The organism is Homoserinimonas sp. A520 (assembly GCF_054489245.1).
On record NZ_JBTMWX010000003.1, the window covers coordinates 1 to 57,018 of the forward strand.

Below are 57,018 nucleotides of genomic sequence, written 5' to 3' on the forward strand. Positions count from 1 at the left end.
GGCACCCCGCCAGCCGATCACCCACCCGGCACGTCGAACGACTAAAACAGAAACAACGAAAACGCGACAGCAAACGCGAAAAATCATAGTTCTGCGGGTCGAGTGCGGGCGAGCGAAGCGAGAACGTGTATCGAGACCACCGAGCGAGAACTCAGAGCCCGCCGATCAGCCTCCGGTAGAACTCGATCCCACGCAGGAACGTCGACACGGTGATGCGCTCGTTCATCGCGTGCAGCGTGCCCCGCTCGTCTTTCGACATCTCGAACGGGCTGAAGCGGTAGACGTGTTCGCTGATGCGGGTGAAGTGCCTGCTGTCACTGGCACCGAGCATGACGTACGGCGTCACGATCGTGCCGGGGTAGGTAGCCTCCACCGCGCCCCGCAATCGCTCCCACGCCGGGCCGGTGGTGGGGGAGACCGGTGAAGGCTCCGACGGCTGATGGGTTTCGAGGCGCACAGCCGGGTCTGCCACCGCGCGGCGAACATGCTCGACGGCATCCGCCACCGACGACCCGACGGCAACGCGGATGTTCACGGTCGCCACCGCGCGCTCGGCCAGCGCGTTCGACGCCTGGCTTCCGGAGAGCTGGGTGACTGCCTGCGTGGTGCGCACGATCGCGCTGGTCTCATCGCCGAGGCGCCGGAACAGCCAGAGCAGCAGCCCGCGGGTCAGCCACAGCCGGGTGAACGCGAACCGCAAGGGTTGGCGAGCGTGCGCACCCAGCGTCCGGATCATCTCCAGGTTGGTGGCGGAAAACCCCGCCCGGAACGGCTTGCGGTTCAAGGCGACGATCGCCTTCGCCAGCCGAGCTGTCGCCGTCATTTTCGGCGGGGTGGACGCGTGCCCACCGTTCTGGTCGACCGTCATGGTCAGGGTCAGAATGCCCTTCTCTGCCACACCGATGACCGCGATCGGGTCATCGACACCGGGGAAGATACCCTCCACGACGGCCCCGCCCTCGTCCAGGACGAAAGCGGGAACGACCCCGCGCGCATCCAGCAGGTCAACGATCTCCTGGGCGCCGTCTCCCGCCGTCTCCTCGTTGTGCCCGAAACTCAGGTACACGTCGTGCTCCGGTGTGAAGCCTTCGCCGAGCAGCGCCTCGACGGCCTCGAGCGTCACCACCAGCGACCCCTTGTCGTCCAGCGTTCCGCGTCCCCAGATCACCGGCGTGCCGGCGTCGTCGTTCGTCAACTCACCGGAGAACGGCGGATGCGTCCAGCCGTCGGCGGTGGCCGGCACCACGTCGTAGTGGGCCATCAACACGGACGGACTGCCGGCGGTGCGTCCGGGCCACCGATAGAGCAGCGAGTATCCGCCAACCAGTTCCCGCTCCAGGCTTTCGTGGACGAGCGGGTACAACGTCGGCAACGTCTCGATGAAGCGGCTGAACTGGGTCCAATCGGTGGTGGTCTCATCGAGTTGGGACACCGTGGGAATGCGCACGAGTTCCTGAAGGTGGGCGATCACCCGGGAGTCGGCTGCGGTTTGGTTCGCGGTCACATGCCGACTCTAGGGGACACCATCTGCCATAGCCTTGTGGCATGCCTACCGCCACGACGCCGAACTTCACCCGACCGGCCCTGGCGCCAGGCATCCTCGCCGCCCTGGTGCTGTTCGCCGGTCTCGCGCTCCTGGAGTCGGACGCCTACCTCTTCATCCGGTTCGGTGTCTGCATCCTGTCAGTGATCGTCGCCGTCTACGCGTGGCAGTCTGGCGCCTGGTGGTGGCTCATCGGGTTAGGGCCGATCGCCGTCATCTGGAACCCCGCCTGGGTGATCGAGCTGAACGGGCAGGGCTGGGTCGCCATCCAGTTCGTCGCGGCACTCGTGCTCATCGCATCCGGCGTGTTCATCAAGGTTCCCCGCAAAGACAGCTGACGCTCCGCAGCAGTTGACGTCAAAGAACGCTGAGAGCGGATGCTCGACACACCGCCGCGCACTACCGTGTGCAGCATGACAAGCACAACTGAATCGTCGACGATGACGTCGCTGTGGCTCGACCCGACCCAAACCACGCCGGGCTACCAGCGCCCTAAGGCGCTCGGCAACCCGTTCGAGGCGGGTCGACGCTTCGATGTGGTGGTGGCGGGCGCCGGCCTGACCGGCCTCACCACTGCACTCCTGTTCGCACGCTCGGGTCTCTCGGTTGCCGTGATCGAGGCACGGGAGGTTGGCGCGGTCACCACCGGCAACACAACAGCGAAGGTCAGCCTGCTGCACGGAACCCGCCTGAGCTCCATCCTGCGCCACCAGAGCCTTCGCGTCGGCCGTGCCTACGTAGAGGCCAATCGCGAGGGCATGGAGTGGCTGCTCCGCTATTGCGACGACCACGGAATTCCGACGCAGCGCCGCGACGCGTACAGCTACGCGGGAACCCCGGATGGCGCTCGAGTGGTCGAACGCGAGTTGCGAGCGGCACGTCGCCTCGGACTCGACGCGACCATGGCCGCCGCAGATGAGCTGCCCTACCGGACCTACGGCGCCGTGCGCCTGGCGGACCAGGCGCAGATCAATCCGATGGATGTGCTTGCCGAGTTGGCGAACGACGTGCAAGCCCGCGGCGGCGTGATCCACGAACACACCAGGTTGACTCGCGCCAGAGCGGGCGACCCCACCGTGGTCGGCACCAGCCGGGGTGACCTGCTTGCCGGCAAGCTCATCCTGGCGACCGGCATTCCGGTGCTGGACCGCGGGCTCTATTTCGCGAAGGTCGTCCCTCAGCGTTCTTACGCGCTCGCCTTCACTGTGCCGGGACCGGTTCCCGCCGGCATGTACGTCTCGGTGGACTCCCCGGGCCGGTCACTGCGCGCCGTGCCGGTGGAAAGCGGGCAACACTTGATTGTCGGAGGCAACGGCCACATTGTCGGGCGGTCACCGTCGCCGAAGGCGGCGGTGAGCGACCTGCACCGCTGGACCCTCCAGAACTTTCCCGGGGCCGAGCGCACGCACTCCTGGTCCGCCCAGGATTACGAGCCGGTCGGGCGCATCCCATACGTCGGCTGGCTGCCCCGCGGCCGTGGACGCATCTTCCTCGCCACCGGCTACGACAAGTGGGGCATGGCCAACGCGGTGGCGGCAGCCCTGACGCTTTCGGCGGACATCCTGGGTGGGCACCTGCCGTGGGCGCGCACCCTCCACCATCGAGTCACCAGCGCTGCGGATGTCGGATCCTTCCTGGGGGCGAACGCCTCGGTCGCCGTTCACTTCGCCCGCGGCTACTGGAAGGCCTGGACCTGTGACCTTCTTCCCGTGCTGCCTGAGGCGACCGGTGCCGTCACCCACGACGGAATTCGCCCGGTCGGCACCTGCCGGGTCGATGGTGCAGTGCATCGGGTGTCGGCCGTCTGCCCGCACCTGGGCGGCGTGCTCTCCTGGAACGACGCTGAGCTCAGCTGGGACTGCCCGCTCCACGGCTCGCGGTTCACCGCGACCGGTGCCCGGCTGGAGGGCCCAGCGTTGCGCGACCTGAAGCGCCTGGGCTAGAGCGCGGCAACTCGCCTGGTGACCACGCCGACGCGTTCAAGCAATTACGGCGCGGATGCTCTAAACTGGGTGGGCGCTGACGATTCCGATCACCGTCTCGACCGTATTGCACAGGCTGTATTCACTCTCAAACGATTACACAGTCTGGGTTCACGCGCTGCTTGAGTCTGGAATCGCCGCCCATCGGCAGGCCGCTGATCTTGTTGTGCAGTGTCAGGCCGATCGAGCGCATCCACTGGATGCGGCGCTGTCATTGCCAGGGGGCAGTGACACCACTTGATTCAGGAGGATCATGGCCCGCTCCGGCCAATCACACGGCAACGCCGCGTCAGGCAAGACGACCCAGCGTCGTTCAAGCTCACGCAAGGCGCCGCATCGTCGTTCCCGTCCGGGAGACGACGTGGGACTCATCCCGGTGCTCGCGCGCGCAGTTCGCGAGATCGAGGGTGCCGCCGAGCGCGGCAAGGTCGGGCCGTCCAACCGCACCAAGTTCCAGGTCATCGCGCTGCTCATGCGCGAGGAGCGCGCGCACGCCAAAAACGACAGCTCCCTCACCGACGCGGAGCGGGTGGAGACCCTCAAGCGCCTCGACGGTGTTGCCACGATCCTCGCCAAGACGGCAGCGCGGGACACATCCCTGATCGCCCTCCTCGCGGAGGACGCCACCATCTCCGACGCCGCACGAAAGCTCCGTCGTGACATGTTGATGGCCTCGGGTGCCGAACTCAGCCCCGACGAGCTGATCATCGCATCCGAGGCCCCTGAACCTACGGTGGCCGCCGAGAAGCAGGTCGTCCCGCAATCGGTGATCTCCCGCCAGCTGAGCAACCCGTTCCTGGCGCCCGACTTCAGCCAGCCGGTCAAGCAGAAGCCGGTGGCCAGGCGCCTGGCCAACTGGGAGCTGCTCGAGCCGCTGTTCCGGGCCTTCGAGTACGGCTCAGGCGGCAACGTCGCCAGCATGGGCCTTCCGGAGCCTGCGCCGGCCGACCGTGCCGTGCCGGACGACCTCACGTTGTTCAACCATCAGGCGGCGTTCGTGGCCAGCGCCCGGGAGGGCCACCGCACCTACCTGCTGGCGGATGAGCCAGGACTCGGCAAGACCGCCCAGGCGCTGCTCGCCGCCTCGGTAACGGGCTCCTACCCCCTGCTGGTGGTCGTGCCCAACGTGGTCAAGATGAACTGGGCCCGCGAGGTGCAGCTGTGGACGCCCAATAAGACCGCGACGGTCATCCACGGCTCCGGTGAGGACCTTGACGCCTATGCCGACGTCGTCATCGTCAACTACGACGTACTCGATCGACACGTCGGCTGGTTGAAGACCCTCGGGTTCAAGGGCATGGTGGTCGATGAGGCCCACTTCATCAAGAACCGCGAGTCCCAGCGCTCCAAGCATGTGCTGTCGCTGGCCGACAGCATCCGCAAGTCGCACCGGAATGCGCTCATGATCGCGTTGACCGGAACCCCGTTGATCAACACGATCGAGGACTTCAGGGCCATCTGGCAGTTCCTCGGCTGGATCGACGGCGAGAAGCCGACCGCCGCGCTGATGGAAGCACTGGAAGAGAACGGGCTGACCCCAGCCGACTTCGGTTTCTTCGCCGAAGCACGCCAGACGGTCATCGATATGGGAATCGTCCGGCGCAAGAAGCTGGACGTTGCCGCCAACCTGCCGGCCAAGCGCATCGCCGACCTGCCGGTGGAGCTCGACGACGACCTGGGGCGCAGCATCCGCCAGGCCGAGTTCGAACTGGGGCAGCGCCTGCTCGCCAGGTACAACGCTCTCGTCAAGTCGTCGCCGAACCTCAGCCGTGAAGCCGGGGACAGCGACCGGCACCCGGAACTCATGCGAATGGTGGCGCGGGCGGAACTCGACGAGTCGAAGGCTGCCAAGACGGGGGAGAACGTCTTCACCATGGTCCGCAAGATCGGACAGGCCAAGGCTGTGCTCGCCGCGGACTACACCGCGCAGCTCGCCCGCTCGGTCGGCAAGGTGGTCTTCTTCGCCAAGCACATCGACGTGATGGACACGGCAGAAGAGGTCCTGGCCAAACGAGGGCTCAAGACCGTGTCGATCCGGGGCGACCAGACCGCGAAGTTCCGCCAGACCCAGGTCGACGCCTTCAACAACGACCCGGAAGTCTCCGTCGTGGTGGCGTCGCTCACCGCAGCAGGGGTCGGCCTGAACCTGCAGGCGGCATCCAACGTCGTCCTGGCCGAACTGAGCTGGACGTCGGCCGAGCAGACCCAGGCCATCGACCGGGTCCACCGCATCGGTCAGGCCGAGCCGGTGACCGCGTGGCGGATTATCGCCTCCCAGACCATCGACGCGAAGATCGCCGAGCTCATCGACAGCAAGGCGGGCCTCGCGGCACGCGCACTCGACGGTTCGGACGAGGACGTGGTCGACGCGTCGAACGTGCAGCTGGATGCACTGGTCAGCCTGCTGGAGCAGGCGATGGACGCCGCAGAATAGGGCGGAATCGAGCCTCCGCAGTGTCCCCTATATAGCTGACCCGCGTTTTGGGGGCAGAACCTCTGGGGCGCACGGGGCTACTGTGACTATCACGCAACACGGGGGCAGCTGGGTGGCGGTGGCTAGGCGAGAGTCGGTCGCGGAGTACGGGGGTATATCCGCAGATCGGCGATCACCGCTTTCGGCCCCGCCACCCAGGCCCGTTTAACGGGCCATTCCTGCCCGGTGGCGTCAGCGCCGGATCCGGTATCAGGGTTCAGGCCTGCGCTGGACGGGGATACTCGCCGTGTCCTCGTAGCGGATCTCCCGTCGCGGGATGAACGCGGCGATCAGCGACCCGACCAGCGAGACGCCAGCTGCGAGCAGGAAGGTCAGGCGGAACGCCTCGTGCGTCGGCACCGAGATGCCGCCGACCACCTGTACCTGGGTGGACAGGATGATTCCGACGATCGTCGCGGCCGCCGTCGACCCGAGCGTGCGCATGACCGAGTTGAGCCCGTTCGCCGCGGCCGTCTCCGTGGGCGGTACGGAGTGCATGATCAGGGTCGGCATGGCGGCGTACGCGAATCCCGTTCCGAAGCCGACCATGGTGGACAGCAGGATCACGTGCCACAGCTCCGTCATCAGCCATGAGCCCACGAGAAAGCTCACCGTCAGGATGATGCCGCCCAGCACCAGGCTCGTGCGCGGCCCCCGCGCGGCCGACAGCCGGGCGGCGGTGCCCGAGATGAAGAACATGACCAGCCCGCTCGGCATCAGGCACAGGCTGGCGACCAGCAGGCTCTGGCCGAGCCCCACACCGGTCGACGCCGGGGCTTCGAGCAGGATCGGCAGGGAGGCCGCCGTGACGAAGAAGGCGAACCCGACCGAGATGGAGGCCAGGTTGGTCAGCAGCACCGGCCGGCGGGCGGCCACCCGCAGGTCGACCAGCGCATCTGTTGTCTGCAGCTCGTAGAACGTCCACGCGATGAACACCACGACTCCGCCGCCGAGCAGAGCGAGGGTCACGGGGCTCAGCCAGCCCCACTCGTTGCCCTTCGCGATAGCGAGCAGGATGGCGACGAGTCCGATGCCGAAGCCCACCGCCCCCACGAAGTCGAACCTCCCACCCGTGCGCAGCGTACTCACCGGGATGATGGCCAGCACCAGGGCGAACGCCCCCAGACTGAGAAGCGTTGCCAGCCAGAACAGGTAGTGGTAGTCGAAGTTCTCGGCGATGACGGCGGCGATCGGCAGGCCGACGGCACCTCCAACCCCGAGGGTGGCGCTGACCAGCGCGATTGCGGCACCCAGCCGCTTGGGGTGAAGGATGTCACGCAGCACGCTGATGCCGAGAGCGATCACTCCCAGCCCGACTCCCTGAAGTGACCTCCCGATCACCATCGGGATGAGCGTGTTGGAGAGCGCCGCGATGATCGACCCGGCGGTCATGATGAGGAGCAGGGTCAGGATCAGGCGACGCTTGCCGAACATGTCGCCGAGGCGGCCGGCGATGGGGGTCGCGATTGCGGCTGCCAACAGCGTCGAGGTGAGCACCCACGACGCATCCGCTGGAGTGGTGTCCAGGAAGGCGGGCAGGTGCGGGTAGATCGGGGTGACAAGCGTCTGCATGAACGCGGCGATGAGGCCGGTACTGGCCAGGGTGGCCACCTTGGCGCGATCACTGGGGAGCCGGGTCAGCCTTCGGCGTTCCCGATCGCTCAGCCACGCACCGGTTTCGCCATCCACCGTCCCTACTGTAGCCGTGACGTGAAGAAGGCCACCCCAGCGGGATGGCCTTCTTCACGTTGCTCAGTAGCGCGGTTCTGGTCAGCCTTCGACAGCTTCACCCTCAACAGCGTCGCCCTCGAGTGAATCGGTCGGCGCGTCTTCGGTGGCATCCGGGCTGGCGCCCGCCGGGGTGGCGTTCTCCCACACCATTCCGTACACGCGCCAGTCGATCCAGCCGTTGGCACGCTGCAGTCGCACGACAATGCCGACTTCTTCGCCGGTCGAGGCGAGGACGCCCGTGCAGTTGAACGTTCCGCCGATCTGGACCGGCGGCGTGGCCGGGCAATCGACTGCGAGTTCGCGTCCCGCGATGGCGGAGTCCGCCTCGATGGATTCCTCGACCTCGGCGCTGAAGACGGCGGGCATGGCTGAGATGAGGATGCCGGGTACCGCGATGATGGATGCGACCTGCAGCAGGCTGAGCGAGGCCCAGACCAACAGCGGGGTCAATCCCTTGCCGTGCTCGCGGCTGGCCGCGATGGCACGAGCCACCAGGTAGGCGGGGGAGGTCAGGATCGACCAGGCCCAGTGCGCCGGCCGCTGGTGTCCCATGCGCATCAGCTGTCGCTGGTCCGCGAGGGCCAGCGGGATGCCTGCAATGTACGGGCCGACGCCGATGGCAACCAGGAAGGGAAGCGCCATGGCCACGTCGACAGCGGAGACGACGAGCAGGATGCCCACCAGCTGAATGAGCGGGATCATCGCGATGATCCAGACGAACGGCGTGTACGCGAGCGGCGCGTGAACGCCGAGACGCTGCTGTCCGTATCCGAACTGGGCGGATGCGTCGTGCTCGTTTCCGAATCTGGCCGAGTGCGGCGCGAACTGGGCGGCAGGCTGCTGCTGCCCGTAGCCCGCTGAGGCGGCCTGGTCGGCGTAGAGCGACTGGTCGAATGCGGGCTCGGTGAAGGCGTCGGCACCGAACTGTGGCTGCTCGGGGTAGCTGCCATGGGTTCTGGTGTCGCGGGGTGCGGAAGGCTCGTTCAGGAACTCGGCGAACGGGTCGACCTCGGGCTCGGGCGCACGATACTGCTGTTGCTGTTGCTGTTGCTGTTGCTGGTACTGCTGTTGCTGTTGCTGGTACTGCTGTTGCTGGCGCTGCTGCTCCTGCTGCTGTTCGCGCCGGTACTGCTCCTGGCGGTACTGCTCCTGACGCTGCTCTTCGTGGAGCTGTTCTGCAGTGGGGCCGGCCGGCACGGACGTGTCGGCGATGTTCGGCGCCGGCTGGCTCAGCTCGATGTTCTGCGGCTTTGGCGGCTCGAGCTGGCGCAGGGTGGTGGCCAGGTCCGCCGGGTTGCCGCTCTGCTGGCGGTTGCCGTCCTGCTGGCGCTGCTCGCGCTGGGACCGGCGCGACGGAAGGTCGTCGTCGGCGTAGGCGAGCTTGGGCTCGTCCTGCATGATCAGGGGGGTGCGTGCCGCGGACGTGAACTCGGTCCAGGCGTAGTTGTCCCACCAGCGAAGCTGCGGCAGCCCCATCGGGTCCGGGTACCAACCTGCGGGCACCGTCACAATGTCGTCGTCTAGCAAGGCTTTGACCTCTCGTCCCGGCGACTCATCCATATTGGCGAGCCGCTCACAATCCATCCCCACGTGGAATGCCGCTGTGCAGCACATTCACTCCCGTAAGAAAAAACGAGAGGAATACAACTGCAACTATCGAATAGTAACGGCTGGCCGGTAGTTTTCGGCAGGAATATCTGCCCCCGGTCCGGGTGACGCCCCCGCACAGGGGGCGTCGGCTGGAGGGCTGCTTCCGGACGGTCTTCGAGGTCTGGCTGACGGGAGGGCAGCCCGAGCACCAAGCAGCGTCGACGTGGCGGGGGACAACCGATCGCGGCACCCAGACCGCGGACCGCCTCCGGCGCGATCGCAACAGAAACACCGTCTGGCGTTGAATTACCGCGGAATTGCGTGGCTATACGCAGTTTTCTGGCGTCCGACTGAGGGCTCTCGGTGAATCTCCTGCGGTTGGTGACGCATCCGGGGTTGGTAGGCTGGAGGGGTCATTTACCCACCACCAAGCAGGCGACGGAGCCAATCAACGTGAACACAACAGAGCCCTATTCGGAATCGGAACCGGTCAAGGGTGTCCCTACAACTGGGGGAGGTCCGACGAGGGTCGAACGCGACTCCCTGGGATCGATGGAGGTTCCCCGCGACGCCCTCTGGGGCATCCACACGGCACGGGCGCTGAAGAACTTTCCGGTCACCCGTCGGCCGATCTCTGTCTACACGGACCTGATCGTGGCCCTCGCCCAGGTCAAGCAGGCTGCCGCCCGCGCGAACAAGGAGCTCGGCGTTCTCGATGCGGCGAAGGCCGACGTCATCGACCAGGTGTGCGATGAGCTCATCGCAGGCAAGCACCACGACCAGTTCCTGGTCGGCGTGATCCAGGGCGGTGCAGGCACCTCGACCAATATGAACGTGAACGAGGTGATCGCCAACCGTGCACTCGAGCTGCTCGGCAAGGAGCACGGCGAGTACGAGCACATGCACCCGATCGACGACATCAACCGGAGCCAGAGCACCAACGATGTCTACCCGACATCGATCAAGCTGGCGATGATCCTCAGCATCCAGCGACTGCTGAAGGAACACGCCCTCCTCGCCGGATCGTTCGCAGCGAAGGGCAACGAGTTCGCGGGAATCCTCAAGGTCGGCCGTACCCAGATGCAGGATGCCGTCCCGATGACCCTGGGGCAGGAGTTCACCGGTTTCTCGCACACCCTCACCGAGGACTACGACCGCCTGACCGAGGTCATGCCGCTACTCAGTGAGATCAACATGGGTGCAACGGCGATCGGCACCGGTATCACCACCGACCACCGGTACGCGGAGGCGGTCTGCCGCCACCTTGCGGAGGTGAGCGGCGTGAAGACCGTCACCGCAATGGACCTCATCGAAGCCACCTCCGATGTTGGCGTGTTCATGACGGTGAGCGGCAACCTGAAGAGGGCGGCCGTCAAGCTCTCCAAGATCTGCAACGACCTGCGTCTCCTGAGTTCTGGTCCCCAGGCCGGGTTTGGCGAGATCAACCTCCCAGCCAAGCAGGCGGGGTCGTCGATCATGCCGGGCAAGGTCAACCCGGTCATTCCTGAGGTCGTCAACCAGGTCGCCTTCAGCATTATCGGAGCCGACGCGACCGTGACGGCCGCTGCGGAGGCTGGACAGCTGCAGCTGAACGCCTTCGAGCCGGTCATCGCCCACAGCATCCTCCAGTCGCTGGCCTGGCTCACCAATGGTTGCTACACGCTGCGGGTGAACTGCATCGACGGCATCACGCCGAACGAGAAGCGTCTGGCTGCCCAGGTGGAGTCATCCGTCGGCGTCGTGACCGCTCTCACCCCGTACATCGGCTACACGGCCTCAGCCACGCTGGCGCACACCGCACTCACCACGAACGCGTCGATCGCGGAACTCGTTGTAGAGAACGGCCTGATGACGGAGGAAGAGGTCAAGCGGGTGCTGCGGCCGGAGCGTCTCAGCGGACTGGTTCCGGTGACCGGTGTCATCGATGTCATCGAGGATGCCACTCCACAGCCGTAGCCGACCCTCAGTAGACGGCCAGCAGTAGATGTCACCTAGCTCTCGACCCCGGTGTTGCGCTGTTCGCGACGCAGGCGGCGCACCATCGGGACGACGAGCCACAGCACGAGGACGATGAGGAGGGTCACCGCGCCGACGATGATCCCGGCGGCCCTGCCGACGACGACATCGAAGATCAGCGCGGCTGTACCACTGAGCACCAGGGCGATGCCGAAGAGCGTCAACTGCAGGCTGCTGTTGGCGATCTTCACGATCTCGTCCTTGGCCCGTTTCCGGAAGAGCTGCCGATGCAGGCTCACCGGGGCCAGGCCGAGCGCGGTCGTCATGATCGCGCCCGCGACCAGCGCAAGGTAGAGCGTGACCTGAACGCCGTCCAACTCGGTGAAACGGTTCTGGAAGGCGACAGTCAGCAGGAACCCGGTGAGGATCTGCGTTCCGGTCTGGGTGACCCGGAGTTCCTGCAGGATCTCGTTCCAGTTGCGATCCAGCCGCTCGCTCTCGGTCTCTTCGCGCTCATAGGCCTTGCCGTGCTGACTGGTTCGGGTCATGCCGAGATGGTACGCCGGTATCCTCGTTGACATGAGCTCCGAGCATCCTGCACGCGTCGTGATCGTCGGCAGCGCCAATATGGACGTCGTCTTCACGCTCGAGCGGATGCCGGCCCCCGGCGAGACCCTCCTGGCCGAGAGCGCCCAGCGCCACCCGGGCGGCAAGGGACTCAACCAGGCGGTCGCGGCGGCGCGCTCCGGAGCGCCCACCACTTTCATCGGAGCGCTCGGCACCGACACCTTCGGCGACTCTTTGGCGGATGCCATGGCAGCCTCGGGCGTGTCGAGTGGGCTTGTCCGCCGCACCGACCGGGACACCGGCCAGGCCTTCATCCTGGTCGATCGGGCCGCAGAGAACCTGATCGTCGTCGCATCCGGTGCCAACGCGACCATGACCGAACTCACCGGGCCGGAGCGGGACGCGATCACCTCCGCGCGGGTGCTCCTCATGCAGCTCGAATTGCCTGTCCCATTGGTGGTGCAGGCGGCATCCGCCGCGCAGGCGGCCGGCTGCGCCGTCATGCTGAACGCCGCACCGGCGGCCTCCCTCAGCGACGAGCTGATCGAGCTGCTCGACTACCTGATCGTCAACGAGCACGAAGCCTGCCTCATCGGCGGCAGCGACGACCTGGCAGTCGCATCATCGGCGCTTGCAGCGCAAGTGGACACCGTGATCGTCACGCTGGGCGCCCGTGGCGCGCAGCTTTTCCAGGCCGGTGCGCTGGTGGCAACCGTCACCCCACCGCCAGTCGACGCGGTGGACACGACCGGCGCCGGCGACACGTTTTGCGGCGCATTCGCCGCTGCGGTGGCCGAAGGCCGGGACCTTCCGGACGCCGTCCGTTTCGCGACCGCGGCCTCGGCTCTGTCCGTCGAACAGCTGGGTGCCGTATCGTCCATACCGCCCCGAGCGAAGATCGAGGCCATATTGGAGGAACGCTGGTGACGATGGCCTGGGAGATCGCATTGTGGCTGGTGGCGCTGTGGCTCGGCGGGCTGCTGTTCCAGATCGCCGACGTGGGAACAGCCTGGTTCGACCTGCGCAACGCGAGGACCAGCACCGGACAGCTGGCCAGGCGGCGTGCCCACGAACTGTTCTGGGTGGCACCCACCGCGGCGTTGCTGGCGTTGGCGCTCGCCCTCGGCATCGACCTGGCTGCCAGCCTCGTCTTCGACCGCGACGTGCTGGTGGTGGTGGGCATCCTGCTCGCGCTCGCCGTCGTCGTCCTCGTCGTGTCGGTCACCGTTGTCGCCACCGTTGCCCTGCTGACCAGGGACATCCAGTCGTACGCCCTGCTCAGGTTCGCAATCGGTGACGCCCAGGCGAGGAAACTCACCAAGGCCGATGTCGACGCCTGGCGCTCAGAGCTGCGGGTCATCGATGAGCGCGAGGCGGTGCGGCACGAGAAGATCGCCCGGCTCCTGCGCATCATTCCGATCGCGCTGGCGGTGTTGGCGCTCGCCGCGATCTGGGTGGCCATCATCACCGGCCTGGGTGACGCGGAGAACGCGTGGGGTGCGATGGTCATGGGATTCGCCGCCGTGCTCATTCCTGCTGCCAGCATCTTCCTCGCCATCCGGAGTGCCCGGATCTCACTGCGGGCGCGGGCGTCGTGGGCGCTGGTGAACGGCAAGCAGCGCGCCGAAGTGGTGAAGACCCTGGACGAGCTCGAGAGACGCACGAGCCGCGGGGTGGCCGGTCTCAGCGACCGGGTCAACCGCGCGTTGCAGATTCTTCGCGAACAGCAGCTCTGACCGGCATCCGCCACTGACTGAACCGGCCGTCACGGACGGTGACGCGCTGTCCGCGGCCACCGTTCGGCAAGCACAGCTAAGCTAGTGTGCTGGAATTTTTCGAGGGCGGTTTAGTGATCGACAACGATCTGGAGCACGAGCAAGGTTACGTGCGCAGGCTTTATGCGCGGCTGGGTCAGCTTCAAGGCGAAGCCCAACGGCAGCTGGAGGCGGTGCGGGCGCTCAACGTCGGCGGTCACCACCAGGCCAGGAGCGAGCGCGATACTTTTGCCCGCCTCTACGAGGACCGCATCGTCCAGTTGAGGGAGGTCACCGAACGCCTGGCATTCGGCCGGATCGAATTGAACGATGGTGACGAAGACGGCGCGACACACCACTACATCGGACGCATCGGCTTGCGCGACGAGGACCAGCGGCCGGTCCTGCTCGACTGGCGGGTGCCGCAGGCCAGCGCGTTCTACCAGGCGACCGCAGCGACGCCGCTCGGGATCCGCGCCAGGCGCCACCTGATCTCCCAGGGCAAGGATGTGGTGCGCATCGAAGACGAGATCTTCGACCCCAGCCTGCTCGACCGCGATGGCGTAGAACACCTGCAGGGTGAGTCAGCCCTGTTGGCGGCGCTGAGCGCTGAGCGCACCGGGCGGATGTCCGACATCGTGTCGACCATCCAGGCCGAACAGGACCGCATCATCCGCTCGGAACTGAAGGGCATCCTGGTGGTCCAGGGCGGGCCGGGCACCGGTAAGACGGCTGTCGCCCTGCATCGCGCCGCCTTCCTTCTCTATACGCATCGCGAACGGCTGCGGAACTCCGGGGTGCTCATCGTCGGCCCATCCCGTTCGTTCCTCAACTACATCGAAGCCGTGCTGCCCTCCCTCGGTGAGACCGGGGTGGTGCTGGCCAGCGTCGGCCAGCTGTTCCCGGAAGTGGATGCGACGGTGCAGGATGTCCCGCAGGTCTCATTGCTGAAGGGGCGCACCATGATGGCCGACCTGGTGTCGAGGGCGGTTCGCTCGCGGCAGCGGGTACCGGCGGGGCCGCAGTCGCTGGAGGTCAGCGGAGACACAGTGGTATTGCAGCCGCAAACGATCGAGCAGGCGATCGCGAAGGCGCGCAACTCTCACAAGCCGCACAACGAGGCGAGAGTCGCCTTCGTCAAGAGCGCTCTGAATCAGTTGACCAGGCAGTGGGCCGAGCAGTTGAAGGCGCAGGGCAACTCGATCGAGGAGAGCGACTATCCGATGCTCCGCGAAGACCTGCGCACCTCACACGATGTGCGGGTGGCGCTCAACACTGCGTGGTTGCCGCTGACCCCGCAGAAGCTGCTGCAGGACCTCTACGCACGGCCGCACTGGCTGGCCGAGCTGACCCCACGCTGGAGCGACGAGCAGCGCGCCCTGCTTCGACGCGATCGCAGCGCACCCTTCACCATCGACGACGTGCCGTTGCTCGATGAGGCGGCAGAGCACCTCGGTGAATACGACGTGGTGGATGCCGCCCACAAGCGCGAGGAGAAGTTGCAGCGGGGGCGCGACATCGAGAACGCCGAGGCCGCCATCGCCAACATGCAGGTCGGCGGGATGGTCAACGCGAAAGACCTCGCGGCCAACTTCGCGGAGTCCGGCGTCACCGCGACCACCTCGGAGCGGGCATCCGGTGACCGCAGCTGGACCTACGGCCACATCGTGGTCGATGAGGCGCAGGAGTTGTCGCCCATGCAGTGGCGAGTACTGTTGCGGCGGAGCCCGCTGCGGTCGTTCACGATCGTCGGCGACATTGCCCAGGCCGCCGCAGCATCCGCCGCCCCCAGCTGGGAGAAAGCGTTGCGCCCGCTGCTGGGCCGCTCACCCGAGGCCGACCGGTGGCGCCTGGAGGAACTGACCGTGAACTACCGCACCCCGAGCCAGATCGCGGATGCTGCGGAACGATGGGCGATCGAGCACGGGCTGCCCGTCACGCGATCCAGGTCGGTCCGCGAGAGCGAGTGGCCGATCATGCAGGCCGGTGACGTGGTGGAGGCGGTGCGTATCGATCGGAAGCTGGATGCCACTGGCACCCTGGCCGTGATCGCACCGGTCGCCGAGGCCGGGGCAACTTACGACCGGCTCCGCGAGGAGTATGGGGATCAGGTGGCGCTCGGCTCGGACAGCCTGATGACGCCCATCACGGTGCTCAGCCCGCAGGAGGCGAAGGGCCTGGAATTCGACTCCGTGGTCATTCAGGACCCGGCGGGGATCGTCGCCGAGAGCGAGCGTGGGGCCGGTGCCCTGTACGTGTCGATGACGAGGCCGACGCAGAGGCTCACGCTGGTCGGCGAGCTGCCTGAAGCTGAGCCGGTTTAGAGCAGGCCGGTCTACAGCCAGGCGCGGACGAAGCTGAACGCGATCCAGGCGAAGACGATGAGGAAGCCGACACTGGCAACGGTGGTGCTCTTCTTGAGCCTCTGGCCGAGGGGAGCGACCAGGTCGATTGTGCTGTCGCCGATTCTCTCGTCCGCGTAGCGGTCGGTCTGGCGCAGCGTCTTGGCGCCGACCGTGTCGATGATCCGGAACATCCGGTGCACCGGTCCTGCCTGATCGAGGGCGAACGGCTGCACCGAATAGATGAACATCCAGTCGTCGACGATCTCGACATCGAAGGCCGCGCTCTCATCGATCAGGAGGGCCATCAGGTCGGGCGTGAAGACGTACAGGGCGTCTCGCTCATACTCGCGCGGGCAGTACAGGGTGAAGTGCCTGTCGAAGTCTCCCTCCAGGGAGAGTTTCTGGTCGCGGCGGAAACTGGTGGGCAGTGTGCTCCCACCGAGGATGCTGTTGTTCCCTTTCGCGTCGAGCACCATGTGCGGAAGCTTCCGATCGAGACGTACCGCGAGGTACCCCCAGGTGTGGGTTGTCTTCTCCTTCCCTGACCCGGTCGTGTAGCGGTAGTTTCCGAGGTCGAATTGCGGCCGGGTGAGGGAGTGGTAGTTGTCCGACGTCTGCCGAGCGTCACCGAGGGAGAAGATGAGGCCGGGATAAGACGGGTTCCGGGTTCCGGTGGAATAGGCCAGCTGGTTCAGTGACGCGAATCGGGTGCGGCGGAGCAGGCTTTCCCAGCGCCCGGATGCCTGACGGAAGTACCGATACCCCGTGTAGCCCCCGATCGCCACCAGGACGACCGGGGCGATGAGGAATGGCAGGGAAACCGCGCCGGCGGAGCTGAACGAGGCGACGGCGACCGGAAGCGACGTGGCGAACACGCCGAAGATCACCACGGCTACGACGACACCGATCACCACGGTGAAGATGGTCGCGGCGGAGGTCGCGTGCGCCCACGGTTGGCCGGTGGCGCGCGACATCTGCTTGAACTGCGCGACCTCGTCGCGGCTCACCGGAGCGAACAGCGGTCGGTAGTCAACACTCACCCGCTCATTCTGTCGTAGAGGCTCGCCTGGCCGGCATGACATGCTGGAAGGGTGAATTCCTCCCTCACCGCAACGCCCGGCCAGTCGCTGCTGGGCGATGACCTCCTCGACCGCATCCATGCCAGGGCGTCCGGCTACGACCGGGACAACGAGTTCCCGACCGAGGACCTTCGGGCGTTGGCTGCTGCCGGCTACCTGGCGGCGCTGGTTCCCACCGAGCTCGGCGGCGCGGGCCTCAGCCTGCTCGAGGTCACCCGGGAGCAGGCGCGCCTGGCCGCCGCAGCACCGGCGACCGCGTTGGCGGTCAACATGCACCTCATCTGGACCGGTATCGCGAAGGCGCTGAGGGATCGCGGCGACAACAGCCTCGACTACGTGCTCACCGAGGCGGCGTCGGGGGAGATCTTCGGGTTCGGCATCAGTGAGCCGGGGAACGACCTGGTGCTGTTCGACAGTGCGACGGATGCCCGGCGGCAGCCGGACGGCGGCTACGCCTTCACCGGCACGAAGATCTTCACCAGCCTCTCGCCGGTCTGGACCCGGCTGGGGGTCTTCGGTCTCGACGCCGCGGATGCCGAGCATCCGCAACTCGTTCACGCCTTCCTCGACCGCGCGGCGCCCGGCGTCACCATCCTCGATGACTGGGACACTCTCGGCATGAGAGCCACCCAGAGCAACACCACGCGCCTCGACGGCGCGATCGCCTCTCCGGAGCGGGTGTTCGGGTTCCGCGACCCTGGACCCAGTGCCGACCCGCTGGTCTTCGCCATCTTCGCGAACTTCGAGATCCTCCTGTCCTCGGTGTACACCGGCATCGCCCAGCGCGCACTGCAGCTCGCGGTCGAGAACGCGTCGGGCAGGCGATCAAGGAAGACCGGGCTGACCGGGGCGCAGAACCCGGACACGCGCTGGAAGGTCGCCGATGCTGCGATCGCCCTCGACGGGTTCGTGCCCCAGTTGGAGACGATCGCCCGCGACGTCGACGACGTGGTCGACCACGGCACCCAGTGGTTCCGCAAGCTGACCGGGCTGAAACTGCGGGCGACCGAGAACGCGCGTTTCGTGGTCGACCAGGCGATTCGAGTCTCTGGCGGCTCCAGCTATTTCACCGCCAGCGAGCTCGGCCGGCTGTATCGGGATGTGCTGGCCGGAGGCTTCCACCCGAGCAACGAGGATTCCGTTCATCAAACCGTGGCGACAGCGTTGCTCGGACCCCTGGAGGCGTGACATGACTGAAACCGTGACCATCGATGACTCGCTCGTCGTCTGGTCTCTTCCCCGGGAAGAGCTGGCCGACCGACCGTTGGTGGTGCTCATGCACGGGCGCGGTTCACACGAACAGGACCTCGCCGGCCTCATCCCGCTCCTGCCGGGTGAGTACGCCTACGCCTCGCTGCGTGCGCCGCTGCGGTTCGACGGTGGCGGCCACACCTGGTTCGCGGCGGGTGCTCCGGGGGAGCCGCCGGTCGCCAGCGTCGACGCTGCCGCGATCGCCGTATTGGAATGGCTCGATCGGGTCGCGCCGACCGGACCGGTCGCTGCAGCCGGCTTCTCCCAGGGCGGCGCGATGGCCACCCACCTCATGCGGCACGACCCCGACCGGTTCGCCTGCTACGTCAACCTGGCCGGCTTCATCGTGCCCGGCGATGCACCGGCAGACTCGCGCTTGCCCGAGCTGTTGCCGCCGGTGTTCTGGGGGAGGGACCCGGCCGACCCGGTGATCCCGCAGTCCGCGATGGCCCGCGCCGAACAATGGTTACCGTCGCGGTCGCGATTGACCGCCCGTACCTACCCGGGTATCGGCCATTCCATCTCGGCCGAAGAAGTCGATGATGTCGCGCAGTTCCTCCGCGCCACGTTGAACGAGTCTTAAGAGACTCATCGCCCGGTGCGGCACTTGGTGCGGCTCTTCCGGGCGATGAGTTGATCTACCTCCAGCCTGCGCCTGTCGTCCGCGAAAATCAAGACCGTCTGCGGTTTCGTGCTGCCCCGTTGTGGGGATGTCCCCACCGGCCGGCGGAGCAATACGGTGGATGCGGTCGCGCCCCGCACTGTCGCGGCCCTTTCAAGGACCTTTGCCCATGACATTCGATGGATCCCGCGAGGACTCGCGCGCCCCGGTAGCCCTGCGGGCGCCCGCGCAGGTCGCCATCCGCGAGTTCCTGCACGTGCATCGCACGCTTCCACCCCGCGGCATCCGTTCCCGGCTGTTCGGGGAGAGCCCGATTTCGGCGTCGGGCGCGCACTGGTTCTGGGCTGCCGTCGGCGAGCTGGAGGTCGTGGCCGGGCTTCACCGGCTGGGGCCGGAGTGGTGCGTGCTGCACGGACTGCCAGGGCCGGCGCCGGCGCCGGCCGACGAGGCTGAGTCGTCAACAGCAGCCGGGCTCTCGTCCGGCGCTTCAACCGTCGACCACCTCATCATCGGACCAGCCGGGGTCTTCTCGGTTGCGATTCACGACCACACCAGGCAGAACGTCTGGGTCAGCCGTCGAGCCTTCGTCGTCGACGGCCATCGGGTGCAGCACATCCGCCAGGCGGAGGCAGTGGTCGGCCACGTCGAGCGGATGCTGGAGGCGGCTGCCGGCCGGGGCGTGCGGGCCAGCACCATCATCGCCGTCATCGACCCGGGATCGCTTGACGTGCGCAGCCTGCCGAAGGATGTGTTCGTCGTCGCCGCGGCATCCATCACCACCTGGCTGAAGACCAGGGAGTGTGAGCTGGACCCGGCGATGGTCGCCGAACTGGCCGGGTACGCACGACTCGAGAGCACGTGGCCGGACGTGCCAGTGGCTGCCGCCGTCGAGGTCAGCGAGCAGGAGCGGGCCGAGTTCGAGCAGGTTCGCCGTGACGTGACGATAGCGCGCATCATCCGCGCCGTCTGGGCGATCGGAGCCACCGTTGCGCTGACCGGCACGCTGGTCGCCATCGGCATCCTGCAATTGGTGACGAACGCGCCGCTCTAGCGACTGCCCGGTGCCGGCGACCGCCTCCTGCTATCGCCCGCGCAGGGCGCCCGCCGCCACCAACCGTGACGGGAGCACCCGGCTGAGCGCCACGATGACCTTGTAGCGGAAACTCGGCACCGTCACCGCCTTGCCCCTCGCTGCACCGCGGAGCGCGTCGGCGACCACGCGCTCGGGGGTGAGCCACAGGGCTCCCGGAATATTGTCGGTCCTGGCCTTCATCCGCTGATGGAACTCGGTGCGAACGAAACCGGGCGCGACCGCCGTCACCGTGACGCCGCTGCGGCGGTAGTGGATGTTCGCCCAGCGGCTGAAGCTGAGCACCCACGCCTTGGCCGCACCGTACGTGCCCCGGGGCGTGTAGCCGGCGACGCTCGCGACATTGATGATGGTGCCAGTACCGCGGGGAACCATCTGGCCGAGGGCCGCGTGGGCAAGCCGCATCGGCGCGCCGACGAGCAGGTCGAGGTGGCGGTTCTCATCCTGAATCGGGCTCTCGTGGAATGTGGTGACGAGACCGAAGCCGGCGTTGTTGACCAGCACGTCGACCGGCTGCACGGTGTCTGCCAGCCGGTTCGCGACTGCGGCGAGTCCTGCCGTCGTGACCAGGTCGGCCGGCAATAACTCGACCGGCACGCCGAACTCCTCGGTCAGCTGGGCAGCCGTTGCCTGCAGGCGATCGCGGTCACGTGCGACCAGGACCAGCGAACAGCGTTGTGCGGCGAGCTGCCTGGCGAATTCTGCGCCGAGACCGGCGGTTGCTCCGGTGATGAGGGCAATACGTGTCATGTCCCCACGTTATCCGGCCGGGGCGTCGCCCTTGTGCGAACCGGGGGCCTCCGCCGCACCGGCATCCTTCACCTTCTCGACTAGCTCGCGCCACGGGCCGTCGAGCCGACGCTCGGGAATCACCGTCTCCCGCCTGGCACACCGCACGCGGTAGACGTACCGGTCGGGCTCATCGGGCGCTGCCGTCTCCCGGTCCCAGGGCAGGCGGTCGATCAGCTCTCGCCACTGCTCCTCGTCCGGCTGCTCTTCCACGCGTACGCTCCACTGGCGACTGAGTCCGGCAAAGCCCCCGCTTCGGATGACGGTGATGCGCATCAGGCCACCCCGACCGTTTCCCAGGCGGATTCCACCGCTGAATGCTCGGCTGACCCGTCGCCGAAGCGTGCGACAGAGGCATCCTTCGTCGCCTGTGCGAATCGGCTGAAGTCCGCGTCCGCCGGAAGTGTTCCTGCGGTGATGGTGTCGTACCAGATGGTGCCGGCCCGTTCCCAGGCGAACCCGCCGAGTTCGGCGGCAACCAGGTAGAAGGCGTGATTCGGGATGCCCGAGTTCAGGTGAACTCCGCCGTTGTCGTCCAACGTTTCGATATAGCCGCTCATGTTGTCCGGCTGCGGGTCCTTGCCGAGCACGTCGTCGTCGTAGGCCGTCCCCGGTGCCTTGAGCGACCTGATCGCGCTGCCCTGCACCAGCTCGGTGAACAGGCCCTCCCCGATGAGCCAGCTCGCGGCATCCGCCATCTGCTTTTTCGCATACTGCTCGACGAGGGCGCCGAAGACATCGGACACCGACTCGTTGAGCGCCCCCGACTGCCCCTCGTAGATGAGGTTGGTGGTGTACTGCGTCACCCCGTGGGCGAGCTCGTGCCCGATGACGCTCAGGGATGATGTGAACCGGGTGAACACCTGCCCGTCGCCGTCACCGAACACCATGCGCTCGCCGTTCCAGAAGGCGTTGTCGTATCCGTCGCCGTAGTGCACCGTGCTGTCCAGCGGGTGGCCGCGGTCGTCGATGGAGGTGCGCTGGTACTGGGTGCTGAAAAGGTCGTAGGTGTGGCCGAGGCCGGCGTACGCCTCGTCGGCCGCAGGATCCCCGGTCGGTTCTTCGCCCTCCCGGCGAACGACCCGGCCGGGCAGCGTCTCAGCGTGGTCGGCGGTCGAGATGGTGCGCTGAAGCCCCGAACCTGTACCCGTCGGCGGCACGTTTGGAGCGATTCGGCGGATGCTGCGAAAGGGAATGTCGTGCAGTAACGCCCGGCGCGCTGCAGCTGCCGCCTCGGCGAGGTGGGGTTCCTTCGTCTCGGCGATCCGCAGCAGGAGGTATGGAGGAACGATGGTGCAAGCCATGCGTCGATCCTGTCACGCCGTGCGTCCCGGGTCGAGGGAGCGCGCGCGCCTAGATGTGCTGTTCGAAGGCGGGGTCCCACGTCACCAGCGCGGTGGCGAGCACGACCGAGGCGAGGGAGACGATGAGGGCGTGGCGGCCCCGCTGAACGAATTGCTCCACCGATCCCGGGGCGCGGTGGCGGGCGCGGGAGAATTTCCAGGTGGTGATCTCGCGGTGCCTGGCCATGGTGTCGCCTCTCAGATCCGACCGTTGCAGACTCTTCACAGAATGGTGCGCATGGTACTGGTGTTACTAGTGGTGAACTAAGGTTCAACCTCAGCTTGAGATAACCCGGTACGACACGCGGGAGTTGCCGAAGTTCGTGTCCAAGCGTCCAGCTCCAGCCCCCGCCCCGGTGGTGCTAAACTCTCAAGGTTGCCGTTTCAACGGCCGCGGATAAAGAGAGCTGGCGCATTCGGCGACCAGCACCGCGCAACGAGAGAAAAGGGGATCAATTTATGGCACTCGAACCAGATGTCAAGAAGGCGATCATCGAAGAGTACGCAACCCAGCCCGGTGACACCGGATCCCCCGAAGTGCAGGTCGCAATGCTGACCCAGCGCATCAAGGATCTCACCGAGCACCTCAAGGAGCACAAGCACGACCACCACTCACGTCGTGGCCTGCTTCTGCTGGTTGGCCAGCGCCGCCGTCTGCTCGGCTACCTGTCCGACGTGGACATCAACCGTTACCGCTCGCTCATCGAGCGTCTCGGACTGCGCCGCTAGCAAGAACTCTTGCCTTCTTAAGGACGGGCCGTCACCTTCGGGTGGCGGCCCGTTCTCTATTCAACCCGTTCCCGTTCAGAGGGGATAGCGCAGGACCGCGGCGACGGGCGACCCATCGGTGAGGTCCTTGTTCCGTACCGCCATCACGGCGCCACCGGAGCGCAGCACTCGCGATGCGATCTCATCGACCAGCGGGTAGGTGTCTGGGCCCTGTTCGCTCGCCTTTGTCACCTGACCTTGGTCGTCAATCGTTCCCTGGATACTGGACTCCACATCGAAATGGAGCGTGGCTATCGCGGCGGCGGTTGCCGCGCGGGCGACGTCGTCGAACCTGCTGGTGGCAAGTCCCTGGCTCCGCTTGGTGCCGAAGGACTCCTTCCACTGCACCAGCTCCCGGCGGTAGTGCTGTTCCAGGATGGCCTTCGCCTTCGTGTCGAGCTCGTCCCGGCTCAGCGAGTCCGGATGCACCTCGATGCCCTCGGGAAGCAGTGCCGGGTAAGTGTTCACGGAGCGATAGCTTGGCCCGAAGTCGTTCGACGCAGCGAGGATCAGCGGGAGCCGATTGTCGCCGATCTGCTCGAGAACCGCGTCCTGGATGATGCGGCAGTACCGTTGCTGCTCGATGCGCTGGCCGTGGGACCCCATCGCGCGACCGCGGTCGGCCTGCCCATCGTTGTCGGCATGCTCGAGCACGCTGTGAAGATCTGACGGCAGCGCCAGGTCGAGCTTGATCGGCCGGCTCCCGGCGGCAATCCCGTAGAAGCAGACGTCACCTTCCGTCACGGCGAGCACATAACCGGCATTCGCCGTTCCCAGGGAGCGCAACAGGGGTCCGACCCGGAAACGGTCGCCGACGACCACCGTCTCCGGCACGCGGTAGAGCAGCCGGAAAGCGTGCAGGGCATCCGGCGCGACGAGTATGCCGAGGCCCTCCGCTTGGTTCTGCCAGAACTCCGGGTCATCGTCCAGCTCCGAGACCAGGTCAAGGACACGGTCGATGACGACCTTGTCCACCTGCTGGCTTTCGAGTCGTGTGCCGGCCTGCCGTGCTGCATTCTTCAACGCCAGGCGCATCGCCTGGTTCTCGGTGGGGAGGGGGGACGATGGCAGGTAAATGCTGACGCTTGCGTCATCCCGGTGATCTGTCAGTTCGGTCAATTGAGTCGTGGACGGAATCGTTGCGGGGATCATGCATTCACGCTACGCCGGAGGCCCTGAAGGTGCAGCCAAGTTCATGGATCTTCAAGGTTTGCGCGGAGGCGGGCGCCCCGTCGAGCGTTCGGTAACGTTGTCTTGTGCCAGAATCTGCCGCTTCGGCTGTGACCTCCCGCCTGTCCACTGTTCCCGATTTCCCCGAGAAGGGGGTCCTGTTCCGTGATCTCACGCCGGTGCTGGCGGATGCTCGGAGCTTTGCCGCGGTGGTCGACAACCTCGGCGATGCCTTTGCCGGGCAATTCGACGCCGTCGCCGGGGTGGAGGCCAGAGGTTTCCTTCTGGCGTCCGCCGTCGCCTATCGCGCTGGCACGGGCGTGATTGCCGTGCGCAAGGCAGGCAAGCTTCCCGGGCCGGTCATCACCGAGCGGTATTCGCTGGAGTACGGCGAGGCTGCTCTCGAGATCGAGCCAGGGCATGTGCCGACGGGGTGCCGCGTGCTCATCCTGGACGACGTGCTGGCCACCGGCGGAAGCGTCAACGCCACTGCCCGGCTGTTGCAGCGGGCCGACTGCACGATCGCCGGCGTCGGCGTTGTTCTCGAGCTGGAGGGCCTGGGCGGGCGAGAACGGGTCGGCGACCTCCGATTGCACTCAATTCTCAGCTTGTAGGGCTGTGCCCGATCGTTAGAGCGCGTAGCGCAGGGTTGCGGCCACCGGCGAGTCGTCCGGGAGGTCGGCCGCGCGCACGGCCTTGACGGTGCCGCCACTGCGCAGTACCCGTGCGGCAACCTCGTCGACGATGCCGTAGGTCGTCGGCCCAGGCGCGTCGGCGGAATGGACCACCCCGACGTCGTCGATGGTTCCCTCCAGGGTGGAGTCGATGTCGAAAAACAGCCCGTCCACTGCTCCCGCAGTGGCCGCCCTGGCAACTTCGCCCAGCTGACTGGTGGCGAGGCCGTTGCTGTGTTGTGTCCCGAAGAGTTCCCGCCATTGGCTCAATTCAGCGGCATAGTGTCCGTCGAGGATCTCCCGCGTGCGGGCATCCAGTTCGTCGATCGTCAACGACTCGGGGTTCGCCTGGATTCCGCGATCGAGCAGCCCTGGATAGCTGTTGATTTCCCGATATGCCGGCTCCAGCGCACGACTTGCTGCCAGGACGAGCGGTAAGGCTGTGTCCCCGATGCGGTCCAGCACGGCGTCCTGCACCAATCGACAGTAGCGCTGCTGCTCGATCCTCTGCCCGGTTGCGCCGTCGGCGCTTTCGCGGTCGAACCGACCGCTCGTCGTCGTGTACTCGAGCACCGTGTGGAGGTCGGCGGGCAGCCCGGGAAGGTCGAGTTCGACGGGGTGCTGGTTGGCCGACAGCTCCAGCAAGTGCACATCGCCCTCCGTCACCGAGAGCACGAAACCGCCGTGGGGAAAAGTCACTGACCGCAGCAGGGTGCCGATGTCGAAGCGGTCCCCGACGCTGACCTGGCTCTGGAGATCGTTCGCCAACCGGAACGCGTGCATCACGCCGGGGGCGGCGAAGACGGCGATTGCGCGGGATTGGTTCTGCCAGAATTCCCGGTCCGATTCGAGGGCGCGCAGGGTGTCGCCCAACGCCGTGATCCGCGGTTTCGGCATACCGATCTCGGCCAGCTGGGCCTCGGCATCATTGATGGCATTCTTGAGAGCGATCTTGACCGCATCGGTCTCGGTCGGCAACGGCGACGACGGCAGGTAGATGCTGACACTGGGCTCATCGCGGTGGTCGGTCAGCTCGGACAGATCAGCAGGGGTGGGAAGTGTAAGGCGCATGAATCCGACCATACGCAGGTGAGCGGTGAAGCTCCTGAGTCGTGCGGGACGAGGGCTGGGAGTGTGCTGGGGGAAATGAAGGGAATAGTTTCGGATGCGACCGGGTTGGCATACAATGTATATGCAAACGCATAGAAAGGCTTGAGCGTATGAACGCCACACCCGCTGCCGGCAATCGGCAGATGCAGTTCGGAATCTTCAGCGTCGGTGACATCACCACCGACCCCACCACCGGCAAGACACCTACCGATGCATCGCGTCTGCAGGACGTCCTCACCATCGCGCAGCACGCCGAAGAGGTCGGCCTCGACGTCTTCGCGATGGGGGAGCATCACAACCCGCCGTTCTTCCCTTCGAGCCCGGTGGCGATCAACAGCTGGCTGGCCGCCAAGACCAACCGCATCATCCTGTCGACCGCGACCACGCTCATCACCACCAACGACCCGGTGCGCCTGGCGGAGGACTACGCCATGCTGCAACACCTCTCCGGTGGACGAATGGACCTCACGCTGGGCCGCGGCAACACCGGACCGGTGTACCCGTGGTTCGGCGAAGACATCCGCCAGGGCATCCCGCTCGCGCTCGAGAAGTACGCCCTGCTGCGCAAGCTCTGGCGCGAAGACTACGTCGACTGGGAAGGCCAGTTCCGCACGCCGCTGCAAGGCTTCCAGTCAACGCCGCGCCCCCTCGACGGAACGCCGCCCTTCGTCTGGCACGGCAGCATCCGCAGCCCCGAAATCGCCGAGCAGGCCGCGTTCTACGGTGACGGATTCTTCTCGAACCACATCTTCTGGCCGGGCAGCCACACCGCCAAGATGGTCGGCTTCTACCGCCAGCGGTTCGAGCACCACGGCCACGGCACGGCAGCGCAGGCGATCGTCGGCCTCGGCGGCCAGGCGTTCATGCGAAAGAATTCGCAGGACGCGGTGAACGAGTTCCGCCCGTACTTCGACCAGGCACCCGTCTACGGAAACGGCCCCAGCCTGGAGGAGTTCACCTCGCAGACTCCGCTGACCGTCGGCAGCCCGCAGCAGGTCATCGACCGCACGCTCAGTTTCCGCGACTACGTCGGCGACTACCAGCGCCAGCTCTGGCTGATGGACCACGCCGGACTTCCGCTGAAGACCGTGCTCGAGCAGCTCGACCTTCTCGGCGGCGAGGTGGTTCCGGTGCTGCGCAAGGAGATGGCCAAGAACCGCCCGGCCGAGGTTCCGGATGCTCCGACCCACGAATCAGTGAAGGCAGCGAATGCGGCAGCAGCCGTCGCGGCCGCCGAGAAGAACGTAGGGGTGAAGTAATGGGCGCTGTCAAGGAAAAGCGCCGGATCGCCGTCGTCTCCGCCGGGCTCAGCAAGCCGTCATCCACGCGGATGCTGGCCGACCGCCTGGCCGACGCAGTCGTGTCCCGGCTGGTCGAGAAGGGTTACGACGTCACCGTCGAGACCTTCGAGTTGCGGGACACTGCGCAGGACGTGACCAACAACATGTTGACCGGGTTCCCCAGCCCAGCGCTGGAGGAGGTCATCGACAAGGTGACCACTGCCGACGGGCTCATCGTGGTGACTCCGATCTTCACGACCAGCTACAACGGCCTGTTCAAGTCCTTCTTCGACGTGATCGACAACCAGGCGCTCGTCGACATGCCGGTGCTCATCGGGGCCACCGCGGGAACGGCCAGGCACTCGCTGGTGCTCGACTACGCCATGCGCCCGTTGTTCACCTACCTGCACGCGATCGTCGCACCGACCGGGGTATTCGCCGCATCATCCGATTGGGGCAGCGGTGCCGACAAGGTCAAAACATTGCACGACCGGGTGGAGCGCGCTGCCGGAGAGCTTGCCTCTTTGGTCGAGGCGTCCACCCGCTCCAGCGAAGTCCGTGACCCGTTCGCGCTCGACGCCTCGTTCAGCCCGACCGGCTCCTACGTGATCGACTGACGCGTTACAACGCCTTCACCGCACCGAGTACCTGCGTGAGCGACGCCTTGGCGTCGCCGAACAGCAGCGCGGTTTTCGGGTCGTAGAGCAACTCGTTCTCGATTCCGGCGAACCCTGGCCGCATCGACCTCTTGAGGAACACCACCTGGCCGGCCTGTCCGACCTCAAGGATCGGCATGCCGTAGATGGGGGATCCCGCACTGGTCTTCGCCGCGGGGTTGACCACATCGTTGGCGCCAACGACCAGCACCACATCGGTGTGGGCGAACTCGGCGTTCACCTCATCCAGTTCCTTGAGCAGTTCGTACGGCACGTTCGCCTCGGCAAGCAACACGTTCATGTGGCCGGGCATCCGGCCGGCCACCGGGTGGATGCCGAACGTCACGTCGATGCCGCGCTCCTCCAGCGCTTCGGCCAGCTCAGCGATGGTGTGCTGGCCCTGTGCAACGGCCAGGCCGTAGCCGGGAACGATGACCACTCGCTGCGCATAGCCGAGCTGAACAGCGACGTCCTCAGCGGACGAGGACCGGACCGGTCGGTCGCTGACGGTTGTGGACCCGGCAGTGGAACCGCCGCGGAAGGCGCCGAACATGATCCCGCTGACGCTTCGGCCCATGGCTTTCGCCATCGCCTGGGTCAGGATGGTTCCGCTGGCACCCACGAGAGTTCCCGCGACGAGCAGCAGCACGTTGCCGAGCACGACACCGGATGCCGCGACGGCGAGACCGGTGAAGGCGTTCAGCAGCGAGATGACGATCGGCACATCCGCCCCGCCGACCGGCAGAACCAGGAGAACTCCGGCAACCAGCCCGAGCAGCAGGAGCCCGACGGCCCAGGACCAGGCCCCGGTGATGACCACGAGTGTGCCGGCGGCGAGCGAGGCGAGCAACACGATCGACATGACCCAGGCGAGCCCCGGAAAGAGGATCGGGCGGGTGGTGATGAGTTCCTGCAACTTCAACACCGTCACTGCTGAGCCCGCGAAGGACACCGCACCGACCAGCATCGTGAACACGATTGCGACCCGAACCCAGAGGTCCTCGTTGTGCCCGAGCTCAAGCACCGCGACCAGTGCGGCCGCGCCGCCGCCGACACCGTTGAACAGCGCAACCAGTTGCGGCATCTGGGTCATCTGCACCTTGCGGGCGATGGGAACGGCGATCGCCGAGCCCACCAGGATGGCCGCGATGATGAGCACCACGTTGTCGAGTTCCATCGACAGGAACACCGTGACGACGGCCAGTACGGCGCCGGCGGCCCCGATCAGGTTTCCGCGACGTGCGCTTTGCGGCGAGCTGAGCCCCTTGAGGGCGAGGATGAAGCAGACTGCGGCCACCAGGTAGGCGAGCGCGGTGATCTCGGGAGCGAGGATGTTCACTTGGCGTCACCTTCCGACGAGGCAGAGGCCGGTTTCTTACGGCCACGGAACATTTCGAGCATCCGGTCGGTGACCACGAAGCCGCCGACCAGGTTCGCTGTTGCGAGCACCACGGCGATCAGCGCAACCGTGAGCAGCAGGGGATCGCCGGTCTGGCCGGCGACGATGATCGCACCGATCAGGATGATGCCGTGGATGGCATTGGCACCGGACATCAGCGGCGTGTGCAGCTTGCTGGTCACCTTGGAGACCACCTCGAAGCCGACGAAGACGGCAAGCACAACCACCGTCAAGAGCGTGACAGCATCCATTATTTCTGTCCTTCCAGGGCTTCGGCGGTCGGTGCGTGGCGCACGGTGCCTTCGTGGGTGAGGCAGGCGCCGGCGATGACCTCGTCATCGAAGTCCAGCGCCAGCTGACCGTCGGCGATCATGAGGGTGAGCAGGTTGGAAACGTTCTTCGCGTAGAGGCGCGAGGCGTCCGTCGGGATGGCCGACGGCGCATCCGCGAGGCCGACGAGGGTCACGTGACCACCGTCGACGGCGACCTTCACGTCACTGCCTGCGACGACGCCCTCGACGTTTCCGCCGCTCTCGGCGGCCAGATCCACCACCACGGATCCGGCGCGCATCCCGGCCACCATGTCGGCGGTGACCAGCAGGGGGGCGGCCCGGCCGGGGATGGCAGCCGTGGTGATCAGGATGTCTGCAGCAGCGACGTGGGGTGCGAGCAGCTGACGCTGACGCTCCGCGCGGTCGTCGCTCAACGCTCGGGCGTAGCCGCCGGTGCCGGCGCTCTCAGCCGCGTCGAGATCGAGGTTGATGAAGGTGCCGCCCATCGACTTCACCTCGTCGGCGGATGCCGGGCGGATGTCGTTGGCTGAGACCCGGGCACCCAGCCGCTTGGCGGTGCCGATGGCCTGGAGCCCGGCGACGCCGGCGCCCAGCACGAGAACCTTGGCCGGGGGAATGGTTCCGGCGGCGGTCATGTACAGGGGGAAGAAGCGCGGGAACCGGGTGGCCGCCTCCAGCACGGCGCGGTAGCCGGCCACCAGGGCTTGGGAGCTGAGCGCGTCCATCGATTGGGCGCGGGAGATGCGGGGGAGCAGCTCCAGCGCGAACGACGTCACGTTTCGTGCCGCGAGAGCACTGACGGTGGGGAGTTCGGATGCCGGGGAGGCGAGCCCGATCGTCACCGCCTGTTCCTTCAGCCGGGCGGCATCCGCTGGAGACAACGCGCGAACATGGCAGTAGACATCGAGCGTCTCCAACTCGAGCTTCGGGACGACGGATGCCCCGGCAGCCTCGTACGCTCCGTCCGCGTACCCGGATTCCACGCCAGCACCGGATTCGACGATGACCTCCAGGTCGAGCGCCGCCAATGTCGCGACGGTTTCCGGCGTAGCCGCCACCCGTCGTTCTCCTGCGCGGCTCTCCCGCACTATTCCAACTCGCATTCGAAGTCCTCTCTGACGCGCATCAGCGTATCGACAGCGAGGCGGCTGTCCGGCGATATGACGCGCGTCCGCCGCGAAAGAAACGTCGAAATTTCGTCCACGGTGTCCACAACTGGATGTTTCGGGCCCATGCGCGCAGGACAGCGACCAGGTGTGGAGGCACCACCTCGAGTTGTCCACGGTCAATGACATCGACGACGAGGTGGTCGCCTGGCGGAGGGAGGCGTTCGATGCGGTGAGCTGAGACCGCGATCATCCAGGGGGCATCAGGCGCGGGCAGTGCCGAAGCCAAGTTTGCGAGCCCGCACCACCGCTTCGCCACGATCGGTCGCCTGCAGCTTTCCGATGATGGTCGACACGTGATTACGCACCGTCTTGGGCGAGAGGAACAGGCGGGCAGCGATGGTCTGGTTACCCCATCCCTCGGCCATCAAACCCAGCACATCCCGCTCGCGCGGCGTCAGCCCTGCCGCATCCAGAACACCATCGTCGGCGTCGACGGCAGTATTGCTGCCCGGCAGGCCGGCGAAATGCGCCTGCACGCGCTTGGCGACTCCCTGCCCGAGCAGAAGTACCTCGCCTCCAGCAACCGCCTCGATTCCGCGCACGAGTTCTTCCTTACCGACGCCCTTGACCAGGTAACCCATCGCGCCTGCCCGAAGCGCTGCGAAAACGGATGCGTCGTCATCCGACATGGTGAATGCGACGACTGCGGTGTCCGGCACCTTCTCAAGGATTTGCCGGGTCGACTCGATGCCGGAGAAGTCGGGCAGGGAGAGGTCCATCAACACCACAGTCGGCCGGTGTTCGACGGCCAGGCGGACGGCCTCGCCCGCAGTTGCGGCCTCAGCGACGACTCGCAGTTCGCTTCTGGCCAGCGCGGCGCTCACACCGTCACGGACGATCGGATGGTCGTCGACGACGAGGACGGTGATCACTGCACGATCACCGCCAGCGGCAGTTCCGCCGTCACCGTCGTTCCGCCCCCGGAACGCTCGGTGATGCGCAGGCGACCACCGATCTCCTCCGCGCGTGCTCTCATCGATGGCACTCCGACCCCCTCCCTGGACGCGTTTCCCGCAGTGTCGATCCCGCGACCGTCATCGTCGACGCGGATGACCAGGATGCCCTCGAGGACGTGTGCTCGAACCGTGCACGTGGTCGCACCGGCGTGGCGAACGACGTTCGCGAGCGCTTCAGTCGCGATCCGATAGGCGGCAACCTCGGCGGCTGGGGGAATTCTCGGCAGCGGGGCGAAGACCAACTCGACCGGCAGCCCGCCGGCGGAGAGCGAACGAGCATGCTCGGCCAGGGATTCGGCGAGACCGAGCTGGTCCAGCTCCGCCGGGCGAAGGCCGTCCAGGTTCCGGCGAAGGCTGGCGATGACACCCTGCAGCGACTGCTTCACCCGCCGGGCGAGGTCGGCGGCGGCTTCGGCGTCGGCCGCGACCGAGTCCACGAGGGCATCCACCTGCAGTGTCATGCCGGCAAGCGTTGGCCCGAGCCCGTCGTGCAAGTCTCGGCGCAGTCGCAGCCGCTCCTCTTCACGCGCAACGACCAGGGCCGCGCGTGACGCCTGCAGGGACTCGCTCATCGTGGCCGCGTGCGCGACAAGCGCAAGCTGCTGGGTGAGGGCGGCAACGACCGCGAGATCTGCCGGCGTCAGCGAGTCACCGCGATTTCGTGGAGCGACGGTGAGCCGGCCCAACTGGGTGCCGAACGCGATGAGATCGAACCCTGCGCGTTCCGCCGTGCTGTCACCCCAGTGCGATCCGGGCTTGCCATCCAACTCGATCCCGACGTATCCGAGGTGGAGACTCTCCCCGATCTGCGCCACCGCGGCGGCAACGAGTTCGTCCGGTTCGTGGGCAGCTCCGACGCCGGTCGCCACAGCCGTCAAGGCGCGCTGGGGGTTTCTCCGGTCCCGGAACAGCCGCCTTTCAACCAGCGAGGTGACGGCATCCTTGAGCGGCGATATCCCGACAGCGACGATGGCGCTCGCCGCCAGAGTGGCCACGGCCGATGCCTCGAACCCGATCAGGCTGGTCGCTCCCCAGAGCACCCCTGCGTACACGACGACCACGGCCGAAGTCACGACGGCGTACACCGCCGACCGCTTGAACACCACGTCGATGTCGAACAACCTGGCATCCAGCACCGCCGCGGCGGTGGCGAGCGGGAGAGCGACGACCTGCAATCCTTCGAGAACGGCACCAACGGCCGGGTCCAGCGACGGGAATGCCAGTCCAAGCGAGAATCCGACGACCACCAGGGCGATGATGAGCAGTGCCGCAAGGCCCAACCAGGAGAGCTGTCTGCGCGACTGGCCTGCTGCGCCGCGCCAGCGCAGCACCAGCGCGGTTGCGGCTGTCAGGGTGACGAGTGCACTGGCCACCAGGAGGAGGTCGATGCCGGCGCTCGCGACGCCGGCAAACGCCGGAACGGCCAGTGGGGATGCGATGCCCGGTACCAGCTCATCCGGATTCACCGCGACCAGCACCAGGAGAGCCAGCACGAGCACAGCGACCGCCCAAGTCAGACACCGTCCCAGCCGGTCTCGGATGCGCCCATCCGGGAACAGCAGAAGCGGCAGCGTCGTGAGGGTGACCCAGGCGATGCCGAACAGCGCGAGAGATGCCAGCAGCACCCAGCCATCACTCGCAAGCTCACCCATGATCGCGGCGAGCATGGTGGCCGCGCCTGAGCCGACGAAAACCCAGCCGATGGCGTTGCGTGCCCTGGCTGCGACGATCACCGAGCCGATCAGCGCGAGCACCGCGAAGCTGCTGAGCCAGATCAGGTCGGAGAGCTGCGTTTCCCCTTCGGCGAGACCGACCGCGATCAGGGTGGTGATGAGGGCGCCAGTGATCGCGAACGCAGTGAGCGGAGCGTGTCGAACGCGTTGTCGCATGTGATCCTCGGCGTGGTCCGGTGGTTTCGCGTCAGTCTATGAGTGAACCTCGCCCGGCACAGGGGACGTTCGTCCCGACTTCGCCGCCGGTTACCCGGGACAGCCGTCGTGCTGATGAGGACGCGATGAGGACGGATGCCACTCGCGGCCACCCGACGCCAGGGGCGAGTCTCGAAGGGTGCGGCCACCGTGACCGTGCAGAACGGAGAACCCATGTCAGTCCCTGCTGAAACCCAGGCCGATCGGCCGACGCACCCACGATCGAAGCGACGAATCACCTTCGGCGCATTCAGCGGCGCACTCGTCACCGCCCTGCTGTTCGCCGCCTGGGCCCCGGACCCCGCGACGGACACCTCGCCCGCCGGTCTACGCGAGTACCTGGAGGCATCCGGTGACGCGCTGCAGGTCTACTCCCTCCTGCTTGCGGTCGCCGCGACGGCCGTCGCGTTCTTCAGTGCCCACCTTCGAGGTGTGCTGCGCCGGGCATCCGCCGACACCGGCTATGGTGCCGATTTCGTGTTCGGTGGCGGAGTGCTCTGCGCGGCCTGGCTGCTTATCGCCGCCGGCTTCACCGGCTCGCTGGCCTTCAGCGACTTCGCCGCACTCGATGACACCCTCCTTATCTCGTATTGGGGACTCGGCGCAGTTGGAGACATGGTGGGTACAGCTGCTTTCGTCGTCAAGGGCGCGGTGATGGTTGCGGCGTCGCTGGTGATTCTCCGTACCCGCGCCCTCGCTGCCTGGGTGGGATGGCTGGGGCTCGCGTTCGGCGCCCTGACCTGGGCCGCACTGGCGGTCGACCCCTTGTTCTACGCAGGAATCTTCGCGTTCGCGCTTTGGCCACTGGCCATCTCGATCGCGGTTCTGTTTCGCCGCCGCTGAGCGGTGGTCGCTGACGTTGTCGCGGTGTCGCTGTCCCGACCAGGACGGCGCGCCGCGATGACGCTAGGCGCTACAAGGGGAGACTGGTAAGCTCTACGAGGTTGCCCAAGGGCATCCGCTCAGTCACATTGAACTGAGCACAATTTAATACTGAGCAACCTATGGAGCAGGCCGGCAAGACGCTGGTCACCGGTGGTGATTTTCCAGACACGAGGTCTGGCGGATTTCTACTGTTGGCCAGACATGCGCCCCACTCTAGGGACCTTCGCACGTACACAGCCGGACGCCTGTCCAGGACTACGTGTCATCGAACCCGCTCCTGCTCCTTGATGAGTCGCGGCCCAATACGGGGTTGCGACGTAAAACAAAGGAGACACCCTTTATGGAGGGTCCAGAAATCAAATTCGCCGAAGCCGTTCTCGATAACGGCAAGTTCGGCAAGCGTACGGTCCGTTTTGAGACCGGCCGCCTCGCCCAGCAGGCACAGGGTGCCGTCGCTGCCTATCTTGACGAAGAAACCATGCTGCTCAGCGCGACCAGCGCCGGCAAGCACCCGCGTGAGGGCTTCGACTTCTTCCCGCTCACCGTCGATGTCGAAGAGCGTTCCTATGCAGCCGGAAAGATCCCCGGATCGTTCTTCCGTCGTGAGGGCCGCCCATCGACCGAGGCCATCCTGGTCTGCCGCCTGATCGACCGTCCGCTGCGCCCGTCATTCGTTGACGGCCTGCGCAACGAGGTTCAGATCGTCATCACCGTCCTGAGTATCGCCCCGGGCGAGTTCTACGACGCACTGGCCATCAACGCGGCTTCCGCGTCGACCCAGATCTCCGGCCTGCCCTTCAGCGGCCCGATTGCCGGCATCCGCATGGCGCTCATCCCGAACTCGAACGGCGCAGACCAGTGGGTTGCGTTCCCGAACGTCACGCAGCTTGAAGAGGCTGTCTTCGACCTGACCGTCGCCGGTCGCATCGTCACCGACGCCAATGGTGCAGAGGACATCGCGATCATGATGGTCGAGGCCGAGGCCACCGAAGGTTCCTGGAACCTGATCAAGGCCGGCGCCACCAAGCCCGACGAGACCGTCGTCGCCCAGGGCCTTGAGGCGTCCAAGCCGTTCCTCATGCAGCTGGCCAAGGCGCAGTCCGAGATGGCAGCCCAGTCGGCGAAGGAGATCCAGGACTTCCCGGTCTTCACCGCGTACGACCAGGAGACCTACGACGCTGTCGCCGGCCTCGCCTTCGACCGCCTCAAGGACATCTACCAGATCGCCGCGAAGACGGAACGCCAGGGCGCGGATGACGCGCTCAAGGACGAGGTCAAGTCCGCGATCGCCGCCAAGGTCACCGCCGGGGAACTGCCGGAGGCTGCCAACGGACAGGTGTCTGCCGCCTACAAGTCGGTCACCAAGAAGATCGTTCGCGACCGCATCCTCACCGAGGGCGTCCGCATGGACGGCCGCGGCCTGGCCGACATCCGCCCGCTGGATGCTGAAGTTCAGGTCATCCCGCGCGTTCACGGTTCAGCGATCTTCCAGCGCGGCGAGACCCAGATCCTGGGTGTCACCACGCTGAACATGCTGAAGATGGAGCAGCAGATCGACTCGCTGAGCCCGATCACCAAGAAGCGCTACCTGCACCACTACAACTTCCCGCCGTACTCGACCGGTGAGACCGGCCGGGTTGGTTCTCCGAAGCGTCGCGAGATCGGGCACGGCTTCCTCGCCGAGCGCGCCCTCGTGCCGGTGCTGCCGGGCCGCGAGGAGTTCCCGTACGCGATCCGCCAGGTGTCCGAGGCTCTCGGTTCCAACGGTTCGACGTCGATGGGCTCCGTCTGCGCATCCACCTTGTCCCTGCTCAATGCCGGTGTGCCGCTGCGCGCCCCGGTTGCCGGCATCGCCATGGGCCTCGTCTCCGACACGGTTGACGGCGAAACGCGCTACGCGGCGCTGACCGACATCCTGGGTGCGGAGGACGCCCTCGGCGACATGGACTTCAAGGTCGCCGGTACGAGCGAGTTCATCACCGCGATCCAGCTCGACACCAAGCTCGCGGGGCTCCCGTCGTCGGTGCTCGATGGCGCGCTGAAGCAGGCCAAGGAAGCCCGCACGGCGATCCTCTCGGTGATCAACGCCGCGATCGACGCTCCTGACGAGATGGCGCCGACCGCGCCGCGCGTCATCAGCGTGCAGATCCCGATCGACAAGATCGGCGAGCTGATCGGCCCGAAGGGCAAGAACATCAACCAGATCCAGGATGACACCGGAGCCGACATCTCAATTGAGGATGACGGAACGGTGTACATCGGTGCGGTTGACGGCCCATCTGCTGAGGCCGCCCGCATGGCGGTCAACGCCATCGCGAACCCGCTGAACCCCGAGGTGGGGGAGCGGTTCCTGGGCACGGTCGTGAAGATCGCCACCTTCGGTGCGTTCGTCTCGCTCATGCCCGGCCGTGACGGCCTGCTGCACATCTCCGAGGTGCGCAAGCTTGCCGGTGGAAAGCGCGTCGAGAACGTCGAAGACGTGCTCGGTGTCGGCCAGAAGATCCAGGTCGAGATCACCAAGATCGATGACCGCGGCAAGCTGTCGCTGGCCCCGGTCCAGGATGAGACCGAAGCGGCGGACACCGACAGCTCGGCGGCAACCGGCGAGCACGCTCAGGCTCCGGCCGAAGGCTAGGAGCGCCAGGTCTGCCCGTAGCCTCTCGCCAGGCTGCGGGTAAGACGAAAGGGCCCATTCCCCTCGGGGGTGGGCCCTTTTGCTTGCCTGGACCGCTGCGCGTCAGGCCGCGTAAACCATGATGATGGCGACCGTCATGAACGTGATGGCAATGCCGATGGTGAGGATGGCGAGGCTCCACAGCCGTACCCGTGGCGCCCGCACGCCGTACCTGATGGCCAGCATGGCCAGGTAGGCAACGACGATGATCACCATGCCGGTGACGGATGCGCCGAGAGGCTCCAGCTCCCGCATGAGCCACAGCAGGATCAGGCTCAACAACGCGATGATCCCCGCCACGACCAGCCAGATGCCTCCGGATGCCGTGGTCAGGGCCGGTTGCTTGGTTACCTTCTGCGATTCGGACACCCTTCAACCGTGCCACTATCGACCCGGCAATGCCAGCGGGTCTTCTCGACTATTTAACAAATTATAGGAATAGTTATATAGTTGGAGGATGGTCGAATCGTCCCTTCCCATCGCGCAGGTCAAGGCTGAACTGTTCCGGGCGCTTGCCCACCCGGTCCGCGTGAGGGCGCTTGAGCTGTTGGTGCAGGCCGAGCGGTCGGTCGGGGAGTTGGCGGCGGCGCTCGACGTCGACCTCTCGCACTTGTCTCAGCAGCTCGCCGTATTGCGTCGATCCGACGTCGTGGTCACCCGGCGCGACGGCAACACGATCTACTACTCGGTGCAGAACCCCGGCATCGCCGCACTGCTGGCCACCGCACGCGAGTTGATCGTTGCTTCACTTCAGACCTCGAGTTCCCTCCTTGCCGCACTCGAGGTCGGCGAAGAGCAGAAGCAGTGAGACGACGACTCGGGGCCCAGGCACATTTTCTCGTCGGCCTGCTGCCGGGGAAGGCGGACTTCGCGCGAGCGCGTCAGGCGCCGGGGCGAGACCTCCTTGCCGGCCTCACCGTCGCCATCGTCGCGCTACCACTTGCCCTCGCATTCGGAGCGGCATCCGGGCTCAGTGCCCAGGCGGGCATCACCACAGCGGTGATCGCCGGCATCATCGCCGCCGTTTTCGGCGGCAGCAATGTGCAGATCTCCGGGCCAACCGGTGCGATGACTGTCGTGCTCATCCCGGTGGTGCACCAGTTCGGCGCGGCCGGACTGTTGCAGGTGGGGCTGATGGCCGGCGTGATCCTGATCGGGCTCTCCGTCTCACGACTCGGACGGTACGTGCGGTACCTGCCGACCTCTCTGGTGGAGGGGTTCACCGCGGGCATCGCCGTGGTCATCGCCCTGCAACAGGTACCGAACATGCTCGGCGTTGCTGCTGGCGACCAGGCCCAGGTGTGGGCAGTGGCGGCCGACGCGGTCATCCGCTACCTGGCCGACCCGGATCCGGTGCCACTGTTCATCGCGCTCGGCGTTGCAGCGGTTATCCTCCTGGGTGCCAGATGGAAGCCATCAATTCCGCTCTCACTGGTCGCGGTGGCGATCGCCACGGCGCTGACACAGTGGTTGAATTTCGATCTCGAGATCATCGGAAACCTTCCGGCTGGGATCCCGGCGGCGGATGCGGGCTTCTTCGACCCGAACCTCCTGGCCGCGCTCCTGCCGTCGGCATTCGCGATTGCGGCCCTGGCGGCCCTCGAGAGCCTCCTGAGCGCGACGGTCGCCGATGGAATGACGGTGGGTGAGCACCACAACCCCGACCGCGAGTTGCTCGGGCAGGGGCTGGCGAACCTGGTCGTCCCATTCTTCGGCGGGGTCCCGGCCACGGCGGCGATCGCCAGGACTGCGGTCAACGTGCGGAGCGGGGCGCGGTCGAGGCTCGCATCCGTCAGCCACTCGGTTATCCTCCTGGTGTTCGTCATGGTGGCAGCTCCGGTGGTCGGCGCCATCCCGATGGCGGCGCTCGGCGGGGTGCTGCTGGCGGTGACCATCCAGATGGTGCAGGTGGGCGCGATCCGCAGCATCCTCGGATCGACGCGAGGTGACGCCATTGTGCTGGTGCTCACCTTCGGCGTGACCGTGGCGATCGACCTGGTGACGGCGGTGGTGGTCGGTCTCATCGTCGCCGCCCTCCTGGCCCTCCGGTCGGTGTCGCGGGCGGCCTACCTGGAGCAGGTGCCGTTGGATGAAGGGGGCAGGGCGGGTGAGCCGCTCGAGCGCGACATCATCGCATTCCGCCTGGACGGGCCGCTGTTCTTCGGGGCAGCCCATCGCTTCCTTCTGGAACTCACCCAGGTGACGGATGTCTCGGTCATCATCCTGAGAATGAGTCGCGTGAGTACTATCGACGCCACCGGCGCGGCCATGCTCGATGATGCCATTTCGCGTCTCGAACGGCGGGGGATCATCGTGCTACTCTCCGGTATCCGTCCCGGTCATGGGCGGGTATTGACAGCACTCGGCGCGCTGAGCCGGCTTGAGAACGCGGGGAGGGTTTTCAGTGACACACCGGAAGCCATTGCACATGCTCGCAGCATCGACCGAGGTCGGTGATCGGTGAACGTCCGACTGCGCAAGGTACCGGGGACCGACATCGCAGTGCACCCATTCGCCGTCGATGGCAGCGTTTTCGGGTGGGCGTCCGGCGTCGAGGAGACGGCCAGAATCCTCGACGCGATGGCGGACTATGGCGGCAACCTGGTGAGCACAGCCGACCACTATGCGGGGGGCCGCAGCGAAGTCATGATCGGCGCCTGGCTCGCTGGTCTATCCGACCGCAGTCGAGTGGTGCTCTCCACGAAGATCGGCCGGCACCCGGATTCACCCGGGCTGTCCGCCCGGAATGTGGTGCGCGCGACGGAAGGGTCACTGCAGCGGCTGGAGACCGACTACGTCGACTTCCTGACGCTGGATGGGATCGATGAGGCGACGCCGATAGATGAGACGCTCGAGGCGATTGACATGCTCCGGCGCTCCGGCAAGGTGCGGTACTTGGCGGTGAGCAGGTATCCGGCGGCCAGGCTTCGCGACATCAATGAACTTGCCGACACCGCCGTTTACCCACCGGTCAGGCTGATCTCGGTCGCGTACAACCTGATGCAGCGCACAGAGTTCGAAGGCGAATTGGCACCCGTCGTCGATGAACTCGGCATCGGCGTCGTGGCCAGGCTTCCCCTGGCGGGCGGTTTCCTCTCCGGCGGTTTCCGAACCAAGGAGGACCAGCCGTCGTCCCCGCTCTTCGAAGCAGCACTGGACCACGTCGGCAAGGTGGGCACGAGGGTGCTGCATGCGATCGACGAGGTGGCGACCGAGCAGGATGAGTCCGCTGGGCGCATCGCGATCGCCTGGGCCCTGACGAAACCCGCGGTGATGGCGACGGCGATCCAGGTGAAGAGCGCTGAGCAGCTGCTCGAGCTGGCCGGGCAGGGCGAGATCGCTCTCACCCGCCACCAGGTTTCCATCCTCGACCGCGCCTCCGAGCGCTGAGCCTCGAGAAAAGTAACGATTCGCCAATTCCGCGTACACAACGCGGTACCGCGGACTACTCTCGCCATTAATGACGAGTGCTCACCCGAAGCGATCGTCGTGCCAGTCCAGCGAATGGCCACCCGACGGTTACCCCGGGCACTCTGCTAGATAACGAAGCGAGGGTGCTGTGGATTCAAAGCCGACCGAACCGCGCCTGCAGGCGGTCAGCACACTGACCGCGCCAACACCGCTGCTGCCGAACGCCGTACTCCCGGCCTCCCAGTCGCCGCACGGGCTCGACTTGTGGGGCAGGCGCCTGGGGCAGTCGGCGCTGCACCTGTTCCCGCTCGCCCTGGGGTCCGGAACTTTCGGTCGGTCGGTGGATGATCGCGGCGCAGCAAGCGTCATCGAACGGTTCATCGACCTGGGTGGCAACTTCATCGATGCAACGGGTTCGCACGAAGACGCACGAGCGGAACTTGCGGTGGGCAACTGGAAGAGAAGACGGAGTCGGCACACCGGGGTGATGGTCGGGACGACTGTCGGGGACCACCAGGATCTGTCCCAGGACCCGACGCGGACCATTGTTCAGGAAGTGGATGCATCACTCATCCGGCTGAAGGCGGATCATCTGGACCTCTTGTCCATTCGGCTGGATGCGCGCTCGCCGGCTGACGAGGTGCTGGTTGCAGTCGACGACCTCGTCCGGGCAGGCAAGGTGCGTTACGCCGCAGCCTCCGCCCCAACGGCAGACCAGTTGATCGAGGCCCGCGTTATCGCCGCACAGTCGGAGATATCGCCGCTGGTGGCGATCCAGGGCGGGTACAGCCTTACCCATCGCGCGCTGTACGAGCCCGAGGTCGCGCGCATCGCGGCCCTTCAGCAGACCGGGTTCATGCCGCGCCAGCCGCTGTCTGGTGGTGTACTTGCCGGGAGGCCGCACACCAAGCACGAGGTGGCTCGACTGAGGAGGCAGGGCATCGAGACTTCCCTGCCACCGAAGCGCTGGCCGGCACTGATCACCGCGCTGGGGAGAATCGGCGCAGAACTGGGCGTGACGATGCCAGCGGCCGCGGTGGCCTGGTTATTGACCAGGCCGAATGTGACGGCGCCGATCGTCAGCGTGAGTAGCCCGGACCAGGTGGACGACGTCATGGCAGCCGTCAGGCTTCAACTCACCCGGCAGCAGACATCGGAACTCGACCGCCTTTCGCGGTGAGGCACGCTCAGATCAGTTGCCTGTTTCGCGTGCACCTGATTCACGCAGCAGGCGGCTGACGCACCGTTGCAGGGCTGCGGTTGCCGCGATCGGGTCGCTGGCGTATCCGCCCGACATGGTGCCGTCGCGAAGCAGCATGAATTCGTCTGCCGCGTCACCCGGCATGGGGTGGCCCAGACGCCGGAGCAGGTCTGCCACGAATGCCGTGTACCAGTCCCGGTGTGCGGCGACGACCTCGCGGACCACATGGTGGCCGTCCGGGAATTCAGTGGCGGCGTTGATGAACGCGCACCCGCGGAATCGGCGGCTGCGCACCTGGTCGACGATGTTGTCGACGATGGCGTGGATGGCGTCCTCGGTGGTGGCCGAGGAGGCGACCAGCTCGCCGAGCAGCTCACGCGCGGTGTCGTGCCGAGCATTGACGTAGCCGACGACCAGGGTCTCCTTGGCGCCGAAGTGCTTGTAGAACGTCGCCTTGGTGACCCGCGATTCGCTGATCAGGCGGTCGACGCCCACCGCGCGGATGCCCTCGTGATAGAACAACTCGTTCGCGGTCGCCATGATCCGGTCTTTGGCGCCCACCCCACCGTGGGGAGCGGCGTCAGGTGCGCCCCCGGATGTACTCGGGGAGTTGCCTCCGGATGCTGCGGGGTCACGCTGTGCGGTGACATTGTCGATAACCGTCACAGCGTGACTCCCTTGGGCAGTTCGGCTAGGTGTTCTCGAGCCGTTGGTCGGTGTCGGTTCGGTACGGGCATACCGTTCCAGGCACCTGCGCGATTCGGGTTCGCGATTGTTGTACTTTTCGGGTTGTGCGCCCGGTTCGGAGGGGTATCCGACTCGGGCTGGTGCATCCACCTTCGGGTGGTGGAGTTGATTGCTCAACGGTTAGAACTTTAGCATTCGCTTGGGGGACAGACAGAGTTGTTTGTCCTCATAAACGGGGGACAATTTGGGGTCATCGAGGCTCTTGCAGGTGTTCTGACCCGACCAGGAGCACGCTTTGGGTGCCCTAGGCTCGGTCTGATGAACGGCGCACCGAAGCTCCCCCTCGACACTCCAGAACTCTCTTTCACGGCATCCGGGGACTCGCTCGTTCGTCGAACCGTGCTCCCCAGCGGGGTCCGCATCCTCACCGAACAGGTCCCGGGCGCACGCAGCGCGACCATCGGTTACTGGGTCGCGGTCGGCTCGCGCGACGAGCATCCGGACACCTACGGTTCGACCCATTTCCTGGAGCACCTGCTGTTCAAGGGCACGGCCAGCCGCAGCGCCCTCGACATCGCGGTCAGCTTCGACGCCGTCGGTGGTGAGCACAACGCCATGACGGCGAAGGAGTACACCTGCTACTACGCCAAAGTGCAGGACAAAGACGTGGCGATGGCGGTCGAGGTGCTCTCCGACATGGTCACCTCATCCCTGCTCGATCGGGACGAATTCGAGAACGAGCGCGGCGTCATCCTGGAAGAGCTGGCGATGGCGGATGACGACCCCACCGATGTCGCGAACGAGCGCCTGTATGAAGTGGTGTTCGGAGCGCATCCGCTCGGTCGCCCCATCGGCGGGAACCCGACAACAATCAATGCCGTGTCGCGGGACGCCGTCTGGGCGCACTATCGGGAGAACTATCGCGCCCAGGACCTCGTGATCACGGTGGCCGGCGCGGTGGAACACGACGCCATCGTCGCGCAGGTCGAGCGGTCACTGCTGAGCGCAGGGTGGGACCTCTCGGTGGAAGCGTCGCCGGTCGCCCGCCGCGAAGCCGGGCAGGACCTGTTCAGTCAGGGCGGCGACCTGGTGGTCGTCCAGCGGCCCATCGAGCAGGCGAACCTCCTGATCGGCGTCCCGGGACTGGCCGCGACAGACTCTCGGCGCAACACCCTGTCGGTGCTCAACTCGATCCTCGGCGGCGGGATGTCCTCCCGCCTCTTCCAGGAGATCCGCGAGCGGCGCGGGCTCGCATACTCCGTCTACTCGTTCTCGCCCAGCTACTCGGATGCCGGGATGTTCGGCATGTATGCCGGATGCTCGCCGTCAAAGGCCGCCCAGGTCGCCGAGCTCATGATCGACGAGTTCCGCCGCCTCGGCAAGCACGGCGTCAGCGACGACGAGATGAAGCGCGCCGTCGGGCAGATGGGAGGAGCATCCGCCCTCGCCCTGGAAGACTCGGACACCCGCATGTCCCGGCTGGGGCGCGCCGAGATCACCCTCGGCGAATTCATCGACCTCGATGAAACCCTCCGTCGGCTGTCCCTGGTGACAGCCCGCGAAGTGCAGGACCTGGCCACCGAGTTGGCCGCCCACCCGATCTCGATGGCAGCAGTTGGTAGCGTCGAGGAAAGCACCCTTGCCGCGTTCAGCGGCTGAAACCAGGACAACGATGTCTCATTTCCTTTACTTGGTTCGCCACGGCGAGCAGCAGGACGCCCAACACGGCTTGCCGGACGGCCCGCTTTCACCGCGGGGAACCCGGCAGGCGAAGCTGATCGCGGATCGGCTGAGCGGCGTCCCCTTCACTGGTGTGTGGCACTCGCCCCTGCAGCGCGCCGCTGCCACCGCGGGTATCGTCACCGAGAGCCTCACGGCTGTGCAATCCATTCCGTCGGCCCTTCTCTTCGACTGCATCCCCTCCGGCCCGACGCCCGACATGCCTGCCGGTTTCCAGTCCTTCTTCGGGTCGGTGACCGAGGCTCAGATCGAGGCTGGCAAGGCCCAGATGACGGATGCGGTCTCCGAGTGGATGACCCCATCGATCGAAGACCGGCACTCCTTGCTGATCACGCACAATTTCGTGATCGGCTGGTTCGTCCGCGAGGTATTCGAGGCACCGGCCTGGCGCTGGATGGGCATCAACCAGGCGAACTGCGGCCTCACGATCATCCGCGTCCGGTCGGTCAAGTCACCGGAGCTGGTGACCCACAACGACCTCGGACACCTTCCGGTGGAACTGCGCACCGGCATGCCGGTCGACCAGCCCTATTGACCCGAGCGGCGCCCTGCCCTTGGCAGGCCCTGCCCTTGGCGGGCCCTGCCCTTGGTAGATTGGGGCCCATGACAACCACGGTCGCCGTCGCCGGCGCGACAGGAACCATGGGCAGGCTGGTGACGCAGCTCATCGACGATTCAGCGGACTTCGAGGTGGTCGCGTCGCTGTCGTCCACCAGTGAGCTCAGTGACCTGGACGGCGCCGACCTCGTCGTCGACTTCACGCATCCTGCGGTCAGCCCGCGGGTTGTCGAGCATGCCATCACCGCGGGCATGAATGTGCTCGTGGGCACCTCTGGCTGGTCCAGCGAGCGCATCGTCTCGCTCCGCCGAACGCTCGAGGGCTCTCCGGAGGTCGGCGTGGTCATCATCCCGAACTTCTCCCTGGGTTCTGCGCTGGTCAGCGCGTTCTCCGCAATGGCCGCCCGCTTCTACGACTCGATCGAGATCATCGAGGCACACCACGCAGGCAAGGTCGATTCGCCGTCCGGCACAGCCGTGCGCACCGCTGAACTCATCGGGCTCGCCCGCGCATCGCTCGGCCCGGTAGCCGCGCCGCACACCGACCAGCGCGCTCGCGGCCAGCAGGTGTCGAGCGTTCCGATCCACAGCGTGCGGATGAGCGGGGTGATCGCCAGGCAGGACGTGATGTTCGGCGCGGCGGGAGAGCTCGTAACCCTGCGCCACGAGACCACGTCGCCGCAGTCGTATGAAGCCGGAATCCTCCTCGGCCTGGCCGCAGCAAGGGACGCCCGCGGGGTGGTTGTCGGACTGGAATCGCTGATCGACCTGACCCCAGGACGGACCAGCGACCGATGAGCACCAAGCTGGGCGTCATCGTCATGTCCGCGCTGTTATTGCTCTACCTGGTGGCGGTTGCGCAGTTGTCCTTCAGCCTGATCTCGGCGGACGACCTGCTGGCCAGGGGCGTCGGCGTTGCGCTGCTGGTGCTTCCCCTGATCGGCGCCTGGGCGATGGTTGCAGAACTGGCGTTCGGCTTGCGCAGCGAGAAGCTGGCGGACCGGCTGGGTGACGAGGGCGAACTGCCCGTCGACGACCTGCCCAAGCGCAGCAGCGGTCGCCCGGAGCGTGCAGCCGCCGACGCCGAATTCCCGCATTACCGCAGCGAGGTCGAAGAGCATCCGGATGATTGGCGTGCCTGGTTCAGGCTCGGGCTGGCCTACGATGCCAGCGGTGATCGCCGTCGTGCTCGGCATTCGATCCGGCGGGCGATCGCGTTGGAACGGCAGGGCCGGAGCTGATCGCGGTCGGGCCCGGCGCCGCTGGGCCCTTCGTCGGCGGCCCGGCGGTAATGTGGGACCTGTGACCATCGCGACGCCTTATGAAGACCTCCTCCGTGACACGCTGGCCAACGGAGTGCAGAAGTCCGACCGCACCGGAACCGGCACGAGGAGCGTCTTCGGCCGCCAGCTGCGCTTCAACCTCGCTGAGGGTTTCCCGCTGATCACCACGAAGCGGGTGCACTTCAAGTCGATCGCCTATGAGCTGTTGTGGTTCCTGCGCGGTGAGAGCAACGTCGGCTGGCTGCGCGAGAACGGCGTCACCATCTGGGACGAGTGGGCGGATGCCGCTGGCGAGTTGGGCCCCGTGTACGGCGTGCAGTGGAGGTCCTGGCCGACCCCGAGCGGCGAGCAGATCGACCAGGTCAGCGAGGTCATCGAGGCCATCAAGCAGACACCGGACTCGCGTCGCCTGATCGTCTCCGCCTGGAACCCGGCAGACATCCCGAACATGGCGCTCGCTCCGTGCCACGCGTTCTTCCAGTTCTATGTCGCGGACGGCAAGCTGTCCTGCCAGCTCTACCAGCGCAGCGCCGACCTCTTCCTCGGGGTCCCGTTCAACATCGCCAGCTACGCCCTGCTGACCCACCTGGTCGCAGCCCAGACCGGGCTCGAGGTCGGCGACTTCGTGTGGACCGGCGGAGACTGCCACATCTACGACAACCACGTCGAGCAGGTCACCGAGCAGCTCACCCGCACGCCGTACCCGGCTCCGACGCTGCGCATCACCACGGAGCGCGACAGCATCTTCGATTACACCTTCGGGGACTTCCAGGTCGAGGGCTACCAGCACCACCCGGCCATCCGCGCCGCCGTAGCCGTATGACGCAGCCAGGCGTCGGCCTGATCTGGGCCGAGTCCGAGGGCGGGATCATCGGCAGCGATGGCGCGCTGCCCTGGCACGTGCCGGAAGACCTGGCCCATTTCAAAGAACTGACACTCGGCAGTCCCGTGGTCATGGGGCGCAAGTCGTGGGACGCGCTCCCCGAGCGGTTCCGGCCGCTGCCGGGCAGGCGCAACATCGTGGTCACCCGAAACCCGGACTGGCGGGCGGATGGCGCCGAGGTCGCGTACTCGGTCGAGCAGGCCATCACGCTGGCAGCGGGGGAGCCCGAAGCAGGCACGGTCTGGGTGATCGGCGGCGCTCAGGTCTTCGCGTCCGCGATCGACCGGGCAGACCGCCTCGAGGTGACGCAGATTCGCGACCGGTTCGACGGCGACACGACGGCCCCAGCCATCGACGAGTCCTGGCGCCAGGTCTCGACTGAGCCGGAAAGCGGATGGCACGCCTCCCGAACCGGGATCCAGTACCGCTACCTCAGCTACGCGCGGCGGTAGTGGCCCCCACAAATGAATGACCAGCCCACGGCGGCCCAGGTCCGTCCTCGTAACCCGTACATCGGTTTCGCCTTCTCCGCCACGTGGCTCCTCGTGGCGGTGTTCGGCATCGTCGTTCTTCTGCTCGATGGCGAAAGGGTGGTGAGCGGAGAGGTCTTGATAGTCGTGATCCTGGGATCCGAGTCGGCTTCCCCTGTTGGGTTTTCCGCAATGCTCATGATCCTGACGCTCCTGGGGATGGCAGGTGCCACCCTGATCTCGGTCGGCTTGCGGGGTAACGCTGCATTCCGCCGAAGGCGGAGCAGGTAGTACGCGCTTACGGCGACCGGTAACCTGTAATGGTGTCGAGTCGCGAGAATCCATTCGGCCAGGTGCTTGTCGCCCTGGTCACGCCTTTTTCCGCTGACGGCGAAGTCGACTGGGCAGACGTCGAGAAGCACATCGATGACGTGATCAACGCCGGCGCCGACGGCATCGTTGTCACCGGTACCACCGGCGAGACCAGCACGCTGACCGACCCGGAGAAGCTCAAGCTCGTCGAGGTCGCTGTATCTGTCGCCGCCGGGCGGGCCAAGGTCATCACCGGGGGCGGATCGAACGAGACCGCCCACGCGATCGAGCTCTACCAGGCGAGCGAGAAGGCCGGCGCCGACGGCGTCATGATCGTTACGCCCTACTACAACAAGCCGACCCAGGCCGGCGTTCTCACCCACTTCCGCATGATTGCGGATGCCACGGACCTTCCGGTCATCCTGTACGACATCCCCGGCCGCACCGGGATCCCGATCAAGTACGAGACGATCCTGCGCGCGGCCAAGCATCCGAACATCCGCGCGGTGAAGGATGCGAAGGGCGACTTCAGCGAGGTCAGCCGCGTGCTCAACCAGACCGACCTCCTCTATTTCTCCGGCGACGACGCCAACGTGCTGCCCCACCTCGCAATCGGTGCAAGTGGCCTGGTCGGAGTCACGGCGAACATCGCGGCGACCCCGTACCGGCACATCGTCGATGCGGTCAACGCCGGCGACCTGGCCACCGCGACGGCGGCTCACCAGGCGCTCGAACCCCTGGTGCGCGCGGTCATGACCCACGTGCCCGGCACGGTCGCGGCGAAGTACATCCTCCACGGGCTCGGCAGGATCGGATCACCGCGAGTACGGCTTCCCCTGGTCGGCCCCGAAGACGCCGAAGCGGCGATGATCGAAGACGAGCTCGCCCTCGTCGGCGAGATCGCGGGCCTCGACCTCAGCAACTTCCGCCCGGATCGCAACGCCGCAGCAGGTGGAGCGCTTCCCAAGATCGCGGGCACCACCCGCTGAGTCCCGGATGGGCGCAGAGCGGACTACAACTTAAACCGAGGGCTAGCGGCCCTATCAATACGGCCAACCGGCCGAAACACCACACAGGATGCCATGAACTCTCCCATTTTCGATCCAGCCCCACTGCTCCCCGGAACCCTCCGAGTCATCCCGATCGGCGGCCTCGGCGAGATCGGGCGCAACATGACGTCGTACGAGATCGACGGCAAGATCCTGATCATCGACTGCGGCGTGCTCTTCCCTGAAGAGACCCAGCCCGGCGTCGACCTGATCCTCCCCGACTTCTCCCCGATCAGGGACCGCCTGGACGACGTGGTCGGCATCGTGCTCACCCACGGGCACGAGGACCACATCGGGGCTGTGCCCTACCTGCTGAGGCTCCGCCAGGACATCCCCCTGATCGGCTCCAACCTCACGCTCGCGCTCATCGAGGCGAAGCTGAAGGAACACCGCATCACCCCGTATACGCTGAGCGTGAAAGAGGGCCAGCACGAGAAGCTCGGCCCGTTCGACCTCGAATTCGTCGCGGTCAACCACTCGATCCCGGATGCCCTGGCCGTCGCGGTGAAGACCACTGCCGGCCTGGTCCTGCACACCGGTGACTTCAAGATGGACCAGCTGCCGCTGGACGACCGCATCACCGACCTGCGCGCATTCGCCAGGCTGGGGGAGGCCGGCGTCGACCTGTTCCTGCCGGACTCCACCAACGCCGACGTTCCGGGCTTCACCTCGCCCGAGCGGAACATCGGCCCGGTACTCGAAGCCGTGATCGCCAAGGCTCCGCGTCGCGTCATCGTCGCCAGCTTCTCCAGCCACGTTCACCGGGTACAACAGGTGCTGGATGCCGCGCAGGCAAATGGCCGCCGCGTCGCCTTCATGGGCCGCTCGATGGTCCGTAATATGGGAATCGCCGCCGACCTCGGCTACCTGAAGGTGCCGGTGGGCATCCTCATCGACGCCAAGAAGGCCGCCGACCTGCCGGATGACCGCATCGTCTACATGAGCACCGGTTCGCAGGGCGAGCCGATGGCCGTCCTCGCCCGCATGGCGAATGGGGAGCACCAGATCGAGGTCGGCAAGGGCGACACCGTCATCCTCGCCTCAAGCCTGATCCCCGGCAACGAGAACGCGGTGTACCGCGTGATCAACGGACTGACCAAGCTGGGCGCCAATGTCGTTCACAAGGGCAACGCGAAGGTGCATGTCTCCGGTCACGCCAGCGCCGGCGAGCTCCTGTACTGCTACAACATCCTGAAGCCGAAGAACGTGCTGCCGGTGCACGGTGAATACCGCCACCTCGTCGCCAACCAGCAATTGGCGATCCAGACGGGCGTTCCGGAAGAGAACACCATCATCGCCGAAGATGGTACCGTCATCGACCTGCGTGATGGTCAGGCCACCGTCGTGGGCCAGCTGGACCTCGGCTTCGTCTACGTGGACGGCTCGACTGTCGGCGAGATCACGGATGCCGACCTGAAGGATCGCCGTATCCTCGCCGAGGAGGGCTTCATCTCCATCTTCGTCGCCATCGACGCCCAGACCGGAAGGGTGATCGTCGGTCCGGAGGTGCAGGCACGCGGGTTCGCCGAGGACGAGCAGGTATTCGAGGCGGTCAAGCCGATGATCATCAAGGCACTGACCGAGGCGGCCGAGAACGGCACCAGCGACACGCACGCCTTCAGCCAGGTGATCCGACGCACTGTCGGGCGCTGGGTGAACACGCAGCACCGGCGTCGTCCGATGATCGTGCCAGTCGTGATCGAAGCGTAGGAGCGAACTAGCCACAGAGCAGAGGGGCTGTCGCAGGTTTCCCTGCGACAGCCCATCACCGCGGAAGGCTAGCTGCGCGCCTGGAAGTCGGTCGCCGCTTGGGCTGCGATCCCGGCGAAGCCGCTCTGGGTGACCGCAGTTGCGCCGCCGTCCACCGACAGCGTCACGCCGGTGATGAACGATGACGAGTCGCTGGCGAGGAACACAGCGGCCTCCGCGATATCCTCCGGCCGGCCCACTCGGCCAATCGGCTGGCTGTCCGCCAGGCGCTCACTGAGCAGTGCTTCGAACTCCTCGGCGTTCTCCGCAGGAATCCCGAACGAGCGCGCCATAATCGGGGTCATGATTATCCCGGGCGCGATGGCGTTCGAGCGGATGCCCAGCGGAGCCAGCTCTACTGTCGCCTGGCGCACGACCCCGACCACCGCATGCTTGGCGATGGTGTAGCCGGCCGACGACCAGCCACCCTGGATGGCTGCGGCGCTCGCCGTGGAAATGATGGATCCGCCCGTGCCCTGCTTCTGGAACTGCCGCGCGGCATGTTTGTGCCCGGAGACGACCGACCGGGTCAGGAGTCCGAGCGTCTTGTCGAACCCGTCAGCGCTCAGGTCCACCAGAGAGGCAGGATCGCCCGCCGCGCCGGCGTTGTTGAACATGACGTCGAGCTTGCCGAACTTCTCGACCGCGGTGGCGACCAATTTCTCGACCGCCGCGTCGTCCGTGACATCCGTGTGGATGTAGACCAGATTGCCCTGATGCTTGTTCTCGAGCGCTGCGCCCAGGTCGTCCTGAATGTCGCCGACCACGACCCTCGCGCCCTCGGCTACGAAGAGCTCGGCGCTTGCCAGTCCGATTCCGCTGGTTCCGCCGGTGATGATCGCGACTTTGTCCGTGAGCTTATTCATGGGGTCCTGCCTTTCTTTGATTGCCGCAGCGGGTTGCTTGTTGCCGCGGCGAGAACTGAAGAGAATGTTGCGAATGGATCGGCTCCGTGCTGCACCATGATTTCGAGGCTGATGAGCATCGACGAGACGAAGATGGTGGCTGCCGCCCTCGCCTGGATGCTGTCGGCCGGAACCGCGAGCCGGTCGGCGATCGCCGGTCGCGTGGTGGCCTCGCCGTCGTGTACGGACTGGAGTACAACCGCCCACATGCCCTGATCACGGAAGATGAGCGGGAACAGCTTGCGGGTCTGCTCCTCCCGCGCTCCACCGAACGCTTCGCGGAATGCTTGCTCCAGCGATTGCTCGACTGACAGGTCCACTGATTCGCGGATGCTCGCGGCCATCACCGCGCCGGCCCGGTCGAGCAGCGGCCGGATGGTGTCCCGCTTGCGCGGGAAGAGCCGATAGAACGTGCGCTCGGCAGTCCCGATCCGCTTGGCGATCTCCGCGGCCACCAGGTCGGTGCTGCCGAACTGGATGTATAACTGCGCACAGTCTTCGGATGCCCGGAGGGCCGCCGCAGCCTGTCGTTGAGTCACCATGGCTCAAGTGTATCAAAAGTGGCAGAAACTGCCACTTGTGAACGGCAACTCATCCTCCAGGTTGATGAGGATGTGTCCGGTGCGCCGATAGGGTTCTCCTAAACCGACAAGAGGGGCACCTGTGGGCGTGTGGCGCAAATGGATCTTTCCGATCATCCGGATCATTATTTTTGCGGCCATCGCTGCAGCATTGGTGAAGATCGCGTTCTTCGGTGACGTTGCTCAGACCAGCGATCCGGAAGTGCCGACGGCGACCATCACCGAGCCGCAGATCCCCATCGCCCTCGGCACCATCCAGAACGACGTCGTGCTCAAGGGCACCGTCGCCGCAGATGAGGCCGTCGAGGTCAAGGCGACGGCTCCCGGCGTGCTGCGAACCATCAACGCCGGGGCGGGCGCCTGGGTCGATGCCGGTGCTGAGCTCTTCGTCATCCGCGAGCAGGTGATGCGCGACGACGGCACATCCTGGCTACGCGATATCAAGGTGGCGGCGCCCGTGTCCGGCACCCTCTCCTCCGTGACGATGATCGTCGGGCAATCCACCACGATCGGTGAGGCGATTGCCAAGATCGCACCGCCCAGTTTCCACATTTCGGCAACGCTGGCACCGGAACAGCAGTATCGCCTCCTCAACCAGCCGACCGAAGCCCAGGTGCAGGTGCTCGGCGGCCCGGCACCATTCACCTGTACGGGCCTGACCATCTCGAGCGCGCTTGCCGGTGCAGTCTCAGCTGGCGGGGATACCGCCTCCGGTACCACGCTCCGCTGTGCGGTGCCCGCCGAGGTTCGCGTCTTCTCGGGCCTCGGGGCCGAGGTCACCATCGCCGGTGGCATCGCGGAGAACGTGCTCACCGCACCGATCACCGCGGTCGAGGGCACCAGTGAGACCGGCAACGTCTATGTCGTGCTCCCCGATGGAGCGACCGAACTGCGCCCGGTGGCCCTGGGGCTCAACGACGGGATTTCAGTCGAGATCAAGGAGGGCGTGGCTGAGGGCGACCTCATCCTGCAATTCGTGCCGGGCGCCGAGGAGGTTCCCGGCGGCATGGAAGAGGGCTGCTACCCGATTCCCGGCGGGATGGCCTGCGGGATCGGCGGATGAGCCTCCTCCACCTGGAGGCGGTGACCCGTTCGGTCGAGCTTCCGGATGCCCCTGACCTCCACATCCTCAAGGGAGTCGACCTGGAGGTGGCCGTCGGCGACCACGTCTCGATCGTCGGACGAAGCGGTTCAGGCAAGACCACGCTGCTGAACCTTCTCGGCTTGCTCGACACCCCGACGTCGGGGCGGATCATCTTCGACGACAAGCCGGTCTCCTCGCTGGGCGCCAGGGCCCGCGACCGTGCCCGCGGCACCGACATCGGCTTCATCTTCCAGCAGTTCAACCTGCTGCCAGGACGCACCGCCCTCGAGAATGTGGTCACCCCGCTCCTCTATGCGACGGGCAAGCAGTTCTGGCGGCGTCGCCAACTGGCGGCGGAGATGCTGGAGCGCGTGGGCCTGGGGGAGCGCATGGCCTCCATGCCGGAGAAGTTGTCGGGAGGCGAGCAGCAACGCGTGGCGATCGCCCGTGCGCTGGTGCGCGGACCCCGCCTGATCCTGGCCGATGAGCCGACGGGCGCGCTCGATATCGAAACCGGCGCGTCGATCATGGGCCTGGTCGACGAGGTGGCCGAGCAATCGGGTGCCGCACTCATCACCATCACCCACGACGCCAACGTCGCCGCCCTGGCACGGCGCCACTACCGTCTCGACCAGGGAGTGCTCGCGCCCGTCGACGTCAGCCGCGTGCTGGCCATGGCCGCCCCGGAGGTGTCGCTGTGATGCGGATGCTCACCGGCCTGGTCGGCGCCGTTGACGAGGCCTGGGCAGAGTTGCGCATCCACAAGACGAGGGTGCTGCTGAGCCTCATCGGTGTCGGTGTCGCCGTCACCGCGATCACCACGGTGGTGGGACTCGGCGGGATGGTGCAGCAAGCCACAACGGAGAGCATGGAGCGCGGCAGTGGTCGCCCAGCGACCCTGAGCATCTCCGCGTTCAACCCCGAGAGTGGCATGCCGGCCGGCGGACCGGAGCTTCGGGACGCGTTCGAGACGGTGGTCGAGCGTTATGAGATCGGGCATGCCGGGGCGAACCGCTGGATGCAGCTGAGCGCGCAATTCGTCGACGGCGTTGGCCCGCTCGAGGTGCAGGGGGTCGATGTCTCCTATGGAACGATGCACCGCGTCCAGCTGAGTGACGGCGAGTGGTTCACCGACCGGGATGAGAATCGGCTCGCGCCTGCGCTGGTGGTCAATTCATTGCTGATGGAGCGGTTGGGGTCTCCGGAGCTGAGCACGCACCCCACCATCGAGCTCGTGGGCGACACCGCCGTGACCGCGGTGATCATCGGCGTCATCCCGTCGTCGCAGTACGACGCTGCCCGCGGGTACATCCTCAACTCGGCATACGAACGGGTGACAACGCCGGCGGTCGTCGCCGCGAACCCGCCGAACTACGAAATGTGGGTTCCGCCGGAGCTGTCCGACCAATTGACACCGCTGATCCAGCGTGATGTCGCCGGCGCCCTGGGCGAAGGGTTCCAGGTCGACGTCAACCGCCACGACTACGCGGCGTGGGGCGGCGAGGACCCGCTGCTTCCGATGAAGTTGCTGATCGGCGGGATTGCGGCGCTCGTACTGCTGCTGGGAGCACTCGGCCTGGTCAACATCTCGCTCGTGACCGTCCGGCAGCGCATTCGGGAGATCGGCATCCGCCGCAGTTTCGGCGCGACGGCCGGGCGGGTCTTCTTCTCGGTGATGATGGAAAGCGTGGTCGCATCATTCGCGGCCGGAGTGATCGGGGTGATTGCGGCGATCCTCATCGTGACCAACCCCTGGGTACTGCAGCAATTGGCGCAGGGGCTCATGGACATTCCGCCGTTCCCGATCGAGGCGGCGTTGATCGGGCTGGGTGCGGCGACCGCGGTTGGAGCGCTCGCCGGGCTGCTCCCGGCAATCGTGGCCGTGCAGGTGAAGGTGATCGACGCCATCCGCTTCTGACCTGAGCACAGACACGCTACCGAGTAACCGGCCGGTGACGGCGCACCCCGGTACCGTGGAGCCCATGGCTACGCGCACCACTTCGAACTCGCGTGCCCGCAGCACGACTGCGCGCCGCGGCTCCAAGACTCCGGCGCGCCGCTCACCGGCGAAGAAGACACCTCCGGCGGCGGAGCCGGGGCTGCTCACGGTCGCCTGGCTGGGCCTGGCCCACACCGTCGGTGCCACGGCACGGCTGTTCGGCCGCGAAACCCTGTCGAAGGATGAGCGCCGCGACGGCGTCCCGTTCTTCATCTTCCTGCTCGCCGTTGCCGGAGCGTTCGTCGAGTGGTTCAACCCGAGCGACCCGGTTGCCATCGCGCTGGATGCCTGGACCTTCGGCGGCCTGTTCGGCCGGCTGGCCTTCGCGCTCCCGGTCATCATGCTGCTGTTCGCGATCTGGCTGTTCCGGCATCCGTCGTCCGTCGACGACAACGGGCGCATCGGCGTGGGCCTCAGCCTGCTGCTGGTCTCGGTGAGCGGCCTGTGCCACGTCTTCGGCGGGCAACCCCAGCCGGGCGGGGCGCTGGCCCTTGGCGGCGGCATCATCGGCTGGATCCTCGGTAACTCGCTGATCACCGTGCTGACCGCGCCCGGTGCTGCTGCAGTCTTCATCCTGGGGCTGCTGCTCTCGCTGTTCATCATCACCAAGACCCCGCCGAACCGCATCGGCGACCGCCTGCGCGAGCTGTACAACTACCTGTTCGGCGCCCAGCTTCCGGATGCCGATGAGCGGGCGGCGAAGAAGGCAACCGACGCCGAGACTGGCACCTTCGGAACCTTCGGCGACCTCGGCATCGATCCGGAGGAGGCCGCAACCCTTCCCTGGTGGCGGAGGAACAAGTCCCAGCGCGAGACCGACCCGGCATTCGACAGCCCGGTGATCGGCCGCGACAGTGACCGGACGGATGTGATCAGCCGGGACGGCGAACACTTCGGGGTCGAGCTGATCGAAGACCTCATCAAGGCCGAGGATGCCGTCAAGAAGTTCACCGGCGAGGTCGAGACTGGTGGCCCGACCGGCATCCGTGACGATGGGGGACCGGAGGAGGAACTGCTCCCCGGCTTCTCCGACAAGGCATCGGTCAAGGGCGGGCACGGCGACTTCGGCGCTGCGGCTGCCGCGGAGCAGCCGACCGCTCCCTACCGCTTGCCGGCAGCATCCACCCTGGCTCCAGGGACCCCGCCGAAGGCCAGGTCGCAGGTCAACGACGATGTCGTCGCCTCCATCACCGAGGTGCTGAAGCAGTTCCAGGTGGATGCCAAGGTCACCGGTTTCAGCCGCGGCCCCACCGTCACCAGGTACGAGATCGAGCTCGGCCGCGGGGTCAAGGTGGAGCGAGTGACCGCCCTCAGCAAGAACCTCTCCTACGCCGTCGCCAGCAACGAGGTGCGCATCCTGTCGCCGATCCCCGGCAAGAGCGCCATCGGCATCGAGATTCCGAACACCGACCGTGAGATCGTGTCGCTGGGCGATGTGCTGCGCTCCAAGGCCAGCACTTCCAGCCACCACCCGATGACGATCGGGCTCGGCAAGGACGTCGAGGGCGGTTTCGTCGTCGCGAACCTCGCCAAGATGCCCCACCTCCTGGTGGCAGGCTCGACCGGCTCAGGCAAGTCCAGCTTCGTGAACTCGATGATCACCTCGCTGTTGATGCGGGCGAAGCCATCGGAAGTGCGGATGGTGCTGATCGACCCGAAGCGGGTCGAGCTGGCCGGGTACGCCGGCGTTCCCCACCTCATCACGCCGATCATCACCAATCCGAAGAAGGCCGCCGAGGCGCTCGCCTGGGTGGTCAAGGAGATGGACATGAGGTACGACGACCTCGCCAGCTTCGGATTCCGGCACATCGACGACTTCAATGCCGCCGTCATCGCGAACGAGATCGTGCTGCCGCCCGGAAGCGAGCGCAAGCTCAAGGCCTACCCGTACCTCCTCGTGGTGGTCGATGAGCTGGCCGACCTGATGATGGTCGCCCCGCGCGATGTCGAGGACTCCATCGTCCGCATCACGCAGCTCGCCCGGGCATCCGGAATTCACCTGGTGCTGGCGACCCAGCGCCCGAGCGTC

Annotated in this window: 53 protein-coding genes (1 of these 53 only partly in view); 33 read left to right on the top strand and 20 right to left on the bottom strand. The window is 66.3% G+C overall.

Translation table 11 applies throughout. The features are described from left to right. Window positions 1-151 precede the first annotated feature (151 nt). Window positions 152-1,504 (bottom strand): M20/M25/M40 family metallo-hydrolase, encoded by a 1,353-nt coding sequence (locus ACX3PH_RS08630; RefSeq protein WP_459091478.1) that lies wholly within the window; start codon window positions 1,502-1,504, stop codon window positions 152-154. 41 nt (window positions 1,505-1,545) lie between these two features. Between ACX3PH_RS08630 and ACX3PH_RS08635 the strand changes: the two genes are divergently transcribed. The 3 genes from ACX3PH_RS08635 to ACX3PH_RS08645 all read left to right on the top strand — a co-directional run bounded on the left by ACX3PH_RS08635 (window position 1,546) and on the right by ACX3PH_RS08645 (window position 5,959). After that, window positions 1,546-1,881, top strand: a complete 336-nt coding sequence (locus ACX3PH_RS08635; protein WP_459091480.1) for a DUF6804 family protein — start codon at window positions 1,546-1,548, stop codon at window positions 1,879-1,881. 75 nt (window positions 1,882-1,956) lie between these two features. After that, window positions 1,957-3,486 (top strand): FAD-dependent oxidoreductase, encoded by a 1,530-nt coding sequence (locus ACX3PH_RS08640; RefSeq protein WP_459091482.1) that lies wholly within the window; start codon window positions 1,957-1,959, stop codon window positions 3,484-3,486. A gap of 292 nt (window positions 3,487-3,778) precedes the next feature. Continuing rightward, the gene (locus tag ACX3PH_RS08645; protein ID WP_459091484.1) at window positions 3,779-5,959 is read left to right on the top strand and encodes a DEAD/DEAH box helicase; all 2,181 of its coding nucleotides are present in this window, start codon (window positions 3,779-3,781) and stop codon (window positions 5,957-5,959) included. Window positions 5,960-6,208: 249 nt separating this feature from the next. Here the strand turns inward: ACX3PH_RS08645 and ACX3PH_RS08650 are convergent, their stop codons facing one another. Together ACX3PH_RS08650 and ACX3PH_RS08655 are read right to left on the bottom strand one after the other, a co-directional pair. After that, a complete protein-coding gene (locus ACX3PH_RS08650; protein ID WP_459091486.1) occupies window positions 6,209-7,687 on the bottom strand; it encodes an MFS transporter in 1,479 nt (492 codons plus the stop codon). An 81-nt stretch (window positions 7,688-7,768) separates the two neighbouring features. Continuing rightward, window positions 7,769-9,289, bottom strand: coding sequence for a DUF2510 domain-containing protein (locus ACX3PH_RS08655; RefSeq protein ID WP_459091488.1), 1,521 nt, complete (start codon window positions 9,287-9,289; stop codon window positions 7,769-7,771). Between the two features lie 483 nt (window positions 9,290-9,772). Here ACX3PH_RS08655 and ACX3PH_RS08660 point away from each other — a divergent pair, with 483 nt between their 5' ends. Then, a complete protein-coding gene (locus ACX3PH_RS08660) occupies window positions 9,773-11,275 on the top strand; it encodes an aspartate ammonia-lyase (protein WP_459091490.1) in 1,503 nt (500 codons plus the stop codon). A 35-nt stretch (window positions 11,276-11,310) separates the two neighbouring features. On the opposite strand, the gene ACX3PH_RS08665 is transcribed toward ACX3PH_RS08660, so the two are convergent. Next, window positions 11,311-11,823, bottom strand: coding sequence for a DUF6328 family protein (locus ACX3PH_RS08665; protein WP_459091492.1), 513 nt, complete (start codon window positions 11,821-11,823; stop codon window positions 11,311-11,313). A 31-nt stretch (window positions 11,824-11,854) separates the two neighbouring features. On the opposite strand from ACX3PH_RS08665, the gene ACX3PH_RS08670 reads away from it, so the two are divergent. The 3 genes from ACX3PH_RS08670 to ACX3PH_RS08680 all read left to right on the top strand — a co-directional run bounded on the left by ACX3PH_RS08670 (window position 11,855) and on the right by ACX3PH_RS08680 (window position 15,920). Then, complete coding sequence (locus ACX3PH_RS08670) at window positions 11,855-12,769, top strand: ribokinase (RefSeq protein ID WP_459091494.1); 915 nt, start codon at window positions 11,855-11,857, stop codon at window positions 12,767-12,769. After that, window positions 12,766-13,578: a hypothetical protein gene (locus ACX3PH_RS08675; RefSeq protein WP_459091496.1), complete on the top strand. Its 813-nt coding sequence runs from the start codon at window positions 12,766-12,768 to the stop codon at window positions 13,576-13,578. Before ACX3PH_RS08670 ends, ACX3PH_RS08675 begins: the two co-directional genes overlap by 4 nt. 113 nt (window positions 13,579-13,691) lie before the next feature. After that, entirely contained in the window at window positions 13,692-15,920 is a 2,229-nt protein-coding gene (locus ACX3PH_RS08680) for a HelD family protein (protein WP_459091498.1), read from the top strand. Between the two features lie 11 nt (window positions 15,921-15,931). On the opposite strand, the gene ACX3PH_RS08685 is transcribed toward ACX3PH_RS08680, so the two are convergent. Then, a complete protein-coding gene (locus ACX3PH_RS08685) occupies window positions 15,932-16,981 on the bottom strand; it encodes a hypothetical protein (protein ID WP_459091500.1) in 1,050 nt (349 codons plus the stop codon). Window positions 16,982-17,032: 51 nt separating this feature from the next. On the opposite strand from ACX3PH_RS08685, the gene ACX3PH_RS08690 reads away from it, so the two are divergent. The 3 genes from ACX3PH_RS08690 (at window position 17,033) to ACX3PH_RS08700 (ending at window position 19,944) form a co-directional block, all read left to right on the top strand. Beyond that, a complete protein-coding gene (locus tag ACX3PH_RS08690; RefSeq protein WP_459091502.1) occupies window positions 17,033-18,208 on the top strand; it encodes an acyl-CoA dehydrogenase family protein in 1,176 nt (391 codons plus the stop codon). Window position 18,209: 1 nt separating this feature from the next. Further along, complete coding sequence (locus ACX3PH_RS08695) at window positions 18,210-18,854, top strand: alpha/beta hydrolase (protein ID WP_459091504.1); 645 nt, start codon at window positions 18,210-18,212, stop codon at window positions 18,852-18,854. A 208-nt stretch (window positions 18,855-19,062) separates the two neighbouring features. Next, window positions 19,063-19,944 carry a hypothetical protein gene (locus tag ACX3PH_RS08700; RefSeq protein WP_459091506.1) on the top strand — a complete coding sequence of 294 codons (882 nt, stop codon included), beginning with the start codon at window positions 19,063-19,065 and terminating at the stop codon, window positions 19,942-19,944. Window positions 19,945-19,974: 30 nt separating this feature from the next. Here the strand turns inward: ACX3PH_RS08700 and ACX3PH_RS08705 are convergent, their stop codons facing one another. Genes ACX3PH_RS08705 through ACX3PH_RS08720 form a run of 4 tightly spaced genes read right to left on the bottom strand, consistent with a single transcriptional unit; the run spans window position 19,975 to window position 22,302 of the window. After that, window positions 19,975-20,733 (bottom strand): SDR family NAD(P)-dependent oxidoreductase, encoded by a 759-nt coding sequence (locus ACX3PH_RS08705; protein ID WP_459091508.1) that lies wholly within the window; start codon window positions 20,731-20,733, stop codon window positions 19,975-19,977. Between the two features lie 9 nt (window positions 20,734-20,742). After that, complete coding sequence (locus ACX3PH_RS08710; protein WP_459091511.1) at window positions 20,743-21,048, bottom strand: protealysin inhibitor emfourin; 306 nt, start codon at window positions 21,046-21,048, stop codon at window positions 20,743-20,745. Continuing rightward, window positions 21,048-22,076: a M4 family metallopeptidase gene (locus ACX3PH_RS08715; protein WP_459091513.1), complete on the bottom strand. Its 1,029-nt coding sequence runs from the start codon at window positions 22,074-22,076 to the stop codon at window positions 21,048-21,050. The genes ACX3PH_RS08710 and ACX3PH_RS08715 overlap by 1 nt, the downstream gene beginning before the upstream one ends. A gap of 49 nt (window positions 22,077-22,125) precedes the next feature. Then, window positions 22,126-22,302, bottom strand: coding sequence for a hypothetical protein (locus ACX3PH_RS08720; protein ID WP_459091515.1), 177 nt, complete (start codon window positions 22,300-22,302; stop codon window positions 22,126-22,128). A 272-nt stretch (window positions 22,303-22,574) separates the two neighbouring features. Here ACX3PH_RS08720 and rpsO point away from each other — a divergent pair, with 272 nt between their 5' ends. Next, window positions 22,575-22,844, top strand: coding sequence for a 30S ribosomal protein S15 (gene rpsO / locus ACX3PH_RS08725; RefSeq protein ID WP_459091517.1), 270 nt, complete (start codon window positions 22,575-22,577; stop codon window positions 22,842-22,844). Window positions 22,845-22,919: 75 nt separating this feature from the next. Here the strand turns inward: rpsO and ACX3PH_RS08730 are convergent, their stop codons facing one another. Beyond that, window positions 22,920-24,035, bottom strand: coding sequence for a baeRF11 domain-containing protein (locus ACX3PH_RS08730; protein ID WP_459091519.1), 1,116 nt, complete (start codon window positions 24,033-24,035; stop codon window positions 22,920-22,922). Between the two features lie 104 nt (window positions 24,036-24,139). Here ACX3PH_RS08730 and ACX3PH_RS08735 point away from each other — a divergent pair, with 104 nt between their 5' ends. Further along, on the top strand, window positions 24,140-24,667 hold the full coding sequence (locus tag ACX3PH_RS08735) for an adenine phosphoribosyltransferase (RefSeq protein ID WP_459091521.1): 528 nt from the start codon (window positions 24,140-24,142) through the stop codon (window positions 24,665-24,667). 15 nt (window positions 24,668-24,682) lie between these two features. Here ACX3PH_RS08735 and ACX3PH_RS08740 read toward each other — a convergent pair whose 3' ends face one another. Further along, on the bottom strand, window positions 24,683-25,798 hold the full coding sequence (locus tag ACX3PH_RS08740) for a baeRF11 domain-containing protein (protein ID WP_459091523.1): 1,116 nt from the start codon (window positions 25,796-25,798) through the stop codon (window positions 24,683-24,685). A 182-nt stretch (window positions 25,799-25,980) separates the two neighbouring features. On the opposite strand from ACX3PH_RS08740, the gene ACX3PH_RS08745 reads away from it, so the two are divergent. Both ACX3PH_RS08745 and ACX3PH_RS08750 read left to right on the top strand, forming a co-directional pair. Continuing rightward, a complete protein-coding gene (locus ACX3PH_RS08745; RefSeq protein WP_459092384.1) occupies window positions 25,981-27,096 on the top strand; it encodes an LLM class flavin-dependent oxidoreductase in 1,116 nt (371 codons plus the stop codon). After that, entirely contained in the window at window positions 27,096-27,734 is a 639-nt protein-coding gene (locus tag ACX3PH_RS08750) for an FMN reductase (RefSeq protein ID WP_459091526.1), read from the top strand. Before ACX3PH_RS08745 ends, ACX3PH_RS08750 begins: the two co-directional genes overlap by 1 nt. A gap of 4 nt (window positions 27,735-27,738) precedes the next feature. Here the strand turns inward: ACX3PH_RS08750 and ACX3PH_RS08755 are convergent, their stop codons facing one another. From ACX3PH_RS08755 to ACX3PH_RS08775, 5 genes are all read right to left on the bottom strand, one after another. After that, a complete protein-coding gene (locus ACX3PH_RS08755) occupies window positions 27,739-29,112 on the bottom strand; it encodes an NAD(P)(+) transhydrogenase (Re/Si-specific) subunit beta (protein ID WP_459091528.1) in 1,374 nt (457 codons plus the stop codon). Further along, on the bottom strand, window positions 29,109-29,423 hold the full coding sequence (locus ACX3PH_RS08760) for an NAD(P) transhydrogenase subunit alpha part 2 (RefSeq protein WP_459091530.1): 315 nt from the start codon (window positions 29,421-29,423) through the stop codon (window positions 29,109-29,111). Before ACX3PH_RS08760 ends, ACX3PH_RS08755 begins: the two co-directional genes overlap by 4 nt. Then, window positions 29,423-30,568, bottom strand: a complete 1,146-nt coding sequence (locus ACX3PH_RS08765) for a Re/Si-specific NAD(P)(+) transhydrogenase subunit alpha (protein WP_459091532.1) — start codon at window positions 30,566-30,568, stop codon at window positions 29,423-29,425. The genes ACX3PH_RS08760 and ACX3PH_RS08765 overlap by 1 nt, the downstream gene beginning before the upstream one ends. Before the next feature lie 266 nt (window positions 30,569-30,834). After that, the gene (locus ACX3PH_RS08770) at window positions 30,835-31,506 is read right to left on the bottom strand and encodes a response regulator (protein WP_459091534.1); all 672 of its coding nucleotides are present in this window, start codon (window positions 31,504-31,506) and stop codon (window positions 30,835-30,837) included. Beyond that, a complete protein-coding gene (locus ACX3PH_RS08775; RefSeq protein ID WP_459091536.1) occupies window positions 31,503-33,479 on the bottom strand; it encodes a sensor histidine kinase in 1,977 nt (658 codons plus the stop codon). The genes ACX3PH_RS08770 and ACX3PH_RS08775 overlap by 4 nt, the downstream gene beginning before the upstream one ends. 213 nt (window positions 33,480-33,692) lie before the next feature. On the opposite strand from ACX3PH_RS08775, the gene ACX3PH_RS08780 reads away from it, so the two are divergent. Next, a complete protein-coding gene (locus ACX3PH_RS08780; RefSeq protein ID WP_459091538.1) occupies window positions 33,693-34,361 on the top strand; it encodes a hypothetical protein in 669 nt (222 codons plus the stop codon). A gap of 382 nt (window positions 34,362-34,743) precedes the next feature. After that, a complete protein-coding gene (locus tag ACX3PH_RS08785; RefSeq protein WP_459091540.1) occupies window positions 34,744-37,038 on the top strand; it encodes a polyribonucleotide nucleotidyltransferase in 2,295 nt (764 codons plus the stop codon). Window positions 37,039-37,140: 102 nt separating this feature from the next. Here the strand turns inward: ACX3PH_RS08785 and ACX3PH_RS08790 are convergent, their stop codons facing one another. Continuing rightward, window positions 37,141-37,446 (bottom strand): hypothetical protein, encoded by a 306-nt coding sequence (locus tag ACX3PH_RS08790; RefSeq protein ID WP_459091542.1) that lies wholly within the window; start codon window positions 37,444-37,446, stop codon window positions 37,141-37,143. An 88-nt stretch (window positions 37,447-37,534) separates the two neighbouring features. On the opposite strand from ACX3PH_RS08790, the gene ACX3PH_RS08795 reads away from it, so the two are divergent. From ACX3PH_RS08795 to ACX3PH_RS08810, 4 genes are all read left to right on the top strand, one after another. Beyond that, complete coding sequence (locus ACX3PH_RS08795; RefSeq protein ID WP_459091544.1) at window positions 37,535-37,885, top strand: ArsR/SmtB family transcription factor; 351 nt, start codon at window positions 37,535-37,537, stop codon at window positions 37,883-37,885. Then, on the top strand, window positions 37,882-39,534 hold the full coding sequence (locus tag ACX3PH_RS08800) for a SulP family inorganic anion transporter (RefSeq protein ID WP_459091546.1): 1,653 nt from the start codon (window positions 37,882-37,884) through the stop codon (window positions 39,532-39,534). The genes ACX3PH_RS08795 and ACX3PH_RS08800 overlap by 4 nt, the downstream gene beginning before the upstream one ends. A 3-nt stretch (window positions 39,535-39,537) precedes the next feature. After that, window positions 39,538-40,467, top strand: a complete 930-nt coding sequence (locus ACX3PH_RS08805; RefSeq protein WP_459091548.1) for an aldo/keto reductase — start codon at window positions 39,538-39,540, stop codon at window positions 40,465-40,467. Window positions 40,468-40,636: 169 nt separating this feature from the next. Then, a complete protein-coding gene (locus ACX3PH_RS08810; protein ID WP_459091550.1) occupies window positions 40,637-41,668 on the top strand; it encodes an aldo/keto reductase in 1,032 nt (343 codons plus the stop codon). Window positions 41,669-41,680: 12 nt separating this feature from the next. Here the strand turns inward: ACX3PH_RS08810 and ACX3PH_RS08815 are convergent, their stop codons facing one another. Then, the gene (locus tag ACX3PH_RS08815) at window positions 41,681-42,355 is read right to left on the bottom strand and encodes a TetR/AcrR family transcriptional regulator (RefSeq protein WP_459091552.1); all 675 of its coding nucleotides are present in this window, start codon (window positions 42,353-42,355) and stop codon (window positions 41,681-41,683) included. Between the two features lie 339 nt (window positions 42,356-42,694). Here ACX3PH_RS08815 and ACX3PH_RS08820 point away from each other — a divergent pair, with 339 nt between their 5' ends. From ACX3PH_RS08820 to ACX3PH_RS08860, 9 genes are all read left to right on the top strand, one after another. After that, a complete protein-coding gene (locus ACX3PH_RS08820; protein WP_459091554.1) occupies window positions 42,695-44,035 on the top strand; it encodes a M16 family metallopeptidase in 1,341 nt (446 codons plus the stop codon). A 13-nt stretch (window positions 44,036-44,048) separates the two neighbouring features. Then, window positions 44,049-44,651, top strand: coding sequence for a histidine phosphatase family protein (locus tag ACX3PH_RS08825; RefSeq protein WP_459091556.1), 603 nt, complete (start codon window positions 44,049-44,051; stop codon window positions 44,649-44,651). A 68-nt stretch (window positions 44,652-44,719) separates the two neighbouring features. Further along, complete coding sequence (gene dapB, locus ACX3PH_RS08830; protein ID WP_459091558.1) at window positions 44,720-45,472, top strand: 4-hydroxy-tetrahydrodipicolinate reductase; 753 nt, start codon at window positions 44,720-44,722, stop codon at window positions 45,470-45,472. Beyond that, the gene (locus ACX3PH_RS08835; protein WP_459091560.1) at window positions 45,469-45,915 is read left to right on the top strand and encodes a hypothetical protein; all 447 of its coding nucleotides are present in this window, start codon (window positions 45,469-45,471) and stop codon (window positions 45,913-45,915) included. The genes dapB and ACX3PH_RS08835 overlap by 4 nt, the downstream gene beginning before the upstream one ends. 61 nt (window positions 45,916-45,976) lie before the next feature. Then, window positions 45,977-46,780, top strand: a complete 804-nt coding sequence (locus ACX3PH_RS08840) for a thymidylate synthase (protein ID WP_459091562.1) — start codon at window positions 45,977-45,979, stop codon at window positions 46,778-46,780. Beyond that, a complete protein-coding gene (locus ACX3PH_RS08845; protein ID WP_459091564.1) occupies window positions 46,777-47,292 on the top strand; it encodes a dihydrofolate reductase in 516 nt (171 codons plus the stop codon). The genes ACX3PH_RS08840 and ACX3PH_RS08845 overlap by 4 nt, the downstream gene beginning before the upstream one ends. A 12-nt stretch (window positions 47,293-47,304) precedes the next feature. Then, window positions 47,305-47,601: a hypothetical protein gene (locus ACX3PH_RS08850; protein ID WP_459091566.1), complete on the top strand. Its 297-nt coding sequence runs from the start codon at window positions 47,305-47,307 to the stop codon at window positions 47,599-47,601. A 29-nt stretch (window positions 47,602-47,630) separates the two neighbouring features. Beyond that, window positions 47,631-48,611 (top strand): 4-hydroxy-tetrahydrodipicolinate synthase, encoded by a 981-nt coding sequence (gene dapA, locus ACX3PH_RS08855; protein WP_459091568.1) that lies wholly within the window; start codon window positions 47,631-47,633, stop codon window positions 48,609-48,611. Between the two features lie 93 nt (window positions 48,612-48,704). Continuing rightward, complete coding sequence (locus ACX3PH_RS08860) at window positions 48,705-50,381, top strand: ribonuclease J (protein ID WP_459091570.1); 1,677 nt, start codon at window positions 48,705-48,707, stop codon at window positions 50,379-50,381. A gap of 68 nt (window positions 50,382-50,449) precedes the next feature. Here the strand turns inward: ACX3PH_RS08860 and ACX3PH_RS08865 are convergent, their stop codons facing one another. Then, a complete protein-coding gene (locus ACX3PH_RS08865; protein ID WP_459091572.1) occupies window positions 50,450-51,286 on the bottom strand; it encodes an SDR family NAD(P)-dependent oxidoreductase in 837 nt (278 codons plus the stop codon). Next, on the bottom strand, window positions 51,283-51,867 hold the full coding sequence (locus tag ACX3PH_RS08870) for a hypothetical protein (RefSeq protein ID WP_459091574.1): 585 nt from the start codon (window positions 51,865-51,867) through the stop codon (window positions 51,283-51,285). The genes ACX3PH_RS08865 and ACX3PH_RS08870 overlap by 4 nt, the downstream gene beginning before the upstream one ends. A 121-nt stretch (window positions 51,868-51,988) precedes the next feature. Here ACX3PH_RS08870 and ACX3PH_RS08875 point away from each other — a divergent pair, with 121 nt between their 5' ends. The 4 genes from ACX3PH_RS08875 to ACX3PH_RS08890 all read left to right on the top strand — a co-directional run. Beyond that, a complete protein-coding gene (locus ACX3PH_RS08875; RefSeq protein ID WP_459091575.1) occupies window positions 51,989-52,969 on the top strand; it encodes an efflux RND transporter periplasmic adaptor subunit in 981 nt (326 codons plus the stop codon). Beyond that, window positions 52,966-53,691, top strand: coding sequence for an ABC transporter ATP-binding protein (locus tag ACX3PH_RS08880; RefSeq protein ID WP_459091577.1), 726 nt, complete (start codon window positions 52,966-52,968; stop codon window positions 53,689-53,691). Before ACX3PH_RS08875 ends, ACX3PH_RS08880 begins: the two co-directional genes overlap by 4 nt. Further along, window positions 53,691-54,908 (top strand): ABC transporter permease, encoded by a 1,218-nt coding sequence (locus ACX3PH_RS08885; RefSeq protein ID WP_459091579.1) that lies wholly within the window; start codon window positions 53,691-53,693, stop codon window positions 54,906-54,908. The genes ACX3PH_RS08880 and ACX3PH_RS08885 overlap by 1 nt, the downstream gene beginning before the upstream one ends. 64 nt (window positions 54,909-54,972) lie before the next feature. After that, window positions 54,973-57,018, top strand: the 5' portion of a protein-coding gene (locus ACX3PH_RS08890) for an FtsK/SpoIIIE family DNA translocase (RefSeq protein ID WP_459091581.1). It continues 684 nt past the right edge of the window; the window shows 2,046 of its 2,730 coding nt (coding positions 1-2,046); the start codon lies at window positions 54,973-54,975; its stop codon lies beyond the right edge, outside the window.

What these genes read in the sequence shown, in the direction of transcription:
- ACX3PH_RS08780 (WP_459091538.1), top strand. Translation starts at nt 33,693, where the DNA reads ATGTCAGTCCCTGCTGAAACCCAGGCCGATCGGCCGACGCACCCACGA.
- ACX3PH_RS08700 (WP_459091506.1), top strand. Translation starts at nt 19,063, where the DNA reads ATGACATTCGATGGATCCCGCGAGGACTCGCGCGCCCCGGTAGCCCTG.
- ACX3PH_RS08880 (WP_459091577.1), top strand. Translation starts at nt 52,966, where the DNA reads ATGAGCCTCCTCCACCTGGAGGCGGTGACCCGTTCGGTCGAGCTTCCG.
- ACX3PH_RS08745 (WP_459092384.1), top strand. Translation starts at nt 25,981, where the DNA reads ATGCAGTTCGGAATCTTCAGCGTCGGTGACATCACCACCGACCCCACC.
- ACX3PH_RS08885 (WP_459091579.1), top strand. Translation starts at nt 53,691, where the DNA reads ATGCGGATGCTCACCGGCCTGGTCGGCGCCGTTGACGAGGCCTGGGCA.
- ACX3PH_RS08665 (WP_459091492.1), bottom strand. Translation starts at nt 11,823, where the DNA reads ATGACCCGAACCAGTCAGCACGGCAAGGCCTATGAGCGCGAAGAGACC.
- ACX3PH_RS08635 (WP_459091480.1), top strand. Translation starts at nt 1,546, where the DNA reads ATGCCTACCGCCACGACGCCGAACTTCACCCGACCGGCCCTGGCGCCA.
- ACX3PH_RS08825 (WP_459091556.1), top strand. Translation starts at nt 44,049, where the DNA reads ATGTCTCATTTCCTTTACTTGGTTCGCCACGGCGAGCAGCAGGACGCC.
- ACX3PH_RS08760 (WP_459091530.1), bottom strand. Translation starts at nt 29,423, where the DNA reads ATGGATGCTGTCACGCTCTTGACGGTGGTTGTGCTTGCCGTCTTCGTC.
- ACX3PH_RS08870 (WP_459091574.1), bottom strand. Translation starts at nt 51,867, where the DNA reads ATGGTGACTCAACGACAGGCTGCGGCGGCCCTCCGGGCATCCGAAGAC.
- ACX3PH_RS08750 (WP_459091526.1), top strand. Translation starts at nt 27,096, where the DNA reads ATGGGCGCTGTCAAGGAAAAGCGCCGGATCGCCGTCGTCTCCGCCGGG.
- ACX3PH_RS08740 (WP_459091523.1), bottom strand. Translation starts at nt 25,798, where the DNA reads ATGCGCCTTACACTTCCCACCCCTGCTGATCTGTCCGAGCTGACCGAC.
- ACX3PH_RS08705 (WP_459091508.1), bottom strand. Translation starts at nt 20,733, where the DNA reads ATGACACGTATTGCCCTCATCACCGGAGCAACCGCCGGTCTCGGCGCA.
- ACX3PH_RS08730 (WP_459091519.1), bottom strand. Translation starts at nt 24,035, where the DNA reads ATGATCCCCGCAACGATTCCGTCCACGACTCAATTGACCGAACTGACA.
- ACX3PH_RS08655 (WP_459091488.1), bottom strand. Translation starts at nt 9,289, where the DNA reads ATGGATGAGTCGCCGGGACGAGAGGTCAAAGCCTTGCTAGACGACGAC.
- ACX3PH_RS08710 (WP_459091511.1), bottom strand. Translation starts at nt 21,048, where the DNA reads ATGCGCATCACCGTCATCCGAAGCGGGGGCTTTGCCGGACTCAGTCGC.
- ACX3PH_RS08765 (WP_459091532.1), bottom strand. Translation starts at nt 30,568, where the DNA reads ATGCGAGTTGGAATAGTGCGGGAGAGCCGCGCAGGAGAACGACGGGTG.
- ACX3PH_RS08850 (WP_459091566.1), top strand. Translation starts at nt 47,305, where the DNA reads ATGAATGACCAGCCCACGGCGGCCCAGGTCCGTCCTCGTAACCCGTAC.
- ACX3PH_RS08720 (WP_459091515.1), bottom strand. Translation starts at nt 22,302, where the DNA reads ATGGCCAGGCACCGCGAGATCACCACCTGGAAATTCTCCCGCGCCCGC.
- ACX3PH_RS08645 (WP_459091484.1), top strand. Translation starts at nt 3,779, where the DNA reads ATGGCCCGCTCCGGCCAATCACACGGCAACGCCGCGTCAGGCAAGACG.
- ACX3PH_RS08640 (WP_459091482.1), top strand. Translation starts at nt 1,957, where the DNA reads ATGACAAGCACAACTGAATCGTCGACGATGACGTCGCTGTGGCTCGAC.
- rpsO (WP_459091517.1), top strand. Translation starts at nt 22,575, where the DNA reads ATGGCACTCGAACCAGATGTCAAGAAGGCGATCATCGAAGAGTACGCA.
- dapA (WP_459091568.1), top strand. Translation starts at nt 47,631, where the DNA reads ATGGTGTCGAGTCGCGAGAATCCATTCGGCCAGGTGCTTGTCGCCCTG.
- ACX3PH_RS08670 (WP_459091494.1), top strand. Translation starts at nt 11,855, where the DNA reads ATGAGCTCCGAGCATCCTGCACGCGTCGTGATCGTCGGCAGCGCCAAT.
- ACX3PH_RS08865 (WP_459091572.1), bottom strand. Translation starts at nt 51,286, where the DNA reads ATGAATAAGCTCACGGACAAAGTCGCGATCATCACCGGCGGAACCAGC.
- ACX3PH_RS08775 (WP_459091536.1), bottom strand. Translation starts at nt 33,479, where the DNA reads ATGCGACAACGCGTTCGACACGCTCCGCTCACTGCGTTCGCGATCACT.
- ACX3PH_RS08860 (WP_459091570.1), top strand. Translation starts at nt 48,705, where the DNA reads ATGAACTCTCCCATTTTCGATCCAGCCCCACTGCTCCCCGGAACCCTC.
- ACX3PH_RS08845 (WP_459091564.1), top strand. Translation starts at nt 46,777, where the DNA reads ATGACGCAGCCAGGCGTCGGCCTGATCTGGGCCGAGTCCGAGGGCGGG.
- ACX3PH_RS08795 (WP_459091544.1), top strand. Translation starts at nt 37,535, where the DNA reads ATGGTCGAATCGTCCCTTCCCATCGCGCAGGTCAAGGCTGAACTGTTC.
- ACX3PH_RS08715 (WP_459091513.1), bottom strand. Translation starts at nt 22,076, where the DNA reads ATGGCTTGCACCATCGTTCCTCCATACCTCCTGCTGCGGATCGCCGAG.
- ACX3PH_RS08695 (WP_459091504.1), top strand. Translation starts at nt 18,210, where the DNA reads ATGACTGAAACCGTGACCATCGATGACTCGCTCGTCGTCTGGTCTCTT.
- dapB (WP_459091558.1), top strand. Translation starts at nt 44,720, where the DNA reads ATGACAACCACGGTCGCCGTCGCCGGCGCGACAGGAACCATGGGCAGG.
- ACX3PH_RS08820 (WP_459091554.1), top strand. Translation starts at nt 42,695, where the DNA reads ATGAACGGCGCACCGAAGCTCCCCCTCGACACTCCAGAACTCTCTTTC.
- ACX3PH_RS08835 (WP_459091560.1), top strand. Translation starts at nt 45,469, where the DNA reads ATGAGCACCAAGCTGGGCGTCATCGTCATGTCCGCGCTGTTATTGCTC.
- ACX3PH_RS08785 (WP_459091540.1), top strand. Translation starts at nt 34,744, where the DNA reads ATGGAGGGTCCAGAAATCAAATTCGCCGAAGCCGTTCTCGATAACGGC.